Raw genomic sequence first — 55,369 nt, 5'->3', positions numbered from 1 at the left:
GCCGACGGCCTGGTGCACCTCTCCGAAATCTCCTGGGACCGCATTGCCCACCCCAGCGAAGTTTTGGAAGTCGGTCAGGAAGTCAAAGTCAAGGTCATCAGCATCGACCGCGAGAAGAAGCGCATCGGCCTGTCCATCCGCCAACTGCTCTCCGACCCGTGGATGCAGCGCACCACCAAGTACCAGCCCGGCCAGTTGGTTGAAGGCAAGATCACCCGCCTGACCAAGTTCGGCGCCTTCGCCCGCCTGGAAGAGGATCTGGAAGGCCTGATCCACATCTCCGAAATCAGCGAGAAGCGCATTGAGCACCCCAAGGAAGTTCTGAAAGAAGGGGATACCGTCACCCTGCGCGTGATCAAAGTGGATCCCGAAAACCACCGCATCGGCCTCAGCCTGCGGCGGGTCGACTCGATGGCCTACGCCGACATGGACTGGCAGACCCTCCTCGAAGACGAGGGCCTCACCAGCTCCGACGACTCGCAACCGGCTGCAGAGTAATCACCCCAAGCAAGACCGAGCGCACCGCAGCCGCGGTGCGCTCTTTTTCTCAGGACTTCCAACCCATGACCCTGATCATTGACAGCCACCAGGACCTGGCGTACAACGCCTTGACGTTCAACCGCGATTACCGCCGTTCCACCGCCGAAACCCGGCGTCTGGAGGCCGGTTCCCCCACCGTTCAGATCACCCAGGAAACCACCCTGGGCTGGCCCGAATATCAGCGCGCACAGGTGGCCGTCATCGTCGCCACCCTGTTCATCATGCCCCAAAAGTACGTGGGGGATCACACCTGGGATACGGAAGCCTACGCCACCACCCAGCAGGCCGACCGCCTGTACCGCAAGCAGATGGACTTCTACCGCCGCCTGAGCGACGAGAACCCCGACCAGTTCCGCCTGCTCACCAGCCGCGCCGCCCTGCAGGCCCATTTGGCCGAATGGGAGGCCGCCCCCGCCAGCGAGACCGTCTCGCACCCGGTGGGGCTGGTGATGTCGCTGGAAGGAGCCGAAGGTCTGCCTCACCCGCGCACCCTGGAAGAATATGCCGAGCTGGGCCTGCACCTGTTGGGGCCGGTCTGGTCGGGCATGCGCTTCTGCGGCGGCAGCTACGAACCCCAGGGCAGCTTTACCGCCGAGGGCTATGAACTGCTGGACGTGATGGCCGCGCTGAACTTCACCCTGGATGTGGCCCACATGAACGCCAAATCGGCCCTGCAGGCCGTTGACCGCTACCCCGGCACGGTCATTTGCAGCCACGCCAACGCCCGCGCCCTGCTGCGCGAAGGCACCGGCGAGCGCCACCTGACGGATGAAACCCTCCGCGCCCTGCTGGAGCGCGGCGCCGTGATCGGCGTGATGCCTTTCAACGGCTTCCTGCTGCCGGGTTGGAAGCCGGGCGACGACCGCTCTCTGGTGACGCTGGATACCCTGGCCGCCCACATTGACCACATCTGCCAGATGGTCGGAAACACGCAGCACGTGGGCATCGGCTCCGACTTTGACGGCGGATTCGGCTTCCCGGCCATTCCGCAGGAACTGAATACCATCGCCGACCTGCCCCTGCTGGGCGACAATTTGCGCAAGCGCGGCTATTCTGAAAGCGATATTGCCGCCATTTTCAGCGGCAACTGGCGGCGCATTCTGGAACGGAGTTTGCCCTAGCGATGAGCGACCCGGCCCAAACGCCCCCGTCTGATACCCCCGTCCCTGCGCAAACACCGCACCCCGATGACACCGGCCCGCTGACCTATTCCCGGCGGCGGGTGCAGTTTGGTTTGACCGTTACCCTGGTGGGATTCTTTATCTTCCTGGTGGGCGCCAGCCCCGGCATTTTTGGGTTCGACCGCAGCCCGGTGATCGGCTTTGTGCAGATCGCCGTGTTCCTGGTGGGCCTGGCGCTGATGTGCCTAGGCGGCTACACCAGCCTGATGGCCCTGTGGCGCAACCGCGCCCCCAGCATCTCGGTGGATTTTGGCGTGCGTCTGGTGAGCACCGGCTACGTCATCGCCGTGTTCGCGGGTATGGCGGATGTGTTTGGTTTTGGCTCGCACCCGCTGCCCGGCGTGCCCTTCTTCGGCGGCTGGCAGGCGCGCGGGGTGATCTTTGGCGAGATGATCATCGCCCTGGGCTTTTTGCTGCTCATCCCTTACCCCCCCAAGAAGCACTCTTAAGCCCTACTTTTGATCCCAATCCCCTAAGAGCACGCCTTCCTGCCCGCGGTGAATCTCCCACGGGTAGACCACATGCGCGTCGGTGATGGCGGCGAAATAATCGGGGCGGGCCGTGCCAAACAGGTTGCGGTAGGGGTTAAAGTGCAGCACGCAGGTTTTGGGAACCCCACCCGCGCTGGACACGCGGTTTTTCACCGCGGTGATGGTGCGCCCGGAGCCCCACACATCGTCCACTACCAACAGGCGCCGTCCGCGCAGCAGGCTTTCATCGGGAAACTGGATAAACTTCGGCCAGGCCATGAAGCGCGCCTTGTCCATTTGCTTTTCGGATTCCATCTCGAAGGGGAAATCTACCGCCGCGGTGAGCAGCGAAGAGATGTTCAGCGCCTCGGCCAGCAGCCCGCCTGGAATGACCCCGCCGCGGGTGATGATGATCATCGCGTCAAATTCGCCGTCAATTTGCGGGACCAGATGGTCAATCAAACCGTCCACATCGTTCCAGGTCAGTACTTCTCGCCGCATGTCCGCCGTCCTTCCTTAATCTCCAGCGCCCAGTCATCCGCTGCCAACTTTTGATCCAATAAGCCCCCCCTCGAAGATTAATTATAGCAGGTTCTCGGCGTGTGCCAATAAAATGGCCGCGCGGACGAGAAAAACCGCGCGGCCTCGATGGATTGAATTTTCGCAGCGGCGGCTCAGCGGCCGGGGTAGCCCGCCAGCTCCACCGCGTCAATCTCGTTCCAGCCCAGGCCCAGCACGGATTGATCCACGGTGATGCGCACCCCGCTCACCAGATACTCCGTCTTCCGCAGGCTGAGGCTCATCTCATCCGGGCAAAAATCCAAAGCCGCGGGGGTTTCGGTGAAAATGGTCTTGCGCTGGCCTTTGGTGTCAATCAGCTCCACCTTGACCACCTGGGAGGGGTTGTAGGTCTGGTGGATGATCACCTCGGTAGCGTACACCGGCACATCGTAATACACCTCCAGCCATTCCACCGAATCCATGCCCATCGAAGCCCAGGCGGTGGTCTGGTCGCCGCATTCGGCGGTGTCGGGCGCGCCCGCGGCCTGCATGGCGCTCCAGGCGGGGCTGCCAAATTCTGAGCTGGCCTTGGCCGAGCTGGCCCACTGGCGCATCAGCCCGGAGGAATCCACACGGGGTTCCTGGGCGGCCGGCCGGGTGGGGGCGGGTTCGGCGGGTTCTTCCGGCGCGGCGGGTTCGGCGGGAATTTCCAGCTCGCCCATCGCCTCCGGGTTGGCCTCAAAAAACTCCACCGAAGCCAGCACATCCTTAAAAATCGGCTCCAATTCGCCTTTCCAGCGATCTTTGGGAGCGATGCCCAGCATGGTGAACTGCTGCAAGGGCGTCACCATCACCACCACCATGCGCCCGGCGATGGTCTGACCGTTGTACTCCCCGCTGATCTCCGCGCTCAGCCCCTCCAGGCCGTCCACCTTGATCTTTTGGGCCTTACCCACCTGCATGCCCCCCGAATCGGCCTTGACCTTTTCCATCAGCTGCTCGTTGGTGCTCTCCTCGGTGTTCATCCCGCCCACCACCATCAGCCCTGGGCCAGCATCGGGGGTGGCGTCCGGCGCGGTCATGTTGAGGATGCCGATCGCCTCTTGAAAATTGTAGCCGGGGGCCTTGCGCAGCGAAAAGCCGCCCGCCTCGTTGCGGAATTCCTCGCCCAGCTCGCCCCCGCCGGACTGCACCTCAGCCGCTTCGCTGTTATTCTCCTCCACCTCTTTGGGCTTGGACCCAAAGCTGCACGCCAGCGTGACCGCCGCCAGCACCAACACCGCCCACAGAATCCGTCCCGTTCGCTTCATGTCTCTCTCCTCGCCTGGTATGCCTGACCGTACTCGCCAACCGCATCCCCACTCTGCACCAATATCCGCGCTGCCGGTAAACAGGGCGCCGCCCCGCCCAAAAAGCAAGCCAAATCCCCCGCTGAGAGAGCCTGTAATGCAATCATTATAACCAACTGCTCCCCAGAAACAAACCATTCTGGGGCTATAATGGGGCTATCTTAACCACGGAGAGAGCCTGCACCCATGCCCGCTGAACACCCCTTGTTAGCCCACCTGCTGAACCACCGCCCCGCCGGTTTAAGCCTGCCCGCCGAACTGGTCGTGCCGGATTACGCCGGATCCTCGCTGGCCAATCTGCCCGCCAGCATCTGCCGCTGTTTGGGGGTGGACCCGCTGGGTCAGCCGCTGCACCCCGCCTGGGAACAGGCCCTGGGGGGGCCCTACCAACAGGTGCTGCTCTTCGTGTTGGACGGCCTGGGCTGGGACTGGCTGCACCGCTATTGGGATGACAACCCCAGCGGCCCCTGGGATGACCTGCTGCGCGGCGGCACGCTGCTGCCCCTCACCAGCGTGGTGCCCAGCACCACCGCCACCGCCCTCACCAGCCTGTGGACGGGGGTTCCGGCGGCCAGCCACGGCCTGGCGGGCTACGAAATGTGGCTGAAAGAGTACGGAACCATCGCCAACATGATCAACTACGCCCCCGCCAACGCCCGCGGGGATGTGGGCGGGCTGCGCCGCTCCGGCTTCGTCCCCGAAGATTTTCTGCCTGTGCCCACCCTGGGGACGCACCTGGCCGCCCACGGGGTGACCGTCAGCGCCAGTTTGCCCCTCCCGATCGCCAATTCCAGCCTGTCGGCCATGCACCAGCCCAACGTGCACTCGCAGCCGGTGCGCACCCTCTCGGACCTGTGGGTCAGCCTGCCGCGCCGCCTGCAAGCCCCCGCCCCCAGCTACACCTACCTGTACTGGTCCACCCTGGACGAATTGAGCCACGTGTACGGACCTGAGGATGAGCGCGTGGCCCTGGAATTTGAGCTGTTCGGTTTGCAGCTCTGGCGCTTCCTCAACGAGCTGCGCCGAGCATCCCACGGCGAGACCCTCGTCCTGCTCAGCGCCGACCACGGCCTGATCGCCACCCCCAAAGACGAGCAGTACGACCTGCGCCGCCAGCCGGAGCTGCTGAACTGCCTGACCCTGCAGCCCACCTGCGAAAGCCGCCTGCCCGTGCTGCACCTGCGCCCCGGGCGTGAAGACGCCTTCCGGCGCATGGTGGAACGCGAATGGCCGGGGCAGTTCACCCTGCTGCCCTCCGCCCAGGCCCTGCAGAGCGGCCTGTTCGGGCCCCCGCCCTTCCACCCGGCCCTCGACAGCCGCCTGGGTGATTGCATCGCCGTGCCCCACGGGGCGGCCTATTGGTGGTGGGCCAATCGCGAAAATCACCTGCTGGGCCGGCACGGCGGCCTCTCGCGCGCCGAAATGCTCGTGCCCCTGGCCGCCTGGGTGGTTTAAATCTCAAGAATTAAAAAACCGCAGGCCGCTCCTCTTCGAGCGGCCTGCGGATGGTTGAACCGGGGGAAAGCTTACACGGCCTGAGCCGTCACCGGCACAGGGGACAGGCGCTGCTTGCGCCAGTTCTGATAGACCAGCACCAGCGCGCCCAGGCCCACCAGGGTGGCCGCCGCACCGATGACCCAGCCCAAGAAGGGGATGGCGCGCAGCAGGACGTAGATCACCACACCGGCGGTCATGGCCCAGTAGGGGCGGCCGCTGGCCAGGGGCGCCAGTTTGCCCATCACCCAATTGCCCACCAGGTAGGCCACCACCAGCTTGCTGCCGTAGCTGACCAGCAGGGTGAAGAGGGCAAACGCCACCGCCAGGCTGGAGAAGCCGATACCGAAGACGGTGCGGCTGAGCGCGCCCAGCGTGACCACGGCGAAGAAAATGCCCACCGCCAGGATGGCCAGCACCGCCAGACCCGCGCCCACATACCCCACCAGCCAGGTCAGCAGCCCATAGCCCGCCGCGTGGCCGGGTTTGGCCTGGGTCTGCTCCTCGCTGCCCGTCACCACGCGCGGCACAAACCGCACTGCCAGCAAGCCCAGCAGCAGCAGCGTCAGCAGGTTGCGCACCACGCCCAGCAGCCAGCGCAGGAAGGCGTTGAAGAAATTGGCTCCCGTGCGCGGAGCGTTTACCGGCGCGGCGGGTTCTTTTTGGTTGGGGACGGGCGTGCGGTAGACCACACCGCCCTGGGCCGCGGATTCAACCCCCGCCGCCGGCAGGCCGCTGGTGTAGGTCAGCTTGCCTCCGATTTCGGCTTTGGGGCCCATGCGCAGACCCGGCTGCAGCGCGGGGGGAAGCTGGGGCGCGCCCGGGTAGGCGAAATAGGGGCCCATCTGCGGCGCAGGGTCGCCGGCTTTGCTGTCGCCCAAATCCACCACCGCGTCCCCGCCGACCTTACCAGTCAGCTCCACCGCGGCCGCGGCGATGCCCACGTTCATGGCCACATCCCCGGCCAGTTTCGTCTGATAGGCGGCGCTGTACACGCTGCGCCCCACCGTGGAATTTGGAGCCGCTTCCAGGGCGTAGCCGCCGTAATACAGGTTGCGCGCAATGGCTGCGCCTTCCCCCACGGCCAACGTGGCGCTGCCCACGGCCACGCTGCCTCCAACCTTTCCATGCACCTCCACACTGGCGGCGCCGCCAAACAGGTTGCCGTCCACCACGGCCTCCTCCGAAACGACGACGCGGTTGCCAAAGGCGAACACGTCCCCGTTGACGGTGCCGTTGATGGTGATGGTGTTGCCGCTGGCCACCAGCATACCCTTGACCGTGCCGTCCATGCGCACCGCGTCACCGCTGAGGAAGACGTCGTCATCCACCACCTCGCCGGCCTCAATCACGCCGTCGGGGTCCATCACCGCCGCCTGCACGGGGCGGGCGCTGCCAAAGGCCAGCGTCACCACCAGCGCAGCGATAAAAGCCAGGTTAAACCAAAGGGGTCGAGCTATTTTAGACATGGGAATCTCTCCTGAAGATCACAATGAAAACCTGTACTACATACGAAAAATCCACGCAGAAGTTGCGTGGATGGGAGAAAGCGGTAAATTGCGCGAAGCGGGTGGGTTACTTACCTGTGCTCTTTGCGCGAGATGGTGGTCAGCGTGCCCACCACCACGATCAGCACCAAAATGACCCCGGCAAACACCACCCCATCCGTCTGGTTGTGATTTTCCAGCCATTCCTCCGGCAGCGAGGTGGGCGTGCGGGTGGCCCGCGGTTGAGAAGGGCGCTGCGCTATCTCACTTTGCAGGATGGGGTTAGCAGCCTCTGCCGCGGGCACCGCCGGCCGCGGATCCATAGAAACCGAGATGGTGAAGACCAGCAGCAAAGCCGCCACCGCCATCACCGGCGGGGTCATCCATCCGGGCAGACGCCTAAAGATGCGGTTCAGAAAGGAGCGAAAAGGACTCATGGGCTTTGTGTCTCCCGCAGCCGTTCCGCGGCGGCTTCCGCGGCTTGAAGGGGGTCGCTTTGACTCTTGATCACTTGCAGCACAGCCTCCTGCAGCACCGGGCCAATGCTGGCGACCAAATCATTGGCGGGGCGGGTTTCGGCAGAAAGGGCCGCCTGATTGAGCATGGACTGCAGGCTCTGGTTGTTCCAGGCCGCCAACGCGCTGGGGCGGGTGGGTAAATAACCGGCCGCCGCGCTCCACTCTTGTTGAAATTCACTGGCCGTCAAAAATTCCGCCAGGCGCACGGCCATTTCGCGCCGTTCGGGGTGCGGGTCGGGCATGGCCCACAGCCAGCCGGTGGCCAGGGTGTAGGCGTGGTCGCCCAGGCTGGGCAGCTGCGCGGCGGCGGTGTCCACCGGCAGCTCCGCCAGATAGCGCGAGCTCCAGGTGACCACCCAGGTGCCGCGCGGTTCGCGGTAGCCCTGCCAGGCCTGCCCGTCGGTTTGAAACTGCCCCAACCAGTAGGGAAAGGCCCCCTGCTGGGCGCCCTCGGCGTACAGCGAGAAGACCTGCGCCAGCCGCACCGGGTCCAGCGCAGGGCGGCCCAGCTCGTCTTCCAACGGCCCATCCAGCGAGCGGTACAGCGCCAGGGTCATCAGGGCCTGCGGATCGCCCGCGGGGAAGATCAGCGGCTGGCCGCGGCTCATCACGTCATCCCAGGTCTGCACCGGCGCGCTGCCCACCTTTTCCGCACGGTACAGCAGCAGCAAAGCGTCTCCGGCGAAGGGCAGGCCAAACAGGCTCCCGTCCAGCGAGGCCAGTTGGGCGGCGTAGGCAAACCAATCCGGCTCATCCATCACCGCCGTCAGGTCGTCCAGCGGGAACACCAGCCCCTTCAGCGCGGCGGTTTCCAGGTCGGTGCGCGAGAGCAGCACCAGCGAGGGCAAAGCCTCCGGCGCGGCCAGGGTGGCCGCCGAAAGCGATTCCAGCAAGCCGCCGGGGCCGTTGGGGGCCTTAACGCGGATTTTCACCTGAACGCCCGGGTTTTGATCTTCAAAGGCGCGGATGCGCGCCAGAAGCACATCCGCCCCGCGCACCTGCCCCCGCGGGTCAAAGCCCGGCGGCACCCACACCGTCAGAATCTGCGTGCTGACGGCCGTGGGCGCGGGCGAAGGGCTTAACTGGGGGGTGGGGCTCTGGGCGGGCGGGGCGGCGGTGGGCTGCGGCGTGGGGGTGAACAGGCTTACCGCCGGTTGGCAGGCCGACAGCAGCAGCGCTGCCGCACTCAGCAGCCACAGGGATTTCAAGGCGCGCCTTCCCCACCCCGCACCCTTGCGGCGCGCGGCCGTACGTGGGGAAGGCGCTGCCAATCGGTTCATTTCAAAACGATGGGGTGCGCCAGCAGTTCCACAATCAGGCGCACGGCGTTCTGCACATCGCGGTAGTCCACCATCTCGGACGGCGAGTGAATGTAGCGGCAGGGGATGGAGACGCAGCTGGCCGGAACGCCCGCGCGCGCCATCTGAATGGCGGTGGCGTCAGTCGTGCCGCCTTCGAGAATTTCCAGCTGGTAAGGCAGCTTGGCTTTTTCGGCGGTCTTGACCATCAGATCCACCAGGCGCGGGTCAGAGAGCATGCGCCCATCGCGCACCTTAATCGCCGGGCCGTTGCCCAGGGCCACTTCCATGAAGCCGGATTTGGGCGTGTCACCCGTGCCGGTCACATCCACCGAGATGCCGATTTCGGGATCCACGCCGTAAGCGGCGGTGGTGGCCCCGCGCAGGCCGACTTCTTCCTGCACGCTGAACACGAAGTAGACTTCGTGATCGGTCTTTTTGAGGGCGCGCAGGGCTTCAATCTGCACCGCGCAGGCGATACGGTCGTCCATGGATTTGGCCACAATCTTGTCGCCCAAATCCAGGAAAGGCCGCGTAAAACCAGCGATATCGCCCACCTTCACCGGGCAGTCCGCGCGGCTGGTGGCGCCCACATCAATGAAAAGCTGGTCGAAGGTCGGCTGGCGGTCGGGGCTTTCCGGCCGTTCCATGCCGATCACGCCCTGCACACCGGTAATGAAGTGCACGCGGCCGCCCACGCAGGTGTGGGGGCGCACGCCGCCGATGGTGGTGAAGCGCACGAAACCCTTCTCATCAATGTGGGTGGCCATCACGCCGATTTCGTCCATGTGGGCCGAGAACATCACCCGCACGCCGTTGGGGCCTTTTTTGCCCTTGCGCACAATCAAATTGCCCAGCGCATCCACCCGCACTTCGTCCGCCAGCGGTTCCACTTCCGCGCGGATCAGGTCGCGCACAGTGCCTTCGTAGCCCGAAGGGCTGATCGTCTCGACCAATTTTTGAATGAGGTTCTTCATACAGGTCTCCTGAAATCGTAGAAAAATTCTTAGCGACGGTGGCTTTCCATCCAGCCTACGGCGAAATCCACCATCGGGCGTTGGCGAAGGAGGGACGTCTGGGCCAAGCCCACCCGCCCCGTAAAGGCATCCCCCGGCGCAGGGATGTACTCCGCGCCCAGGGCTGCGAAATCGTCACTGTCCCACTCGTAATCTTCAAAAGTCACCCAGCACCGCTCCCCATCTGCCAAAACGGGCGCACCCTGCTGAATCCGCTGCGGGTTGGTCAGCCGGGCGCGCACCTCAGCCAGGTGCAGCGAGGTGTTGGTGTTGTGATCGGTGCCCAAGAAGAGCACCCACCCATCCAGGGCATATAGGCGCGCCAGGGGGGATTCTTCGCCCAGGGCGGGGGTCAGCGCGTGATCGCGGGTCAGTTCACCGGCCCGCGGCCCGCGCGCCGCAAAGGATAGCTGGGGGTGCTGGCTGCGCAGCGTGCCCGCCTGGCGCCGGAAGGTCTCGGCGATCACGCCCATGCCGCGGGTGGGGGTCAAATCGGTCTGAAAGGCGGGGGCCTCCGCGCGGATCACCGGCCACCAATCTTCGGGGACGGGTGGGTGACACCAATGCGAGGGCTCGGATAAATCGCCGGAATGGGCCGGCATCATCAGCGTGCCTTCTGCGCCCAGGGCGTCTTCCAGGGCCAAAATCACCGCCGCAGGGCCGCCCGCCACCCAGCCCAAACGGCTGAGCGAGGCGTGCACCAGCAGGGTCATGCCCGCGCGCACCCCCAGGCCCTCCAGGTCACGGCGCAGCGAAGCGCGCGTGATGGGGCCTTGAGCGGTTTGGAGAATGGCTTCTTGCTCGCCCATGCGGTTCCGATCAGCGCCGCTCGTCCGCCAGCAGGCGGTCGTCCAGGCGCATCAAAGCCGCAAACACCAAGGCCAGCGTATTCTGCCAGTCCGACAGGCGCGCCAGGCCGATAGCGGTGTGCGCATAGCGCCCCGGAACCGAGATGGACACGCTGGGAACGCCGCCGCGCACGCGGTGAATGGCGCCCGCGTCAGTTCCGCCGCCGCCGGGTTGGCGCAGCTGGTAGGGGATCCCCAGGGCGTCGCCGGTTTCAAACAGCCAGCGCAGCAGGCGCGGATCGCTCAGCGTGGCCCCGTCGGCCACGTAGATAGACGGGCCGGCGTCCAGGCGGGTGTTGTAGCGGGCGTTTTCGCTGCCGTCCCACACCGGCAAATCGTTGGCGGGGGTCGAATCGATCACCACGGCCAAATCGGGGTTAAAGGCATACGCCGCCACGCGCGCGCCGCGCAGGCCAATTTCTTCCTGCACGGTGAAAGCCGCCAGCAGTTCCACATGTTCGGGGGCGTGCTTCACCAGCTCAATCAAGGTAGCCACGCCCAGGCGGTCATCCAGGGCCTTGCCCATCAGGCTGGGGCCGGCCTGCTTGAAGCGCGTGGCAAAGGTGGCGCGGTCGCCCACGCGGGCCAAATCCGCCCCGCCCGGGCCCAGGTCAATGCGCAGTTGATCCATCGGGATCAAATTGCGGCGTTCTTCGGGGGTGGTAAAGTGGATCGGGCGCGCCCCAATCACCCCGGGCACGCGCTTTTTGCCCACCAAGACGGTCTTGCCCACCAGTTGACGCACGTCAATGCCGCCAATTTTCTCAAAAGAGAACAGGCCGCCTTCGTCTTTGTTGATCAGCATGAAGCCGATCTCATCCATGTGCGCGGCGATCATCACACGAACGGGGTTGGCGGTTTTGGCCTTGCGGGTCACCAGCACATTCCCCAGGGCGTCCACCTTCACCTCATCGGCGAAGGGTTTCACCGCTTCCAACACAATCGCGCGCACTTCGTTTTCTTCGCCCGATACCCCCACCGCGTTGGAGAGGCGCTCCAGCAGGGCAATTTGATCGGGGCCAATTTGGGGGATTTGAGCGCGAATTTCATCGTTGCTTGCCATAGCTCAGTCCTCCCACGTCAGTTTGGACATGAAATCGGGTTCCAGGCGCGAGATAAACTCGGCCATCAGCTGCCCGGTGCGGGTGATGTCCTTCAGGGCCACCACTTCCACCGGCGTGTGCATATAGCGCAGGGGGATGCTGATCACCATGGTGGGGATGCCCTCCGCCACCACCTGCATGGCGTAGCCGTCCGTGCCCGAATGCGAGGGCATCACGTCCATCAAAGTGGGGATATCGAGGCGGTCGGCCAGATCTTTAAAGGATTTATACAGGAAGGGGTGGATGTTGGGCCCGTAGCCCAGAGCCACGCCCTTGCCCATCGGGTGGGCGCGGTGATCGCCCGCGCCGGGGCCTTTGGCAAAGGTCACATCAATGGCCACCGCCAGATCGGGGCGAATGTCAAACGGCGAGGTGAAAGCGCCCAGGAGGGCTGTCTCTTCTTGAGCCGAGGCCACCGCGTACACATCCCAACTGTGCTGCATGTGTTGAAGCTCCTTCAGACAGTGGGTCAGGGCGGCCACAGAGGCGCGGTTATCCAGCGAATGTCCGGCCAGAGCGTCCCCGGCCAAATCCAGGGGTTCCTGGGCAAAGGAGATCAAATCGCCCACGCGCACCATCTTCTTCACGTCGTCGGGCAGTAAACCGGTATCCACAAACAGGTACTCCATGTCCACGGGTTTGCCCTGCAAACGGGCGGGCAGCAGCGCATCGGGGGGTGAAACCACCACCCCGGGCAGCGCCTCGCGCCCGTGCACCGTCACCGGCTGGCCGGGCAGAATGCGCGGATCCACGCCGCCGATCTGGGTGAAGCGCAGCAAGCCGCCGAGAATGCCGGTGACCATCAGGCCGATGGCGTCCATATGGGCAGAGAGCAAAATGCGCGGGCGAGGTGCTGCGCCCGAGCCGCGTCGTAAGGCGTGCAGGCTGCCAACCTTACTGGTGGTGATTTCATCCACCAGCGGTTTCCAGACAGCCGCAATGGCCTCACGAGCCGGACCTTCATAACCTGACAGGCCCGGTAGGGAAAGCAGTTCTTTGAGGAAGGGGGTCAGTTCTTGGGTCATATCGGTTGGGGGAAAACTAGGGGTTTGTTGTAGCCGTCGGGGTTTCAGTCTCCGGCGGCGGGGGGATGGTTGGGGTCGCCGATGGCGGCGCAAGGGTAGGAACCTGGGTTTCGGTGGGGGTGGGGGTGATCGTCCGCGTGGGGGTGTTGAAGGGGGTGAACGTCAGCGAAGGCGTCCAGGTCTGCGTGATGGTCGGGGTGATCGTCATCGTGTTCGTAGTGAACACAAACGGCGTTTTGCTGGGCTGCGCCGTGGAGGTCGCCGCCGCCGGGGTCAGAGTCACAGACGCGGTCAGCGTGGGCGTGGCTGTGGGAACCCGCCGGGTGGCGTCGGTCAATGACAGCACCACAAACCCCAGGCAGTAACAAACCAGCGACCCCAGAATGACAGCGATCAGTATCGAGCGAATGCGAGCAGTACGGCTCCCCGAAGCGAGCATCCAAGTTCTCCTTGTACCTCATGATAACACCACCCCAAAGCGAAGGCAAGGGACGCACCCTGCCCGACCGCGGGGGCAGGTTTACCGCCCGTCGTCGGCTTTGGCGTTGGCCTGATTCATTTCCTGGCGCACGGTGTAATACAGATTTTCCGCCTTGAGCTCGGTCAGCGAGTAACAGGCCGCGTTTAAATGTTCGGCCAGGGTTTGCGCCAGGCCCTGATCAAAGGCCTGATGTTCCATATTAATCACCACGCTGTGAATGTGTTCCATGGCGATCAGCTCGGCCACGCGGTTGGATTCTTCCTGCGGCGGCAGATGTCCCATCGAAACGTTGCCCGCCCCATCGGTGAGCACCAGCAGCAGCGGCATCACATCCGGGTGGAAGAGCTTTTCGCGCCGCAGCACATCATGGGCCAGCTGCAGCCCGGCAGAAAGCGGGGTTTTGCCGCCGATGGGGATATCGCGCAGGGCGCGCTGCGCCAGCTGCACCGAGTTGGTGGGCGGCAGCACCAGCGTGGCGCGGTCTTTTTGGAAAACGATCAGTCCCACGCGGTCGCGGCGCTGGTAGGCGTCGGTCAGCAAAGAGAGGATGGCCCCCTTGGTAGCGGCCATGCGCTCGGCCACCGCCATCGACCAGGAGGCGTCCACCAGGAAGAGCACCAGGTTGGCCATGCGCCGCACGCGCACTTTTTTCATTAAATCCGCATGCTGAATAGCAAACGCCACCTGCTGCCGCTGTTCGGCGCGCCGAATTTGAAACGGCGCGGCCGTGCGGATGGTGGCGTCAAAAGCGATATCGGTGGTGTCCCCATTGGCGGGGCGGGCCTGCACATAGCGACCGCGCTTGCGCTCGGTGTGCGTGCGCGAGCGCCGCCCGGCGTGGCTGCGCACCATCTTGTCCAGGGGGGTATCCAGGCGGCGGGGGTCAAACACCTCGCCAGTTTTTACTTTTTGGCCGCCGTCCCACCAATAGGCGTTGCGGTCGTCAAACGGGTTCTTTTCCGAAGGCTCAACCCGCCCCTGCTCACTCAGTTCCTCTTCCTGACCGTCGCTTAACTTTTTTTTTGCGAGGTGGATTCCTCGCTCTTCTCTTCTGACGGCTCCGAAGGTGTGCCGGCGCTGCTGGAACCTTGCAATTGCTCGATGCGCTCGTGCAGTTCTTCCATGCTCATTTCCGACTGCGAGAACGGGCCGCGTTTCAGGCGGTGAGGCAGAGCCAGCTCGGCGCCGATGGCGATATCGCGGTCGGTGATCATGGTGCGCCCTTCAAAAGCGGCCTGGGCGCGCGCCGCCTTCAGAATCACCAGGTCAGCGCGGTGACCTTCCACATTTAAGGAAGCCGTCAACGAGGCGATGGAGAGCAGGTCGCGCTTGGTAAAGCCCACCTGATCCACCAGCCCGCGCGCCGCCTCAATCTGGTGCGACAGGTCAATTTCACGCGGCATCCAATGATCGCGAAAGGCCTGGGCGTTGTTTTCGTAGGCCAGGTTTTGTTCCATAATCTGCACCCGCTCGCGGGCGCTGCGAATGCCGAAAATATCCACCGAAAAGGCAAAGCGGTCCAAAAGCTGCGGGCGCAGATCGCCTTCTTCCGGGTTCATCGTGCCCACCAGGATGAAGCGCGCCGGGTGCGAGAAGGAAATGCCTTCGCGCTCCACGATGTTCATGCCCATCGCCGCCGAATCCAGCAGCACATCCACCACATGATCGTCCAGCAGGTTGACTTCGTCAATGTACAGCAAACCGCGGTTGGCTGCTGCCAAAACCCCAGGCTCAAAGGCGCGCTCGCCCTTCTTGATAGCCTTTTCAATGTCCAACGTTCCCACCACGCGGTCTTCGGTGGCGGAAACGGGCAAGTTAATGAAGGGGGTGGGGCGCTCTGCGGTGGGCAGTTCCTCACCGCGCCCTACGCGCTCGCGGCATTCCGTACACCAGGCGTCCGGCTTGGCCGGGTCGCAGCCAAAGCGGCAGTCGCTGACCACATGCACATTCGGCAGCAGAGCCGCCAAAGCGCGCGCCGCCGTGGATTTGGCCGTGCCGCGCTCGCCGCGGATTAACACACCGCCGATGCGCGGGTCCACTGCGTTTAATACCAGGGCGCGCTTCATGCGTTCCTGGCCAACAATCGCGGTAAATGGATAGATCACGGGCATAGGGCATTGTCCTCAATTCAGGTTCGTTAGAAGTTTACCACCACACCCCACCGCTCGCAACCTTAAGGGCAGCTTACAAGCCTGCAAAGTGCATGACTTTTATCCTGTTATTGCTCGATAAACGAACCGACTCCGCGGCGCTGTGTTGATCGCCTTATGCGGCGCGGGTATAATCAATGCAGCCTGATCCTATTTTTGTGTGGGAGTGACACATGGAGCGCAAAATTCGCGTTTTAATCGCCAAACCTGGCCTGGATGGACATGACCGCGGGGCCAAGGTAGTGGCCCGCGCCCTGCGCGACGCTGGCATGGAAGTGATCTACACCGGCCTTCGCCAGACCCCCGAAATGATCGCCGAAGCCGCTTTGCAGGAAGATGTGGATGTGGTCGGCATTTCCATCCTCTCCGGCGCGCACATGACCCTGGTGCCGCGCGTGGTGGAACTGCTGCGCGCCAACGGGCAAAATAACGTGCGTGTGTTCGTGGGCGGGATCATCCCCGAAAATGACGCCGCCGCCCTGCTGGAAAAAGGCGTGGCCGCCGTGTACGGCCCGGGTTCTGCCACCAGCCAAATTGTCAAAGATATTCAGGACGCCCTGATCGGGGCAGCTGCATAAATCACCTCATGTCCCTCGTAGAAGCTCTTTTGGCAGGCGAGCGGCTGGCATTGGCTCGCCTGCTTTCGCAAGTGGAAAATGACACCCCCGCCGGACGGGCCGGGCTGGACGCGCTGTATGCGCACACCGGCCGCGCCCACCTGGTGGGCATCACCGGCTCCCCCGGAACCGGCAAATCCTCCCTGGTGAACCAGTTAGCCCTGGCCCTGCGCCGCCCGCCCGAAGGCACGCCCCCCCTGCGGGTGGCCATTGTAGCCGTGGACCCCTCCAGCCCGTTCAGCGGCGGGGCTTTGCTGGGCGACCGCGTGCGCATGCGCGACCTGAGCGGCGACCCAGGCGTGTTCATCCGTTCGATGGCCTCGCGCGGCGCGTTGGGCGGGCTGGCGCGCGCCACCGCCGCCGCCGTGCAGGTGTTGGACGCCGCCGGTTTTGATATGATCCTCATCGAAACAGTCGGTGCGGGGCAGTCCGAGGTGGATATTGCCCGCCTGGCCCATACCACCCTGGTGGTAGAGGCCCCTGGCCTGGGGGACGATATTCAAGCGATTAAAGCCGGCATTTTGGAAATCGCCGACATCCTGGTGGTGAACAAAGCCGACCTGCCCGGCGCGGATAACACCGAACGCGCCCTGCGCATGATGCTGGAACTGGCCAACCCCGGGCGCGACCCGCACGAACATCAGGGCTGGCGGGTTCCCGTGCTGCGCACGGTGGCCGCCCAGGCTCAGGGCATCCCAGAGGTCATCGCCGCCGTCCAGCAGCACGCCCAGCACCTGCGCAGCAGCGGGGAATGGCACAGCCGCGACCGCGCCCGCCTGACCCACGAATTGGAAGACCGCCTGCGCAGCACCCTGGCCGAAGAATTTCACCGGCGCCTGCCCGCAGCGGACTACGAAGCCGCCGTTGAAGCCCTGCTCCAACGCCAGCTTTCCCCCAGCCAGGCGGTGGAAAAATTGCTGCGCCAGGCCGACCCGGCCCGCAGCCCCCAAAGCGGATCTTCAAATGGATGAAAATTGCACCTCGTTTCGGGGCATCCATGCGTTAAAATAAGAGAGTACTTATTGTGCTCATATCATGCTGAGGAGAAAAAACGTATGGAACGCACCCCTATCCACCGCCTGCGCGAGTTTATCGGCCAAAAAGTGACCGTTCAAGGCTGGCTGCAAACGCTGCGCGATCAGAAGAAAATGCAATTTCTCATTATCCGCGACCGCACCGGCTTGGTGCAGGTGGCTTTTTGGAAAGCGAATGATCCGGCCCTGGCCGAGCGCATTTCCACCCTCGGCACCGAAAGCGCGGTCACCATTACCGGCACGGTGATTGACAACGAAATTGTCAAACTGAACGGCCTGGAAATCCAACTGGAAAGCCTGGAGATCGTCAACGCCGCCGAAGCCCCCGTGCCCTTTGAGCCCTTTGGCGACAGCCTGCCCTCCATTGACTTCCGCCTGGACTGGCGCTATTTGGATCTGCGCCGCGCCGAAAACCTGCTGCTCTTCACCGTGCAGACCACCGTGGAACAGGCCATGCGCGAATACTGGCTGCAGCACGATTTCATGGAAATTCACTCGCCCAAGATCATGGGAACCCCTTCGGAATCGGGCGCGGAATTGTTTGAAGTGGCCTATTTCGAGCGCAAAGCCTATTTGGCCCAGTCGCCGCAGTTCTACAAGCAAATGGCCATGGCTGCCGGATTTGAGCGCGTGTTTGAAATCGGCCCGGTCTTCCGCGCCGACCCCTCCTTCACCTCCCGCCACATGACCGAATTCACCGGCGTGGATATGGAGATGTCCTGGATTGACTCGCACGAAGACGTGATGGCCTTCACCGAACGCTGGATCCAGTACGTCTATCAGGTGGTCAAAGACAAGCACGGTGACGAAATCCGCGAGAAACTGGGCGTGGAAATCAAGGTGCCCACTGTGCCCTTCCCGCGCATCAGCATGCACGACGCCTATGTCGTCCTCAAGCAGGTGGGCTATGCCCTGCCGCCCGAAAAGAAGGGCGACCTGGACCCCGGCGGCGAACGCGCCATGGCCGATTACGTCAAAAAGACCTACGACCATGATTTCTTCTTCCTGATTGACTGGCCCATCACCGTGCGTCCCTTCTACCACATGCGCCACGCCGACCGCCCCGATTTGACCAAGAGCTTCGACCTCATCGCTGGCGGCCTGGAAATTGCCACCGGCGCCCAGCGCGAACACCGCCCTGATATCTTGCTTCAGCAAGCCTTTGAAAAGGGCCTGCACCAGGAACCCATCCAGTTCTATCTGGACTTCTTCCGCTACGGCTGCCCCTCTCACGGCGGCTTTGGTCTGGGCCTCTCACGCTTCATGATGGTCATGCTGGGCATCAACAACATCCGCGAAACGGTGTACATCTTCCGCGGCCCCACCCGGCTGAACCCCTAGTAAGGGAAGGCTGCGATGATTTTTGGAGACCGCCTCCGGCTGCGTGCCATCGAACGCGAAGACATCCCGCGCTTTGTCACCTGGTTCAATGACCCGGACGTGCGCCACTACCTGGGCCACATCCTGCCCATGTCCGCCGCCCAGGAGACCAGCTGGTACGAAGGCATGATCACGCGCGACCCCTACGAGCGCCCGATGGCCATTGAAGTGCGCACCCCCGAAGGCTGGCAGATCATCGGCAACATCGGCCTGATGAATTTCAACTGGGTCAGCCGCCACGCCGAAGTGGGTCTGGTGATTGGCGAGAAAGAGTTTTGGAATCAAGGCTACGGCACAGAGGTGATGGGTTTAATGCTGCGCTTCGCCTTTCACACCCTGAACCTCAACCGTGTCTACTTGCGCGTGGATGCGCGCAACAAACGGGGTATCCGCGCCTATGAGAAAGCGGGCTATGTCCTCGAAGGCCGCCTGCGGCAAGATTGCTACCTCGATGGGGAATACGGCGACACGCTGCTCATGGGCGTTTTGAGATCGGAGTGGGCCGCTCAACGGCCCGTTGAATAAGGAGCAACCCCTATGCCTGTTTCTTTTGGGCGGCACGAGCGCATGATGTACGGAGATATCAAGCTGTACTCGGGAACTGCCTCTCCGGATCTGACCGCGCGCGTTGCCAACTACATCGGGCTGCCAGTCTGTGAACAGGATGTCATCTGTTTCCCCAACGACAACCTGTTCATCAAGCTGCATTCCAGTGTGCGCGGTCAGGACTGCTTCATCATTCAAACCACATCCCCGCCGGTTCACCGCAATTTGATGGAACTGCTCATCACCCTGCAAACCCTGCGTCTGGATTCCGCCGCGCGCGTCACGGCGGTGGTGCCCTACCTGTGCTACGCCCGCTCGGATAAGAAAGACCAGCCGCGCGTGCCCATCACCGCCCGCCTGGTGGCCGATATGATCGAAGTGGCCGGGGCCGATCGCTACATCACCCTCGACCTGCACGCTGGACAGATTCAGGGCTTCTTCTCCATCCCTGGCGATGTGCTCACCGCCTTCCACATTCTGGTGGATTACCTGGCCTCCATCCAGCCGCGCATGCACAAGCCCGCCATCGTCACCGCTGATCTGGGCTTCGCCAAAAAAGCGCGCAACTTCGCCGCCGGTCTGCATGTGCCCATGGCCTTCATCGAAAAACGGCGCGTGGCCAATGATTCCAAGGCCCAGGCCCTCAATCTGGTGGGCGATGTCTTTGAACGCGATGTGATCATCGTGGACGACGAAGTCGATTCCGGCGGCTCCATCACCCAGGCGGTCAACCTGGTGAAACAGTACGGCGCGCGCGATGTGTATGTGGTCTTTGTTCACCCCATGCTCTCGCTCAACGCGTCTGAACGGTTGGCGGCGCTGCCCGTGCGCGAATTCATCACCACCGACACCATCCCCATCCCGCCCGAAAAGGCCGTCCACTTCGGCAACCGCCTGCGCGTACTCTCCGTGGCCTCGCTGTTGGGCGAAGTCATCCTGCGCGCCAACGCTGGCCGCAGCGTGGGCGAAATGTTCAACGAATAGTACCCTCCCTCCGGCGGAAGGTTGCCCTTCCGCCGGAGGTTTAACATAAGCCGCTCCTATGCCCGAACTGCCCGAAGTTGAAACCATAGCGCGAGCCCTGCGCGAAGGCGGACGCGGGGGGGTGCCCATCCCAGGGCGCCGGATTGAACGCGCCGAGCTGCTTTGGCCGGGCTGCCTGGCCACACCCACCGCCGAGTTCCAACACCTGCTCCCCGGCCAAACCGTGGAGGCGGTGGAACGGCGCGGCAAATTCCTCATCCTGCGTCTGAACACCCACGCCCTGCTCATCCACCTGCGCATGAGCGGGGATGTGCGCGTGGAGGCGGCCGGCCAGCCGCTGCAAAAGCACGACCGGGCTGCCTTCCACTTCGCCGACGGTCTGCATCTGGCCTTCAACGATGCGCGTAAATTTGGCCGCCTGTGGTTCACCCCACTCCCGCAGAACATCACCGCCCATTTGGGGCCGGAACCTTTTGATGAAGCCCTCACTCCCAGCGCCTTTCACCAGCGCCTGAGCACCCGTCAGCGGCAGCTGAAACCCCTGCTGCTGGATCAAAGCTTTTTGGCGGGCATGGGCAACATCTACACCGACGAAGCCCTCCACCGCGCCGGGCTGCATCCCTTGTGCCGCTCGGATGCGCTCCAACCCCAGCACAGTGCCCGCCTGCTGGATTCGATTCGCGCCGTGCTCAGCGACGGCATCCAGCGCAACGGAGCCAGCATCGATTGGGTTTACCGCGGCGGCGATTTTCAGAACAACTTTCGCGCCTACCAGCGCACCGGCCAGCCCTGCCCGGTGTGCGCAACCCCCATCCAGCGCCTGGTCGTCGGTCAGCGCGGCACGCACATTTGCCCGCGCTGCCAGCCCCTGGAACCGCATTAGGAGGCTGCCATGTCCTCTTTACTCAGCGAACTCCTGCTCGCCTTTTTGTTTGTCACCGTGGGTTTCATCGGCGGGGCCGCCGTGGTGATGTTCTGGAACGAACGCAGAAACCCCACCCCCAGCGACTCGCCCCCCGTGCGCTCGGCCGCCTCCGCCCCAAACACCCAGCCCACCGCCGGACAGCCTGCGGTGGAGCCAGCCGCCCCCAGCCCCGCCGCGAATGCGGCTGCGCCGCGCGGGGTGCGCCTGTGGGTGGATGCGGAGTACGGCTTAGAGGTGGAGCTGCACGGCCAGCCGTGCGACTCGGCTCAAAGCCTGCGCCTGGAAGACCGCCAGTTTATGACCGCCCTGGCCGGTGAATGGCTGCGCTGGTTGGGTGCCCCCGCGCCCACTGCCCCCGCGCCCGCTTCCGCGCCGCCCGCCGCCCCCATGCCTGCCCCGCTGCCCGCGGCCCCCGCTGCCTCTGCTGCCCCTGCTGCGGCCGAACCCGCCAAACCCAGCCTGTCGCTCAACCCGCTTAAGGGGCTGATGCCCGCCAAGAAGCCCGCCGAGCCGGAGGTGAAAGCCGCCCCCGCCAGCATCGCCGGACAAATTGACGAGATTTTGCAGGAAATTCTGGAAAAAGCCCCCGAAGGCACGCCCGCGGTGCGGCTAATGGATGACCCGCGCGAGGGCGTGGTGGTGTGGGTGGGCGCCCAGAAATTCCTGGGCGTGGATACCATCACCGATCCCCTGGCGCGCAAGCTGGTGAAAACGGCTGTGGCCGAATGGGAGCGCCGCAACAGCGGGGTGAAGTCTTAGCCCGATCGTGCGGCCGGCTGTCTTTGGTTGAGCAGCATCTCAAATAGGAGGCGCAATGGCCAGTGTTGAGGAACGGCTCAAGATTTTGACCATGATTCAGGAAGGCAAACTGACCCCAGAAGAGGGCATCAAGCTCCTGGAAACCCTGGAGACGGTCACCGCCCCCGCGCGCCCTGGGCCGCTGCCCCCCGCCGCGCCGCCCCCCGCCGCGCGCGGAGCTGCGCGCTGGCTGCGCGTGCGCATCACCGATACCGACACCGGCAAGGTGCGCGTCAATATCCGCCTGCCCATCAGCGTGGTCAGCGCAGGCATGAAAATGGGCGCGCGCTTCTCACCCGAAGTGCAGGGCCTGGATATGGACGCTCTTCAGCAATTCATCCAATCCGGCGCCACCGGTCTGGTGGCCGATGTGTACGACGACGAAGACGGCGAACACGTGGAAGTGTTCGTCGAGTAATCCCCCTACCTTTTTCCGCGTCCTCCAGCGAAAACCTTCCGGCTCAGGCTTCTTCGACGCGCTCAATGTCGGGGAAGAACTGGCGAATGGTGCCTTCCACCCAGCCGTGCAGCGTGGTGGGCGAAAGCGGGCAGTCCTCACACGCCCCGCCCAAATGCACTTTCACCACCTTGCCGTCAAAATCCACCAGCTCCACCGTTCCCCCGTGGTAGTGCCCAATATAGGCGTCTAATTGCTCGATCAGCCCCGTCAACTGCTCGCGAGCCGAAAATTCAGGCAGTTTATCACTCATGGCGTCTCACCCTTTCCACAATCTCCGTTGGCGTCCAGGCCCTGCGTCAGCAGGCCCAGGATTTGCGCGTGCGTGGCACGCAGGCGCTCCGCAATCACCGTGGCCAAATGCTCCAACAGCACCGCCCCCGCCTGCGGATCCTGACAGCACAGGCTTTGCAGAGCGTCTGTGCTCAGGCAGTAGGCCGTGCTGTCCGTTTCTGCCACGGCCGCCGATGTGTAATTTTGGCGCTGCAAAGCAGCCGACCATCCAAACACGCCCCCCGGCGGCACATGGGTCACATCCAGCGGCGGCCCATCATACGGTTTATAGCGGATCACCACCTGTCCTTCCACCAAAATGTACAGACGGCTGGCCGCATGTCCCTGATCAAACACCACCTGTCCGGCGTGAAACCGTTCTTCGGTGAGTAAGGGTTGAATGCGGGCCAGCTGATCTCCGGTTAAATCTCGGAAGAAAGGAAGCTGTGCGATTCCCTGCCTTAACATTTCAACCATCTTAATCATAAGCGAAAACCGCTTCTAGTGGCAATCCTCCTGATTGCGCGGACAAAGCTCACGCTGCCCCATCCCCCTAAAAACCCGCAAAAAGGACGTTCTGCAGCGCGCTCCCCGGCCCGAAAAGCCCGCACCGGGCACTTTTCGCGTATAATCAGGCCTATATGCCCTCCCCAACCTCGCCCACAACTTCCGTTGCCCGACAAATTGCCCGCTCCGCCAGCGTGATCGCGGTGGCGATGGTCGTGGGGCAGATCGTGGGTCTGGCCGCCAAATCTCTGGTCGGCTCCACCTTTGGCACCGGCCCAGAGAACGAGGCTTTTTTTGCCGCCAACCGCTTCTCCGAAATCATCTTTAACCTCATGGCGGGCGGGGCCTTAGGCTCGGCCTTCATCCCCACCTTCACCGGCCTGCTGGCCCATGAGGAGCGTTCCAGCGCCTGGAAACTGGCTTCGGGCATCGCCAACCTGTTGGTGATCTTGATGAGTGCGGCAGCGGCACTTTCGGCCGTCTTTGCCCCCCAGATCGTACGCTACCTGCTGGCCCCCGGCTTCGCCTCCATCAGCCCAGAAACCGAAGCCCTCACCGTCACCCTGCTGCGCATGCAGCTGCCCTCCGCGGTCATCTTCGGCCTGTCGGGTCTGGTGATGGGCATCCTCAACGCCCACCGCCGCTTTTTGCTGCCCGCCCTGGCCCCCGCCCTGTATCAGGTCGGGTGGATTCTGGGGGCCGTGCTTCTGGCGCCCCGCATGGGCATTACCGGCATGGCCTGGGGTGTGGTGATTGGGTCGCTGCTGCACCTGCTGGTGCAGCTTCCCGCCCTACCCGGCCTGCCCCAGGCGCGCTACACCCTTACCCTGGGGCGCGGCATGCCCCTGGTTGGGCAGGTCTTCCGCCTGATGGGTCCCCGCCTGGTCAGCGTGGCGGTGGTGCAGCTCAACTTCCTGCTCAACACCACCCTGGCCTCCCTGCAGCCCGCGGGCAGCCTGACGGGCATCAGCCTGGCCTTCCCGCTGATGATCATGCCGCAGGCGGCCATCGCCCAATCCGTAGCCATCGCTGCCCTGCCCACCTTCTCGGCCCAGGCCGCCACCGGGCAGCGCGCCGAAATGCGCGCTGCCCTGGCCGCCATTTTGCGCGGGGTGCTGCTGTTAGCCGTCCCCGCCAGCCTGGGTCTGGTGCTGCTGCGTCGCCCCATTGTGGCCCTGATTTACCAGCGCGGGGCCTTCACGGCCGCTTCCACCGAACTGGTGGCCTGGGCGCTGCTCTTTTACGGCCTGGGATTGGTGGGGCATTCCCTGGTGGAAATCGTCACCCGCGCTTTCTTCGCCCTGCAAGACACGCGCACCCCCACCCTGCTGACCAGCCTGGCGATGGTTTTCAACCTGATCTTCAGCCTGCTGTTTTCGCTGCTGTTCTCGCGCCTGGGCTGGATGCCGCACGGCGGTCTGGCCCTGGCCAACTCGCTGGCCACCGCCCTGGAAGCCGCCGGTCTGTTGGTGCTCATGCGCCGCCGCCTGGAAGGGCTGGATGGGGCGCGCTCCTGGCGCGCAGCGGCCCAGGCGGGTCTGGCCGCGCTGGGCATGGGGCTGACGCTGGCCCTCTGGCTGACGCTCACCGCCGGGGCGCCCCTCGTGGTGACGGCCCTGGGCGGGGTGGCCGTGGGCGCGGGCGTGTATTTTGCCGTGCTGCTGCTGCTGCGTGTGCCCGAAGCCCAATGGATCGTCAGCCTGGCAGCCCGCCGCCTGCGCTGAATTCACCCCCCAAAACATCCCCACCTCACTCATTTTTCGGGATAATTAACCCATCGGTTCGATTCACCAGGAGGGTTTTCTATGGGCATTCTGCGCACTGCCACCCCTGAAGACGCTGCCGACGGCGGGGGTCTGCTGTTGAGCAGTATGGGCGAGTTTGGCAATAAAATGTTCGGCGCAGGCAACGCCTTCCGCGCCCAGGCCAACCTCACGCGCCTGTTCGCCTACCCAGACGGACGCTTCAGCTACCGCCTGACCACCCTGTATGAAGAAGAGGGGCAAGTGGCCGGTTTGCTGTTGTGTTTCCCCGGCGCGGCCATGGAGGCCCTTTCCGCGCCGTTGGTGCGCCAGTTTCGTCAGGTTTACTCCGTGCGCGAACTGCTGCGCATGTTGTGGCTGGGGTGGCCGCTGGCCTTCACCGGGCAGGAAACCGCCAGCGATGAATTTTACATCGCCCATCTGGCTGTATCGCTCAATTTCCGGCGGCGGGGCATCGGCCAGGCCCTGCTGGATCATGCCGAGGTTCTGGCCCGCAAAGCCGGGCTGCGGCGCTGCTCGCTGAACGTGGATTTAGACAACGGCTCGGCCCGCCGCCTGTATGAACGTCAGGGCTACAGCCTGGTATCCACCCGCAAACTTTCGCCCGGCGTGGCGCGCAAGGTGGGCACCCCTGGGCAGGAGCGGCGGGTCAAGGTGCTGCCCCCGCTGGCTGCTGCGGCCCCCGCCGATCCCTCGCTCGCCCCGTCCCCTGAAGCCGGTGAAAGCCAAAATTGACCTTTGCCGCCAGCCCCCGCCTGCGGTACAATCGGGGACATTGGTTTTTTATCTTGCCTTTTGAGGAAAGAATGCCGCATCAACCGACTTTTTCGTATACCTCTCCCAAGCTGGAGAAACGTCCCGTGCCCCATAAAGGCGGCTACGGCCTGTTCGCCCTTCAGCCCATCGCGGCTGGAGAACTGTTGGCCATCTGGGGCGGTGAAATCCGCTCCGCCGAGCAAATCGCCAACCTGCCGCCCGAAGAACGCCATTACGGCATGCAGGTGGAAGAGGGCTTCTACCAGTGGTCGCTGGTCGAAGGGGAAACCGCGGATTTCTTCAACCACTCCTGCAACCCCAACGCCGGCCTGACGGGACAAATTGGTCTGGTAGCCATGCGCGAGATCGCGGTGGATGAAGAAGTGTGCTTTGACTACGCCATGGCCGACGGCAGCCCCGTGGATGAATTTGAATGCGGCTGCGGCGCGCCCAACTGCCGCAAGCACGTCACCGGCGATGATTGGATGCGCCTGGACCTGCAAACCCGCTACGCGGGCTATTTCTCCCCCTACCTCCAGCGCCGCATCCGCGAACTGCGCAAGAAACTGGGCCTGCCGGCCCTGCCCACCCGCCCCAATCAGGTCAAGTCCTGAAACGCGCAGCCGCCTCGTCTGAGGCGGCTGTTTTTTTTGGTTTGGGTTTGTGCCCCGCGCCAGATCACCCCTCCGCGCGCACAATCTCCAGCTCGCGAAAATCCACATCCAGTAAATTGGGCTGATCCAGGTGAATGGCCGCGGGTTTGCCGCGCGAATTAAGCGCAAAGGTCGCCAGCCCATCGGGAATATAGGGGTCGCGCCAGCGCAGCAGGAACGTGTCGTAATGCCAGTGCTCCAGATCCGCGGTGAAGGCCGGGGTATGGCTGAAGCGCAGCACCAGACGGCCGTCCTCCAGCGTCACGGGGATGTCCTCCACCATACGGTCGCGGTATTTTCCGGCGTAGGCCTCCAGCGCCAGGCTGGGCCGAGTGCCCGTCACGCGCGCGCTCAGCCGTTCCTGCTGGGCCTGGGCCGCGCGGGCCGCGGATTCGCGCCGCTCATCGGCAAAGACCTGCGCCCAATCCACCTCTCCGGCGGCGCCGAAAAAGGCATCTAACACCGCGCAGGTCACCCCGCGCACCACCCCGCGCGCTTCCTGATTGGACAGCGCCACAATCCCCAGATTTTCCTCAGGCACCAGGGTCAGCAAGGAACGCATCCCATCCACCCCGCCGGAATGGTGCACCAGCCTGCGCCCGCGGTAGGTCTGCAAACGCCAGCCCAGGGCGTAGGTATCCGGCCCGCTGAGGTGCTGCACAAAGGGCTGCGGGTCGCCGTTGCCCGGCATGAGGGTGTGCGGCGTCCACAATTCAGCCAGGGTCTCGGCCCGCAGCAGGCGCTGCCCCGCGAATTCCCCGCCGTTCAGGAACAGGCGCGCGTATTGGGCCAGGTCGTGGGCGCTGGTGTTCACCGAAGCCGCCGGGCCGCAGTTGTCATGATTGCGGTAAGGCACCGCCTGCACTGTGCCGCGGATGGAGGCGTGCGGCTGGGCCACGTTGTCACTGCGCAGCAGATCCGGCAGGCGCGTGCAGGTGCGCTGCATGCCCAAAGGCGCCAGCACCCGCCGCGCCAGAAAATCATCCCAGCTTTCCCCGCTCACCGCCCGAATAATTTCACCCGCGGCTACGTACATCACATTCTGATAAGCGTATTGGGTGCGAAAACCGGCGCTGGGCTTTAAAAAGCGCAGCCGCCGCACCACCTCTTCACGGCTGAAATCCGACCCGTACCAGATCGTCCCGCCGCTGACTTCCGGCAGGCCGCTGACGTGCGTCAGCAGATCGCGCACGCGCATCTCCTGCCAGGCAAACGGATCGTACAGGCGAAAATAGGGCAAGTGATCCGTCACACGGTCGTCCCAGCCCAGGCAGCCCTCGTCCACCAGCATGCCCAGGCACAGCGGCACGGTGGATTTTGAGATCGAAGCGATGGCGTATAAACTGTGTTCATCCACAGGTTCGGGGCGGCCCATCTGGCGCACGCCAAACCCACCCTCCCACAGGATGCGGTCATCTTTCACCACGGCAAAAGACGCCCCCGGCACCTCAAACGTACCCAGCGCCTGCGGAACCCACCCCTCCAAGTTCAATGACGGCTGCATAGACCCACCCTCCCCGATGAAATAAGTTACAAGAGCATACGCACCCGTTTGTGACTGCTCAGCTCGCGGTACAAATCGTCCAGCTGCAGGCGCGATTCGGCGATAAAGGTCACCGTCACCGCCAGATACTTACCTCCGCTGCTCAGGCGGCGCGTCACCTGTCCCTGATCCAGGTAGGGCACGTGCCGCACCACAATGGGCAGCACAAACGCCTCAAAATCATCCTCCAGGCTGTGGTCGCCGATAATTTTCAGCGGAAACTCGCAGGGGAATTTCAGCACGCCTTCTTGCGCAGCGCCGTTCTCTTCCGCAGGGGGTTGGGTGAAATCATCCATGGGTACCTCTAATCCAAATCCAGTTGAAAATGACGGTCGCCGTCGGCAAAATGGGTGGTGATGAACCCCTGGCGCTCGTAAAAGCCCACCGCGTCCGCCCAGGTTTCGGTAGTCTCCAGCACAATCCGCCGCCAGCCGCGCCGCCGCGCCTCAGCCAGCAATTCTTCCAAAATGCGCGCGGCAATCCCCCGCCGCCGCCAGGGGGCCGCCACCGACATGCGCACAATGCGCCCCACCCCAGAACCTTCAGGGAGAAGCGCGCCGCAGCCCACCCGTTCCTCGCCAGCCCAGGCCACCAAAAAATGACCCGCGGCGTAGTTTTGGGCGATGTCTTCCAGATCCTGGTTGAAACGCGGGTCCAATTGCCCCCAGTGTTCTTCCAGCCCGGCCAGAATCAGCGCGCGCACCGGAATCTGATCTTGCGCGGTAAAAGGGCGTAAGTGAATTTCGAGGTTGGGCATGGGAAAACCTGAGAAGTGGGGTGGGATCTCCCCCAGTATAGCCCCAAACCCATCCCCCGGCAAGGCGCAGCTAAAAAAACAAGGGCTGCCCGCACTTTCCAGCAGCCCTTGCCTTTCGGTTGAAGTCCGTCCGCCTCAGGCGGTCACTTGCGTGTACACGTTGAAATGCGGCGGGTTTTCCAGGTGGCGCTTCACCGCGCACAGATTAGCCGAGCGCACCAGGGCTTCGTAATACTGCTGCGGGAAGCTGGGCGGCACCTGAATTTCCAGGTCAATCTGGCCGATCAAATGCGTCATGGGGTCGCTGTGCATGCGCTGGATGATGCGGATTCCGTCGGTGGACAGCCCGCGCTGGCGGCAAAAGCCCAGCACATAAATGCCGGCGCAGGTGCCGATGGAGGACAGGAACACCGCAAAGGGGGTCGGTGCCGAACCTTCGCCGCCGCCGGAGGGGGGCTGGTCCGTTTTTACAGTGTAGGGGTCAAAATGGGCATCCACCCGCGCGCCGCCCGGAAAATCAATCACCATTTCCATATCGTCACCTCAAATCGTCTAAGATCCTATGAGTCTGTGAAGACTTACGCAATCACTGATTTAGATGCGCCTCCGCGCCGGAAGTGACATTTTTCGGGGCGATTTCCAGAAGAACCACCAATACAGGGCCACAGACAAGGTGTAGAGCAGAATGGTGCCCGCAAAAGCCGGGTCAAAGCCGTAGCGCACCTGCATCCAGCCGCTCACCGTGGGGCTGATTGCCCAGCCGAAATTACTGGCCATGCTCACCAGGCTAGCCACCGTGGCGCGGCCTTCGGCATCCACGTGCTCCATCACAAAGGTCTGGTAGACCGGCCCGCTCATGTTCATCAGCGCCAGCCGGAAGTAATAAGCCAGGGCGCTCAGCCCGAACCAGGGGGCAAAGCCCAGCAAGGCCAAAAAGGGGATCGAGAGCGCCTGGGTGACCACCACCAGTTGAATTTTGCCAAAGCGGTCGGCCAGGGGCGGCGCGATCAGCAAACCCACGCCCATGGCCAGCGAGCCCCAGGCAAACATGGAGCCGATGACTGGATCGGGCTGGTGGTGCACGGTGCGGAAGAACACATTCATAAAGGGCATGATCAGCCCGGCGCCGATGGAAGTGACCAGCATGGGCAGCACCAGCTTGCTCAAGATGCCCGCGTGGCTGCCAAAATAGGTCAGCGGCGCAAAGGCCGAGCGCTGACTGGCGCTTAATTTGGGAGTGCGCAGGGCCAACAGCGGCACAATCCCCAAAGCCGCCACGCTGGCGATCACCATCAGCGCCCCGCCGTAGGCCAGGGTGGCCATGGGTGAAACGCCGATCGCCGCCCCGATCCAGGTGGGCAGATAGCCGCCGATCCAGTTGCCCACAAAGGCCGAAGCCGTCTGAAAGCCGGAGCTGAAGCTGAACAGGTAGGTGCGCTCTGCATCCCCGCTGTTTTCCATCAAAAACGGCCCCATGCTGACCCCTGAAAGGCTTTGCCCCAGGCCCAAGAGCACGTTCATGGCCACAAACATGCCCGCCGAAGGCAGCAGCACCATCACCCACACCGCCAGGCTGACGGCCGCCGCGCCCAAAATCAGCGAGCGTTTGCGCCCCAACCGGTCGGCCAGATAACCCATCGGCAAGGCCACCACCAGGGCAGTCAGGCTGCTGGCGGTGATCAGATTGCCCAGCAGGGTCTCGTCATACCCCTGTGAGAGCACATAAAAGTTGAACAGTAAGCGGAACACCCCCATCGACGCGCCGGTGATGACCACGCTGGCCAGATACCAGCGCGCATTGGGGCTGAATTGATGCAGCTTCTCGGCATAGGTGCGCAAGAAAGCAGATGTGGTTTGACCCATAGGGCTATGTTTCCTCGAAGGGATCGTTGAGATAATCGTGCAGCCCGCGCTGCACCAGATCTAACCCTTCGGGGCGCAGTGCATACAGGCGTTCTACCCCCGGCTGGATGAGCACATGCACCAGCCCGCATACGCGCAATTCGGTCAGGTGGTGCACCACCGTGGGCGGGCGCAGGCGCAGCACGCGAGAGAGCTGGGTGGGGGTGTGGGGTGATTGGCTTAATAGGCGCAGAATGCGCAGGCGAGTAGGGTCGCCCAGGGCCTTGAAGGTGCGAATAAGCGTCTCCGGCACCAGCCCGCCGGGAATGAGCGGCTGACCTTCCTGGCGGCAGCCAAAGACCAACAGCAGGGTGTCGGGCAGAGGATAGGTGTAGAACACCAGGGGACTGGTCCAATAGGAGGCCGCAACCGCCACGCGCTGCAGGCGTTCCAGGTCGCCGACCTGAACCCCGCGGGAGAGTTCCTCCACCACCGCATCAACGGTTTTGCCCGCGGACTGCTGCTGCGCGGAACGTAAAGCCTCGGTGAGCAAGGGCTGAATACGCTCTTCTTCTTCGCTGAAAAATACCTGGTAATAGGTCTGCATGGCCGTCCGGAAACGCTCGGCAAATGCGCCCGGCTCCGCCGCCGCCTCGTAATAGAGCTGCATGGCTTTGGCGCTGGGCTTGGCGGCATATTTCAACAGGCCGCTGCGCAAAACGGCGCGCTGCACCTCGCTGTGCCCGTGTTGGCGAGCGGCCGCGGCCAGGGCCTCGCGCACTTTCTCAGGGGTAGAGCCGTCCACCATCCAGGCCGCCAGGCCTTCTTCGGGGGGGATTTCCGCCAGAGCCGCCAGGGCCTGCGCGGCGTTTTGGGGCAGGGGGTTCAGCCGGTACAGCCAGGTGAGGGGCACGGGCAGAAACTGCTGCGCCAGATCCAAAAATTCGCGCTGCTCCACGGGGATGCGCGAACGCGCCCCCGCCGCCCACGACATCCTCAGCCCAAACCGATCGGGGTGATACAGAACAAAGATGCTGATAAAAAAGTCAAACGCGCTGCTGTTCAGCCATTGGATTGCAGTCATCATACCCCTACCTTATTTTTCGGTTAGATGTTAGTCTAATTATTGGTTTCTGTCAAGCGCTCACCCGCCGTCTTCACCGGCCCGGCAGTTTTCAAGTATAATCATACCGTCGGAGTCAAAATCACATGGAAATTTCCTGGTACGGACACACCTGTTTTCAACTCAGCCAGCGCGGCCTGGCAACCATTGTAACCGATCCTTACGATCCGGCTGTGGTGGGTTACCCGCCCCTCAATCTGAAAGCCGACGTCGTCACCGTCAGCCGCGCCCACCCCGCCCACAACACACTCACCAGTGTGCAGGGTGCGCCGTATGTCATTCAAGGCCCGGGCGAATATGAGATTGGCGGCGTGTTCATCACCGGTGTGGCCACCAACGGTCACACCAAAAGCCACCCCGAAGAGCCGCGCAACACCCTGTATGTATTCAGCTACGAAGGGGTAAATGTCGTCCATCTGGGGCTGATCAACCGCGTCCCCAGTCAATCCGAAGTGGAAGCCCTGGGGCCGGTGCATGTGGCCTTGGCGCCGGTGGGCGGCGGCGATGGACTGAACGCAGCCCGCGCGGCAGAGGTCATCAGCCTGCTGGATGCGCGCATCGTCATCCCCATGTATTTCGCCACCCCCAACACCATGCTGCAACTGGACCCGCTGAGCAAATTCCTCAAAGAAATGGGCCTGGTGGAGGTTGAAAATTTGACCTCGCTCAAGGTGACCCCCAACTCGCTGTCTGAGCAAACCCGCGTCATCGTTTTGGAACACCCGCTTTAACCAGGAGGGCTTGTGGCGGTTAAACTCATCATGACCTGGGATATCACCCACGAGCGCGAACAAGAATATTTTGAGTTCGTGGTGCGTGAGTTTTTGCCCGGCGTTCAGCGCCTGGGTTTTGAGCTGAGCGACGCCTGGGCCACCGTGTATGGGGACCAATCCCAAATTCAGGTCGGCGCTGTTTTGCCCTCCGCGCCCGCCGCGCGCCGCATGCTCAAATCGCCCGAATGGCAGAGCCTGCACAACCAGCTCCTGGATTATGTGGACAACTACGAACACAAGCTGGTCGAAGCCCGCGGCGGCTTCCAATTTTAATTTTCCCCATGTCTGAGACCATCGCCCAGCTGCTGTTGAGCTGGTACCGCCAAAACGCCCGCCAGCTTCCCTGGCGCGGCAGCCCTGACCCCTACGCTGTGTGGGTGTCGGAAATCATGCTGCAGCAAACCCGCGTGGAAACGGTCATCCCCTACTTTCAGCGCTGGATGGCGCGCTTTCCCAGCGTCGCCGCGCTGGCGGAAGCCCCGTTAGATGAGGTACTGCGCCTGTGGGAGGGGCTGGGCTATTACAGCCGCGCCCGCAACCTGCACCGCGCCGCCCAGCTGATCGCATCCCACTACGGTGGGCAGCTGCCGACCGAGCGCGCCGCCCTGGAAAAACTGCCCGGCATCGGGCGCTACACCGCCGGGGCCATCGCCTCGATGGCTTTTGGCCAGGACGAGGCCGCCCTGGACGGCAATATCCGCCGCGTGCTGGCGCGCCTGTTTGATGTTGCCCTGCCGGCCCGTTCGCCCGCCGGAGAAGCCCGCCTGTGGGAACTAGCCCGCCAGGTGCTGCCCCCCGACGAGGCGGGTGATTTTAATCAGGCGCTGATGGATTTAGGCTCCAGCATCTGCACCCCGCGTTCCCCGGCCTGCCTGGTGTGCCCGCTGACCAGCCTGTGCCGCGCCCGCCAACTGGGCGTGCAGGAACAGCGCCCTGTGCTGTCGGCGCGCAGTGCCGTGCCCCACCTCACCGTCACCGCCGCCGTGCTGCGCCGCGATTCCCAGGTGCTCATCGCCCAGCGCCCACCCCAGGGCCTGCTGGGCGGCATGTGGGAATTCCCCGGCGGCAAACTGGAGCCCGGCGAAAGCCTGCCGGAAGGGCTGCGGCGCGAAATCCGCGAAGAACTGGCCGCCGAGATTGAAGTGGGGGAAGAACTGGGGGTGTTTGAACACGCCTACACCCATTTCCGCGTGACCCTGCACGCCTTCTTCTGCCGCCTGCGCGCCGGGGAACCGACGGCCCTGGAGGCCAGCCAGATCCGCTGGGTGACGGTGGACGAACTGGCTGCTTTCCCCATGGGCAAAATTGACCGGCAGATCTCGCGCCGTCTGGCCCAGCTGCACCGTCCGAAGGGTGAGCCGCGTGGATGACCCCTTTGCCCCCCAGCGCGAAGAGATGCTGCGCGAGCAAATTCAGCGCCGCGGCATCCGCAGTGCGCGCGTATGTGACGCGCTGCGCCGCACCCCCCGCCATGAATTTGTCTCCCCCGAACACCGCGCACAGGCCTATGCCGACGGCCCGCTGCCCATTGGACACGGTCAAACCATCTCTCAACCCTACATCGTGGCCCTGATGACCCAGCTTTTGAGCCTGGAAGGGGACGAAACCGTGCTGGAGATCGGCACCGGCTCGGGGTATCAGGCAGCCGTGCTGGCCCTGCTGGCCCGTCAGGTGTACACCGTGGAGCGCATCTCTGCCCTGGCGCAGGAAGCCGCCGCCCGCCTGCAGCGGCTGGGATTGACGAACGTGCGCGTCATCGAAGGCGACGGCTCCATCGGTCTGCCCGCTTATGCCCCCTATGACGCCGTCCTGGTGACAGCGGGTGCGCCGCAGGTGCCCGCGCAGCTTTTAGAGCAGCTGGCCCTGGGGGGGCGGCTGGTGCTGCCCGTCGGCCCGCGCCATGCGCAGACCCTGGAACGCTGGGAGAAAACCCCCTCCGGCCTGGAACACGAAGCCGTGCTGCCGGTGGCCTTTGTGCCCCTGCGCGGCGAAGAGGGCTGGGCCGAAAATGCCTTTTAGGCCGCTTTAACGCCTTCCACCACCGCCCAGGGGATGGTCAGGGTCAATTCGCCCATCTGCTCCAGGCGCCGCTCCACCTCGGCGAATACGCGCGCCGTGTGCATCGTGGGCACCACCGCCTTCCACGCGTCCAAAAAGCCTAGCTGAATGAAATAATGCCGCAGCAGCGCGCGCCCGCCGCTGAAGCGCATGGTGAAGCTGCCCTCCGTTACCCCAATCTCACGGTAGCCAACCCCCTCCAAGAGCGTACGCAGCCGGTCGGGCGTGGCCCGATGGGCCACATGCGCCTCCAAGGCGCCCAGCGCTTCGCTCAGGCCGAGATCGCGCAGGCAGGCGGCGAACACCGCGTAAAATTCGGCCATGTGCCCGCGCAAATTGCTGGACAGCACAAACTGCCCGCGCGGGGCCGTCACCCGGTAACATTCCGCCGCCGCAGCCGCCGGATCGGCGAAGTTGTTGACCCCCAGGTTGGAGACCACCACATCAAAAACCCCGGCAGGCAGGGGCATATCTTCGGCGCAGCCCCGCACGAAAGCAGCCTGTCCCACCCCCCAGCGGCGGGCCTTAGTCTGCGCCCGCGTCAGGGCAACCCCCCATGGGTCTAACCCCACCGCCCGGCAGTCTGGCCCCAGGCGCTGGGCCAGCTCAAGCAGCGGGAAGCCCGTACCGCAGCCCACATCCAACACCCGCGCCCCGGGGTGCATGCGCACCCGCTCCAGCAAGGCCGCCCCAAAGGGCGCGGACCACAGGGGAAGCTCATCGTAGTGGTTGATGAACGCCTCAGAATTCGTATCTGCCGCAAAAGACAGCACCTCTTCCAGGCTTGCGCCGTTCATACCCCGCCTCCTTATGGGTTAAAACACAACACGGGCACGAAGCCATCTTCGTACCCGTGGTTTTGATGGGTGAACCGCCCCTGCCTACACGCGGCTGGCGCTCACAAAGATCATGGGCGCCCGCTGCAGTTCATTGTAGAAGAAGGTGCGCACGGCTTTTTCAACGTCTTTTTCCAGGCTGCCGTTGGCCGAATCAACCGCCTGTTCCACGCGCTGACGGGCCTGTTCCAGCAGGTCTTCCAGATCGGCGTTGAGCATGAACCCGCGGGTGACGATCTCCGGCGCGTCCAAAAGCCGGCCGGAACGCGCATCCAGCACCAGATGGACGAACATGACGCCGTCGTTGGCCAGGGATTCGCGCTCGCGCATCAACGCGGGGGTCACATCCCCCACGCCCGACCCGTCCACAAACACATAGCCGCCCGGGACGCGCTCGGCCAGGCGCAAGCCGGCTTCGCTCAGCTCAATCACCTGCCCATTTTCCACCACGCGGATGTTCTCAGTGGGGATACCCAGCTGGGTTCCCAAAAGCGCGTGCTGCTTCAGTTGGCGCAGCTCGCCGTGGATGGGGACGAAGAACTTGGGGCGCACCAGGTTGATCATCAGTTTCATTTCTTCCTGACTGGCATGCCCCGAAACATGCACCGCGGCGATGCCTTCGTAGAGCACGTTTGCGCCGCGTTGGAACAGGCGGTTAATCGTGCGGTACACGTTCTCTTCGTTGCCCGGGATGGGGTGTGAAGACAGCACCACCGTGTCGCCGGATTGAATGTCAAACTGGCGGTAACGCCCGGTGGAAAGCCGCCCCAAAATGCTGGAAGGCTCACCCTGCGACCCGGTGCACATGATCACCACCTGCTTTTCCGGCAGGTTGAGGGCCTGGTCAATGGTCACCAGCAGGTTATCGGGGATATCCAAATAGCCCAATTTGCGGGCCATTTTGGCGTTATCCACCATGCTGGTGCCCACAAAGCACATCTTGCGCCCGTAGCGCTGGGCGGCATTGGCCACCTGCTGCATGCGCGACACCAGCGAAGCGAAAGAAGCCAGGATAATGCGCCCCTGAGCCTCGCGGAAGACCTGATCCAGAGCCGCATCCACCACCCGTTCCGAGGGAGTCCAACCCGCCCGTTCCGCATTGGTGGAATCGGCCAGCAGGGCCAGCACGCCGCGCTGTGAAAATTCGGCCAGCTTGGCAAAATCGGTCGGCCAGTTATCCACCGGCGTGTGATCGAATTTGTAGTCGCCGGTGTGTACCACCAACCCCGCCGGGGTCTGAATGCCCAGGCCGATGCTGTCGGGGATGGAATGGCACACATGGAAGAATTCCACCTGGAAGGGGCCGATCTGGGCGGTTTCGCCCGCCTGCACCGTGTGCAAATCGGCTTTGGCCAGGGCGCCGTTGCGCGCCAGCTTCACTTCCAACAGCCCGCGGGTGAGGGGCGTGGCGTAGATGGGGGCCTGAACCTCGGCCAGCACATGGTGCAGTGCGCCGATGTGATCCTCATGGCCGTGGGTGATGACGATCCCGCGCACCTGATCGCGGCGGCTGAGCACATAATCAAAATCTGGGATGATGTAATCTACCCCCAGCATATCGCTGTCAGGGAACATCAGGCCGGCATCCACAATCAGGATCTCGCCCTCATATTCGTACACCATCATATTTTTACCAACTTCCCCCAGTCCACCCAGGGGTACAATGCGAATTGTCTTTTTATTCATACTTGCAAAACCTCTTTTTTATAAAAAAATCCCCAAAGCAACCAACAGCCGGGGATTGAAACGATTCATCTAAACGATAGAACACCCAACAAACCCACAAATAAGTCCAACGGAAGAAATTCTAGCACACACCTGAAAAATTGTCAAAAAAAGTGCGGTGTGTTTTGTCCCCTCATAGACAGGCGGATAAAAATCACCGGCCCCACCAGGGTGGGGCCGGGTTCGTTTTTTTAGTTTAGCGAACAGGGGTCACGTTCGCGGCCTGCAGGCCTTTGGGGCCCTGCTCGATCGTGAACTCAACCTGCTGCCCTTCTTCCAAAGTGCGGTAGCCGTCCATGCTGATGGCGGAAAAGTGAACAAACACATCCGCGCCGCCATTGGGCTGAGCGATGAAGCCAAAGCCCTTGCTGCTGTTGAACCATTTGACCGTTCCGACGATCCGTTCTGCCATTTCTTACAACTCCTTATAACTGAAACTGATACGATATTGTAGGGGTGTTACGTCTGCCGGAGCGGCTCAACAAAAAACAGCTCTCCCACATGCGCAGAGAGCCGCCAGCTAGCCAACCTCGAACAAGAACAGCACCGCACACTACGTCAACAACTATATCAGCAATTATTACCAGAGTCAAGGGGTAAATTCTCATTTTGTGTTAATTTAATCTATGAAAAAGGGGTGACGCCCACAAAATGCCGCTTGCCCGCGCCAGCCCTGGGAATCGGGCTTCACCGAGCGATTCGGCGAGATTCATACGCCTCCGCGGTGGACAAATTTCTGATAAATCTAATAAAATGATGCAGCCTCAAGCGAATACCGCTGTCCCCACATCCGCACGCATTCACCCATGCAGGAGAACCCTATGAACCGCAAGATGATCATTATCGGCGGCGGCACGGCCGGATTGACGGCCGGATGTTACGCGCAGATGAACGGATATGAGACCACCATCCTGGAGATGGAAGATACCCCGGGCGGCCTGTGCACCTCCTGGCGGCGCAAAAACTACTTGTTTGACGGCTCCGTCGCCGGACTGGCGGGCTCTGCGCCAGGCAGCCCGATTTACCGGCTTTGGGAGGAGATCGGGGTGGCCCAATACTGTCCCCTGCATTACGGCGAAAACTTTGGGCATATCCGCCTGACAGACGGCCGCATCATCACGATCTTCGCCAACATTGACCGTCTGGAAGCGCACTTGCTGGAGCACTTCCCAACAGAGGCGGCCGTCATTCATGAATTCACTGGGGCGCTGCGAAATGTGTTGGATTTGGACATCCCCTTTTCCGATGCGCGCGGCTTTGAAGCCGTGAAAGAAGGCTTCCGCACCTTTCTCGCGTCCATCGCCCACCTGCCCGTGCTGCTCAAATACGGCACGCTGAGCATCCGTCAGTTTAACCGCAAGATCCGCGACCCGCATCTGGCTACAGTGTTTAACAACCTGGTGCATTTCGGCGGCCTGGATGTGCCCATCCTCACCGTTCTGCTGCCGCTGGCCTACGCGCACCGCGGGATGGCAGGGATCCCTTTGCGCGGCTGGCTGTCGTTTGCCCACGCCATCGAGAGGCGCTTTCATGAGTTGGGCGGCACCACGCGTTACCGCGCAAAAGTGGAAAAACTGCTCATCACCAACGGCGCGGTGCAAGGCGTGGTGTTGGCCGATGGCGAACAACTCCTTGCAGAGCGGGTCATCTCGGCGGCAGACGGGCGCTTCACGCAGGGGCTGCTCCCTGGGGTCAGCGAAAAGGACCTGGAAGGCTATCTTCAGCCGGAAGATTTATCCGATCAGCCCGTACAGGTCAACCTGGGCGCAGCGATGGACCTTTCCGGCATCAACGGCCCCATGACCTACATCCTCAGCCAGCCGTTCAGCGCGGCGGGTCGCGAACACCCGCGAATCACAATGCACAATAAATACTATGACAGCGAGGCCGCGCCGCAGGGGCACAGCGCCGTCACCGTCTTTCTGGATTCAGAATACGGTTGGTGGAAGCGCACGGCGGCCGACCCGCAGGCCTACGAGGAAGAAAAGCGGCGCTGCGCTGATGAGGTCATCGCCGCCATCGACCGGTACCTGCCGGGCTTTGCCCAACGGGTGGAGGTGATCGATGTGTCCACCCCCCTGACCCGTGAGCGCTACACCGGCAACTGGATGGGCGCCATGCAGGCCCGCAAACCCTCGGCCAACATGATCCGGGCGCTGATGCAAGGCTCGCCCCGCTACGCCGTCCAGGGCGTGCAGGGTCTGTATGTCACCGGGCAGTGGGCCGAATCGTGGGGCGGGATCACCACCGCCGCGCAGTCGGGGCGCAAGACCATTCAAGCGGTGTGCAAACAAGACGGCATCCTTTTCCGGGCGGAGAAGCCCGCCTAGCGATGGATGGGCGCGCGGCGCGGGGGCCTTTTCCGTTCCTTGCGCGCATGCCCCGCGGCGAAGTCTGGTATACTGACTTTACCCTCTCGAAAGCGAGTCTCCCAACCGATGGAACCTTGCTCCAACCCGCTCCCATTTCCGAAAACGTACTGGGTCCTGCCGGGCAGGCTGCTGGCCGGGCCTCACCCCGGCAGCCAGGATCCCACCGTGACAGATCAGCAGCTGCACGCGCTGCTCGACTGCGGCGTGCGCAGCATCCTCAATTTGCAGGAAGCCGCCGAGATGGATCAGGCCGACCCGCCCTACGCCCCCTACTGGCTGCGTCTGCAGGAACTAACCGACGCGCGCGGGCTGGCCTTTCGCTGGCAGCGCCACCCCATCCCCGATTACACCGCCCCCACCCCCCAGGACATGCGCCGCATCCTGGACGCGCTGGATGGGGCCCTGGCCTCAGAGGGCGCGGTGTACCTGCACTGCTGGGGCGGGGTGGGCCGCACAGGCACGGTGGTCGGCTGCTTTCTGGCCCGCCGCGGGCTGGCGGTGGGTGAGGAAGCCCTGCAGCTGTTGAACCAACTCCGTCAGGTCATTCCCAACGCGCGCAGCGCCCCCGAAAGCGAGGCGCAAATCGCCCTGGTGCGCGCCTGGCCGATTGGAGCATGAAAATGCCGCTGGCTGCCGCTGCCTTGGAGGTCATTCAGCATCTCTCCGTCACCATCGGCGGGCGCGGAAGCTGCACGCCCCAAGAGCGGGCCGCCGCTGAATACACCGCCGAGCGCATGCAGCACCTGGGGCTCCGGGATGTACGCCTGGAGCCTTTCCAAACCACCCCCCACACCTACACCCCCTTTCTGGCCGCCTTCGGCGCGGGCATTTTGGGTTTTGCCCTGACCGCGCTCGTCCCTCACCCGGCGGCTACGCTGACCGGCGCCGCGCTGGCCCTGGCGGGCGGGCTGGGCATGTTGGCGGAGCTGGACCTGCGCCCCAACTGGCTGCGCGCCCTGCTGCCCACCGCCCCCAGCCAAAACGCCGTGGGGATACTGCCTTCCGCCGCTCAGCCCCTCGCGCGCCGCGCCGTGATCTGCGCGCATGTGGATACCCACCGCACCCCCATTTTTTACTCGTCCCTGGCCTGGTACCGCTGGTTCAGCCGCCTGGTCAGCGCCGCTGTGGGTAGCCTCTTCCTCAGCGCGCTGCTGTGCCTGCTCAGCGGCCTGCTGGGCGCCGCCTGGTTGCTGTGGCCGGCCGGGGTCTTGGCCGCGCTGCAATTGACCGCCGCGGGTCTGTGCGCCCAGGCCTTGTTTACCCCCTTTTCCCCCGGGGCCAGCGATAACGCCAGCGGGGTGGGTGTGGCCCTGTCCCTGGCAGAACACCTCAGCCGCCAGCCCCTGGAGCACACCGAGCTGTGGTGGGCCTTCACCGGCTGTGAAGAGGTGGGGGCGCGCGGCTTTCAGGCCTTTTTGGAGACCCACGCCCAGAGCTTCGGCACCGAAACCCTCTATCTGATTTTGGATGAGGTCGGCCAGGGGCGGGTGGAATATTTACAGCGCGACGGCCTGGTGAAGAAATACCCCACCCACCCGCGCGCGCTGGCCCTGGCCCAATCGGCCGCCGCCGCCCTGCCCGACATCGAAGCTGCCCCCCAGGTGGGGCTGGCCTACACCGACGCCCTGGCCGCCACCCAGCGCGGGGCTATGGCCCTCAGCCTGAACACCTACCAGCCCCCCATGCACGACGCCGACCTGCACTGGCATCAAATGAGCGATCAGATGGATCATATTGACCCCGCCGCCCTGGAGCGCTGTACGCAGTTCGCCCTGCGCGTGCTGCACACCTGGGATCAGGCGACCCCCCTACCCCCCAATAAAGGAGACCCCCCATGAGCACAGACATTTTTCAGGCCATGGCCCAGAGCGTGATAGACGGCGAAAAAGAAGAGGCTGCCCGCCTGGCACGGCAGGCCGTTACCGACGGTATCGACCCATTGGTGGCCATTGACCAGGGCTTCGTCGCCGGAATGCGCTACGTCGGCGAACAGTACACCCTGGGCGAAATGTTCCTGCCCGATCTGGTGCTGGCCGCCGAGGCCATGAAAGCCGCCATCGCCGAGCTGGAACCGGAAATGGCCCGCCGCGGAACCGCCCGTCAGGTGTTGGGCACGGTGGTCATCGGCACGGTGGAGGGCGACATCCACGACATCGGCAAGACCCTGGTCGGCACCCTGCTTTCGGCCAACGGCTTCAAGGTGTACGACCTGGGGGTGAATGTGCCCCTGCAAACCTTCCTGGATAAGGCCCTGGAGGTGAACGCCGATATCATCGGCCTGAGCACCCTGCTGACCACCACCATGATCAACCAGCGCAAGTTTGTCCAGGCGCTGGAAGCCGCGGGGGTGCGCAGCCGCTTCAAGGTGCTGGTGGGCGGCGCGCCGGTCACGCGCAGCTGGGCCGCAGAAATCGGCGCGGACGGCTACAGCGAAGACGCCTCCGGGGCCGTGCAGGCCGCCATTCAACTAATGCAGGGGGGGTGAGACGTGGCCGGAAACATCCTCTCCATCTCTCAGCCGCGCTTCCGCGTGCAGCCCCTGTCCGAAACGGATATTCAGCGCATCCATGAGGCCACCCTGCACGTGATCGAACATGTGGGCGTGCGCTTCCCCTCGCCGCGCGCCCTGGAGCTGTGGCAGGCTCACGGCGCCCAGGTGGACCTCCACACCAGCACGGTGCGCGCCCCCGCTGCGCTGATTGAAAAAGCCCTGCGCAGCGCCCCGCCCACCTTCACCCTGGCCGCCCGCGATCCGCAGCAGGATCTGCCCCTGGACGGCGATCACGTCTTTGTGGGCACCGACGGCTGCGGGGTGGAAGTGTTGGATCTGGAAAGCGGCCAGCGCCGCCGTTCATGCCTGCAGGACGTGGCCGATATCGCCCGCACGGCCGATGCGCTGGAAGAAATCGGTTTCCATTGGGTGCCCGTCTCGGCCCAGGACCGCCCCGCCCACACGCGCAGCCTGCATGAGCTGTGCGCCATCTGGGGCAATTCCAGCAAGCATGTCCAAACCGAAAGCATCGTCACCGCGCACGAGGCGCATGCTGCCGTACGCCTGGCCGAGATGGTGGCTGGTGGGCCGCTGGCCCTGCGCCAGCGCCCCATCCTGTCCATCATGCAGTGCACCGCCTCACCCCTGGCCCAGGACGGCGGCAGCCTGGAGGCGGCCCTGGTGGCCGCCGAAGCCGGCCTGCCCGTGGGCTTCATGACCATGGCCTCCGCGGGTTCCACCGCCCCCGCTACCCCGGCGGGCACGCTGGTGGTGGGCAACGCCGAGGTGATCAGCGCCCTGGCCCTCATGCAGTTGGCCTTCCCTGGCGCACCCGTGTTTTACGCCGCCGCCCAAACGGCGATGGACATGCGCACCGGCGGGTACACCGGCGGCGGCCCCGAAGATTTCCTCTTTGGCGCGGCCAGCAACCAGCTGGCGGATTTTTACCACGTCCCGCTCTCAATGGGCTCCTTTGCCACCGGCGCCAAGCTCCCCGATTGGCAGGCGGGTGTGGAAAACAGCCTGTCCACCTTTATGGCCTGCGCCTCGATGGCCGACATGCTCCTGGGGGTCGGCCTGCTGCACGGCAGCCGCATCTGGTCTTATGAACAAATGCTGCTGGACTGCGAGATCTTTGCCATCATCCGCCGCGTGCTGCAGGGCATCCGCGTGGATGAGGACAGCCTGGCGCTGGAAACCATCGCCGCCGTCGGCCCCAGCAGCCACTACCTGGCCCAAAAGCACACCCGCCAGAACATGCGCAGTTTGTGGATGAACCGCTTCTTTGACCGCCGCCCCTACGACACCTGGGAGGCGCTGCGCGACGGCCCGCCCGATTTCGCCCGCGCCAAGGCCCGCCAAATCCTGGCCTCTCACCAGCCCCAGGGGATGGACGAGCGTCTGAGCGCGGAACTGGGCGATTTCCTCAGTTATCTGGACGCGGAGGAGCCCGCATGAGCCGCCCCAGCTTTGAATTGATCAGCACGGAGCAGGTAGCGCGCATTTTGGATGAGGCCTTTGCCCTGCTGGCGCACACCGGTGTGCGCGTCTCCCTGCCCGAGGCGCGCGCCCTGCTGGCCAGCGGTGGAGCCGCCGTGGACGAAAACGCCGAGGTGGTGCGCTTGCCGGAGGCTCTCATCCGCGCCGGGCTGCAAAGCGCCCCGCACAGCTTCACCCTCTACAATTTACTGGGCGAGGCGCGCCTGACCTACGGGGACGACCAGGTGCATTTTGACCCCGGCTCGGCGGCGGTCAACGTGCTGGATGCCGACAGCGGCCGCCAACGCCCCGCCCAAAGCGCCGACTTGCTGCGCATCATTCAGGTGGCCGAAGGGCTGCCGCAGTTTGCCGCCCAATCCACCGCGGTGGTGTGCGCCGACATCCCCGTGCCCATCGGCGACCTGTACCGCCTGTACCTGGTGCTGCTGCACTCCGCCAAGCCGGTGATCACCGGGGCCTTCACCGCCGAGGGCGGCCAGCGTATGCTGCGCTTTTTGGCGGGCGTGTGCGGCGGGGCCCAGGCCCTGCGCGAACGGCCGGTGGCCGTCTTTGATGTGTGCCCCACCCCGCCGCTGGTCTACAGCGCCTTCGCTGCTCAGAGTCTCATCGATCTGGCGCGGGCGGGCGTCCCCGCCGAGATCGTTTCCATGCCCCTGGCGGGCAGCGCCGGCCCGGTGACCTTGCTGGGCAGCGTGGTGCAGCATGCCGCCGAATGCCTGGCGGGCATCGCCCTGCACCAATGCGCGGCCCCCGGTGCGCCCATCGTATGGGGCGGCGCACCGGCCATTTTTGACATGCGCCACGGCACCACCCCCATGGGCGCGGTGGAAACCGCCATGATGGACGCGGCCTATGCCCAGGTGGGGCGTTCGCTGGGCCTGCCCACCCACACCTATCTGGCCGCCAGCGACGCCAAGCTGGTGGACGCCCAGGCGGGTCTGGAAAGCGGCATCAGTGCCGTGCTGGCTGCCCTGGCCGGGGTCAGCATGGTCTCCGGCGCGGGCATGTTGGATTTCCTCAACTGCCATTCCGCCGAAAAGCTGGTGGTGGACGCCGAAGCCGTGCGCGCCGCCCTGCGCCTGCGCGAAGGCATGCACGAACTGACCCCCACCCTCGGCCTGGAGTTCTTCGTCGGAATTGACTTCCGCGCCGATTTTCTCAAGCAAAAAGTCACCCGGCAGCTCTTCCGCGCCGAGCAAAGCCTGCCCTCCGCGGTGATTGACCGCGGCTCGGTGCGCGCCTGGGAAGAATCCGGCCGCCTGGACACCTGGGCGCGGGCGCGCCTGCGCGTGGAAGAGTTGGTGGCGGCCTACACCCCGCCGGATCTGCCCCCCGCCCAGGCCCAGGAGCTGCGCGAGCGCATGGCCGCGGAACAGAAGGCGGTCAGCGCCTGACAGAAGTTAAAAAAAGCCCCTCCCCGCTGGCGCCAACCTTCTTGCCGCGGGGAGGGGCTGATAGCTGAAAAAGGGGGGCTTAGAGGATTTGCCCGGGCAGGGCGCCGGTGTGCTGGCCGTCTTTCACCACCACTTGCCCGTTCACCACCACCCAGCGGATGCCCTGTGGGTATTGGTGCGGCTGCTGGAAGGTGCTGCGGTCGATCACCGCCTGGGCGTCAAACACCACCATATCCGCGTAGCAGCCGGGGCGCAGGTAACCGCGCTGAGTCAGCCCCAGTTTGCTGGCCGGCAGGCTGGTCATCTTGCGTACGGCCTCTTCCACCGAAAACAGCTCCTGCTGGCGGGCGTAATAGCCCAGCACGCGCGGGAAAGACCCGTAATTGCGCGGGTGGGGCTTGCCCGCCGAAAAAGGCCCCTCGGCCGCCCGCCCCGAAGCGTCCGTGCCAATCATCACCCAGGGCTGCTGCAAGCCCAGGGCCACGTTTTCTTCCTGCATGGTGAACATGATCATATCCGCCACGCAGCGGGTTTCGATGAGAATATCAAACACCGCCTCCCAGGGGTGAACTCCGCGCTCCGCGGCGATCTCGCCCAGATGGCGGCCTTCCAGGCGCGGGTTGGAGGGGCAGTCCGAGATGAAAATGCGATCCCAGCCGACGCCGTTGGCGTTGACCTCATCGTGCAGCTCCGCGCGCAGCTGGGCGCGCAGGGCCGGGTCCTGCAGGCGCGCCACCATCGCCTCGCGCCCGCCCACATGGGCCCAATCGGGGATCAGCGAGCTGAGGCCGGTGTTGGAAGCGGGGTAGGGGTACATATCCGCGTTGACGTTCAGGCCCTCCTCCCGCGCTTTTTGAATTTTCTCAATCACCAGCGCCATTTTGTCCCAGTTGCGCACGCCGGAGGCTTTCAGATGGCTGACTTCCACCGAGATGCCCGCCTCGCGCCCCACCTGAATGGCTTCATCCACCGCTTCTAAGAGCGAGTTGCCCTCGCCGCGCACATGGCTGGTGTAAATCCCGCCCATTTCGGCAGCGGTGCGCGCCAGGGCGACGATCTCATCCGTTTTGGCGTACACGTTGGGGGTGTAGATCAGGCCGGTGGAAAGGCCTCTGGCCCCCGCCTGCATGGCCGCGCGCACCTCGTCCTGCATGGCAGCCAGCTGTTCGGGGGTGGGCGCGGCGTCGGTCATGCCCATCACCTTTTCGCGCACGGTGCCGTGCCCCACCAGGGCCACCACGTTCAGGGCGGTTCCCTGCCGGCGCAGCGTGTCTAAAAATTCGCCAAAGGTCTCCCAGGTCACTTCCTGGCCAGCGCGGCTGTCTTTTTCCTGGTTGACCTCGGCCGCCATGGCCGGGCTGAGGGGGGCCATGCTGGAACCGCAGTTGCCCACCACCTCCAGGGTGATGCCCTGCTGCACTTTGCTGTCCGCGGTGGGCAGAAAAGGCAGCATAAAATCGCCGTGAGAGTGCATATCAATGAACCCGGGGGCCACCATCAAACCGCTGGCGTCCACCACCTGGGCTGCCTCGGCCTGCGAAAGGTCGCCCACCGCCGCGATCTGGCTGCCGCGCACGCCCACATCCGCGCGGAAGGCCGCCGCCCCGCTGCCGTCAATCACCAAACCATTTCGGAAGATCAAATCGTACATGCTTGTGTCCTTGTCGCCGGGCCCGCCGGAGGCGGCGGGAGAATTAAACCCCTGGTTCTGTCATTTTAGCATGAAGCCTCGCCGAAACCCGCGCCCGCGCTGAGATTTTTTCAAGTACCATCTTCCCCCCAATAAAAAAAGCCGCCCTAAGATCGGGCGGCGGTTTGGACATGCCGGGCTGTCTGGCTTATGCACCGCTGGTCAGGCGGGTTTCGTAATCGCGAATGGTGCGGCGCTGCTGGTAGATGATGTCCTTGACCACGTCGCCGATGGAGATGACCCCCAACACCTGCTCGCCGTCCACCACCGGCAGATGGCGCACGCGCTGGGCGGTCATCAGCTCCATGCTCTCCTGCACCGTCTGGTCGGGGTGAATGGTGTACAACTGGGTGGTCATGATCTCCCGCACCAGGGTCTCGCGGGAGGCCTTATTGAACAAAATCACCTTGCGGGCGTAGTCGCGTTCCGAAAGGATGCCCACCAGGCGGCCGGAATCCATCACCAGCAGAGCGCCCACATCCTTATCAGCCATCAGCCGCAAAGCATCGTACACGGTGGTGTCCGGGGTGATGGTCCACAGGTCATCGCCCTTCACTTGTAAGATATGGCGGACAGTGTTCATGAATTTTACCTCCTGGTAATGTGATCTATTTTCCTCAACATTGACAACTTTATTGTAGTACTTCCAGGGGTAAAATTCAAACCGGGGGCCGGCATTTGCCAAAACTTGAGAGGATTTGGCAGTTACCACACCCCCCACAGGTACACCACCCCGTCCCAATCGCTGATCAGCAGCAGCTCGCCGTCCGCCGAAAACTGCGGCGGGGCAAACGGAGCGGGGTTTTCTATCGCCGTCACCTGCTCCCCGCTGTGCGTATCCCACAGGCTCAGCGCCGCGCCGCTGACGGCCAGCAGCGCGCCGTCCGGCGAAAAAGCCGCCGCCCGCCCAGCCGCATCCAGGGTGACCGTTTGCCCGCCGCGCAGGCTCACCAGGCGCAGGCTGCTGTCGGGCAGGGCCAGGGCCAACTGCTGCCCGTCGGGGGCGAACACGGGCGCCGTTCCGGGGTAGGTGGCCAGCACATCCCCCGCCGTCAGCTCCAGCAGGCGCGTGCTCTCGCGCAGCCCCACCGCCAGGGCGTCCCCCGCCGGGTTGAAGGCCAGATACTGCACATCCTCTTTCAGTTCCAGCTTCAGGGCGGCCTTGCCGGTCTGCAAATCCCACAGGCGCAAGGCGCCCTCACGGCTGCCGCTGGCCAGCCAGTTTCCGTCAGCAGAAAAGGCCAGAGCCAGGGGCGTTTGAAGGTGGCCGCTGAGGCTCCAGGTGGGGGTAATTTCCCCCGCCGCATAGACCATCACCTTGCCGTCCGCGCGTGAAACCGCCCGCCAATCCCCATTGGATGAAAGCGCCAGCGCGCCGTAGGGCCCCACCACCAGCTGCGCAGGGGCATCCGCCTGCCCTTGCCCCAGCCGCCACAGGCTTTCCCAACCGTCCAACTGTGCCACGCGCAGCCCCTGGGCAGGCAGGGGAGCCGTCCACAGGCGCTGCGCCCGCGCCCAGGCCGTCCCTTCCCAACGCAGGGCAGGCTCCTGTGAGCCCAAGGTGAACACCCACAGCCCGTCCCCCACCAGCAGCAGGCGGCCGCCGTCGGGCGCAAAGGCCAAACGCCAGCCCACCTGGGCCCCCGGCGGGGCGGGAAATTCCTGCACCAGCGCGCGTGAATCCGTTTCCCAAACGCGCACGGCGGTCTCTTCCAGGGTAGCCGCGCGGCTGCCGTCCGCCGAAAGGGCAGCGGCCAACAGCGGGCCGCGAAAAGCGCTCAGCGTGGCGCGGGTGGTGCGGTCGTCACTGCGGAAAACCCGCAGGCGGCTGCTCTGGTTGGCCGCCAGGGTGCTGCCGTCCGCCGAAAAGGCCAGCCCGCGCGCCGAACCGCCGCCCGTGGTGAGACCGATGTAAAAATCATCCAGGCGCCGTCCGGCGGGCAGTTCCCACACCTCCGGCTGCCCTGCCGCGGCCCAGCCCAGCAGCTGCGCGCCGTCTGGGGTGAAACCCAGCGCCCGCAGCGGGGCACGCGAACGCAGGCTGCGGCCGGCGCGGGTATCCAACGCCCACCAGTTCACCCGCCGGTCCCAGGCAGCGGCCGCCAGCCGGTTGGAATCCGGCGAAAAGGCCATCGTCAGCACGGGGCTGCCCCCCGCGCCCGGCAAAGGTTCTTCCGTCAGCGCGCCGGTCTGGGCGTCCCATAGGAACACGCGCCCGTCCTGCGCGCCCGCCGCCGCCCAGCGCCCATCCGCCGAAACCGCCCAGGCGCGCAGCACCGCCGAAGGGGGTGCGGGCAGAAACAGCGTTTCGGTCAGGGAAGCCGCGTCCAAACGCGCCAGCCCGCGGGTGCCGCCCACCCACAGCGACCGGCCGTCCCCCGACCACTGGGCGTGCAGCAGCAGCCCGCGGCCGTAGACGGCCAGCAGGCGCAGCTCGGCCGCGTTTTCGGCGGTCAGCGGCGACAGGGGTTGGGGCAAAGGTGTGCCCGCCCGCGCCAGTTCAAAAGGCGTGGGGCTGGGGGAAGGGGTGGCGCTGGGCAGAGGTGTGGGCCAGGGGGTCCAGGTGGCCAGCGGCGTCCAGCTGGGTTGGGGGGTGAAAGAAGGCAGCAGCGCGGGCAGGTCCAGCGAGCCGCAGCCGCTGAGCAGCAAAGCCGCCAGCAGCAGGGTCAGGATCACAGCCCGCGCGCGCATGGGGTTTCCTCAGGCTTCCGAGCCGCCCGTCCAGGCGGGGATGAGGGTGTTATAGAAACGGACCATACCGGCCAGCTTTTCCACCGGGATGTGCTCGCCAATGCCGTGCACCGTGGCCATTTCTTCCGAGGTCACGAGTACGGGCGAGAAGCGGAAGACCTGATCGCAGATGGCGGTGTAGTGGCGCGCATCCGTGGCCCCCAGCACCAGGTACGGCGCGGTGGGAACCCCGCCAAAGGTCTCGGCCACCACCGCCGACAGGCTGGCAAACACGGGCGTATCCACTGCCGAGGGGGCCGGCGCCTCGCGCGCCGATTCGCCCACGGCTTCCAACGTCACCCGCTCGTCGCGAATAGCCTTGCGCACGTGCTCGCACACCCCCGCGATGGTATCGCCGGGCATCAGGCGGAAATTGACCAGAGCCTCGGCGCGGTTGGGCAGAATGTTATCTTTGATGCCGCCCTGGATCATGGTCACCGCCGTGGTGGTGCGGATGGCAGCGGCCGTCTTGGGGTTGGCCAGCAGGCGTTTGCGCACGATCCCGCCCAGCAGCCACAGGTTGGCAAAGGCCACCTGCAGGCTGAAAGGGGCCGCCGGGCCGATGGCCTTGAACAGGGGCGTCAACGCCCGGGGGTAATCGGGCAAAGGATGCGCCTCCAGGCGGGCGATGGCGCGGGCCAGGATGCCGATGGCGGTTTGGGCGGGCGGCATGGCCGAGTGGCCGGGAGCAGCGTCCACGCTCAGGCGCAGGGTCATGTAGCCTTTTTCGCCGTAACCCACCAACGCCACGGGGATCTCGACCCCCGGCAGCACGCCCGTCATCAGCGAGCCGCCCTCATCCACCACCGCCGAAAGGCGCACACCGCGCTCCTTCAGCCAGTTGACAATCGCCAGCGCGCCGTCGCCCCAGGTTTCTTCGTCGTGCCCAAATCCCAAGTACAGGGTACGCTCCGGCTGATAGCCGCGCTCCAGCAAAATTTCCACCGACTCCAGCAGGGCGATCAATTGGTTCTTAATATCCAGCGCGCCCCGTCCCCACACGCTGCCGTCGGCCACCGCGCCGGAGAAAGGCAGCTGGAGCCAAGCGCTCAGCGAGGCCGGGTCCACCGGCACCACATCCTGATGGGCGGCAAACAGCACGGGCTCCAGGTCCGGGTTGCTGCCCGGCCAGCAGTACAGCAGGGAATAGTCGGCGATGCGCTCGCGTTGAAGTTGGCTGTGCACGCGCGGGAACATCTCGGCCAGCAGCTGGTGAAATTCCACAAAGGGCAAATATCCCGCCGGGGTGCGCTCCAAATTGGAAATGGTGGCCACCTGCAAGGCGCGGCTAAGGTGTTCAGCGGCGCGCTGCTCGTCCACCGGCTCCGGCTCGGCGGTCTTGGCCGCCTCCAGTTTCATCTTTCCCGAAAAAGTCACGGTGCGAATGAGCACAAACGCCGCCAGGAACAGCAGGGCGATCAATACAAAAATCAGGATGGTGATCAGGGTGGGTATCATAGGACTCTCAATTCTGGGATTGTCGGTAGATGGATTCGAACTCCGCCAAAAACTGAGCGGCCAAATCGGGGTCGGTGACGATCATCACATTTTCGTCGTTTTGGGTCTCCGCGTTGATGGAGAAATTGTAGGAACCAAAGACCACCACACGGCGGTCAATGATGAGGACTTTGTGGTGCATCTGCCCGGGCAGCTGGTCTCGGAAGACCGGGATCTGCGCCTGGCGCAGGCGGTTGAACTCGGTGCCGCGGTTGGAATCCACCTGCTCGCTCTCAAACACGCCCCGCACGCTGACCCCCGCGCGGCTGCGCTCAATCATGGCGTCGGCCAAATCGTCGCGGGTGAAGGAATAGGCCAGGAAATCCACGCTTTGCTGCGCCCCGCGCACCAGAGTCGCCAGGCGGCGGGCAATGCCGTCCTCCGGCGCAAAGTACACCTCCACCGGGATTCCCTGCACGCTGAGCTGCGGGTAGGGCGTATCCGCGCGGCTTTCGGGGCCAAACTCACCGCGTTCAAACATCTCGTCAAATTCGCGCTGGTAATCTTCGGCCACCTGCGCGTCGCGGATGCGCACCAGATGGTTGTAATCGTCATAAGCGCCGGATACGGTCAGGTTCATGGAACCCGTCCACACTTCCTGGCCGTCAATGATGACGAACTTGTTGTGCATCAGGGCTTCGCGCTGATCGCCGCGCACGGGGATGCTCTGAGATTTCAGCCACTGCGGCACACGGTTGTCCAGCGCGTCTGAATCCAGCACCACGCGCACGCGCAGCCCGCGGTCGAAGGCGTGATCCAGGGCGTCGGCCACAAACTGCAAGTTGAAATTCAGCACAGCCACATCCACGCTGTCTCTGGCCTGATTAATGGCCTCAATCAGCGGCTCATCCGGCCCGCCGCGGCGCTCATCGGCCTCCGGTGAGCGCGGCTGGGTGAAAAAGACGGTGAAGGGCGGGTCCACGGGCCGCGGCTCCCGCGTGGGCGGGTCGGTGGGCGGCAGGGGCACATCCCCGCCGTCGCTCAGCTCGCACCCCAGGCTGAGCAGCGCCAGCAGCAGCAGGGCGGCGAGGGTGCGGAAAATTTTGCGGCGGGTCGTTGTGAATTCAGTCATGCGCGGCTCCCTTGGGGGTCTTGGGGCTGGGGTACAGCCCTTCAGAGAGATTATAGCACGCCCCCGGCCCGCGGGGCGCCTGCCGCCTGGGCACACCCAGGGTGCGGCAGGCTGATACACGCCCTTGACAGGCTCTTTTTATGTTCTATAATAGCTATAAATATGTTATAAATTGTCCGATTTAGGAGTTCTCTATGCTCACATGCATGTGTCTGGGGCGGGACCTGTAAACCGCCTGAGTTCATAACCTTTACCCTGCGACCAGCAGCCAGGCGGCCAACAGCCCACCCGCATTTTTCCAAAAAATCTGCGAGGCCTGTTTCCCGCCTTTAATATTGCCTGCTGGCCGCATGTTTTTAACCCACCCATCTAAATACCCCCGAACCGCAGGGTTCGGCGAAAAGAGGAAAGAATGAAAATCGCAAACGACATCACCGAATTGATCGGCAACACCCCCCTTGTGCGGCTGCGCCGCGTCAGCCAGGGAGCCGCCGCAGAAATTGTGCTCAAGCTGGAGTTCTTCAACCCCGCCCACAGTGTGAAAGACCGCATTGGCGCGTCCATGATTGACGCCGCCGAAAAAGCCGGGCTGCTTCACAAAGATACGGTCATTGTGGAGCCGACCTCCGGCAACACCGGCATCGCCCTGGCGATGGTGGCTGCGGCGCGCGGCTACCGCTGCATCCTGACCATGCCCGAAACCATGAGCAAAGAGCGCCGCATCCTGCTGCGCGCCTTTGGGGCCGAGCTGATCCTCACCCCTGGGCCGGAAGGCATGGGCGGCGCCATCCGCAAGGCCGAAGAGCTGGCGGCCAGCGACCCCCAGAAATACTTCATGCCCCAGCAGTTTAAAAACGCGGCCAACCCCCAGATTCACCGCCAAACCACCGCCGAAGAAATCTGGCGGGATACCGACGGCCAGGTGGATATCCTCGTCTCCGGCGTGGGCACCGGCGGCACCATCACCGGCGTGGGTGAGGTGCTCAAGGCGCGCAAGTCCTCGGTGCAGGTCATCGCCGTAGAGCCAGACGCCTCGCCGGTGCTTTCCGGCGGGCAAAAAGGCCCCCACCCCATTCAGGGCATCGGCGCGGGCTTCGTCCCCGGCGTGCTCAACACCCAGGTGTATGACGAAGTCATCCGCGTCAAATCCGAAGACGCCTTCCAAACCGCGCGGGCCGTGGCCCAGCAGGAGGGCATCCTCATCGGCATCTCCTCCGGCGCAGCCGTGTGGGCCGCCCTGCAGGCCGCCCGCCGCCCCGAAAACGCCGGAAAACGCATCGTGGTGATCATCCCTTCTTTTGGCGAACGTTACCTGAGCACGGCGCTGTACGCCGACCTGGCGGACTGAGCGGCGGGGTGAGGGAATCATGTTTCGAGCTTTTCGCGAAGATATTCAGGCGGTGTTCGACCGCGACCCCGCGGCGCGCAGCACGCTGGAGGTGATCCTCACCTATCCGGGACTGCACGCGGTGTGGGGTCACCGCGTATCCCACTGGCTGTGGACCCACCGGCTGAAGCTGCTGGGGCGCTGGCTTTCCACCCTGATGCGCTTTCTCACCGGCATCGAGATCCACCCCGGGGCCAAAATCTGCCGCAGTTTGTTTATTGACCACGGCATGGGCGTGGTTATCGGTGAAACCGCCGAGATCGGCTGCAACGTCACCCTCTATCACGGCGTCACCCTGGGCGGTGTCAGCCTGCAGAAGGGCAAGCGCCACCCCACCATCGAGGATAACGTGGTGATTGGGGCCGGGGCCAAAGTGTTGGGGGCCATCACCGTGGGCGCCGGCAGCCGCGTGGGGGCCAACGCCGTGGTGGTCAAACCCGTCCCGCCCGAATCGGTGGTGGTGGGCGTCCCTGGGCAGATCATCGCCCGCAGCCAGCCCCACCCGGCCGTGGACCTGGGGCACGACAAACTGCCCGACACCCTGGGGGCCGCCCTGGCTTCCGTCATGGCCCGCCTGGAACAGATCGAAGCTAACCTGGGCAGCCACGTGGTGCAGCACCCTGAGCTGGTGGGGGCGGTGGTAGCCAACCACAGCGGCAGCAACGGCAACGGCCATGCGCACAGCCACAGCCACGAACACCCCATCCACGCCCCTCAAGAGGGGCACTGGCGCGGCGAAGACTTTATGATCTAAACGGGCTGCTGCGCCCGCCCAATTCACAGCAATTCGAAGCGGCCGCTGAACTTTCAGCGGCCGCTTCACGTTCCCAACTCCCAACCCTATAGGAGAGAAATTTTAGCCTTTCAGCGCCCCCGCCATCAGCCCGCGCAGGAAGTAGCGCCCCAAAAAGATGTACACCACCAGGGTGGGCAGGGCCGCCAGCAGCGACCCGGCCATCTGCACATTCCAGGCGATGATCTGGCTGCCCGCCATGTTGTTCAGCGCCACGGTGATCGGCCAGTTGGCCGGATTGGTCAGCACCACCGCGAACAGGAAGTCGTTCCAGGCCGCCGTGAACTGCCAGATGATGGCCACCACAAAGCTGGGCACGGCGATGGGCAGGAAGATGTACCCGTAAGTGGCCAACAGCCCGGCCCCATCCATGCGCGCCGCCTCTACCATCTCTTTGGGCACGCTGGCAAAGTAATTGCGAAAGGTCAGTGTGGTGATAGGCAGGCCGTAAATCACATGGGTCAGCATCAGCCCCGGCAGGCCGCCGTACAGCCCCGTCTGCTTCATAAACTCCACCAGCGGGATCAGCACGCTCTGGTAGGGGATGAACATGCCGAACAGAATCAGCGGGAAAACCACATCCGCCCCGCGGAATTTCCACTTGGCCAGCACAAAGCCGTTCAGCGAGCCTAAGATGGAAGAAAGCACCGCCGCGGGCAAGACCATATTGAAGCTGTTCCACAGGTACGGCGCCAGTTTTTCAAAAGCCGCGGTGAAATTGTCAAAATGGATGCCGCTCGAGGGCAAAACCCACATGTTCTTGAGCGAGATTTCATCAAAGCCCTTCAAACCGGTGGTGATCATCACATACACCGGCGCCAGGTAAAACACGGCCATCAAGGCCAGCGGCACATACAGCCAGGGGCGGGCGTGTTTGCGGCTCACAGCTCCACCTCCCCGCGCAGCGAAAAAACCAGATAGGGCACAATCAGCACCGCCACGCTGATCAGCAGGAAAATGCCGATAGCCGCGCCGCGGCCGAAGAAATAACCGTCAAAGGTGGTTTGCCACATATAAATCGCCGGAACGTCCAAGGGAATCTGCTTGCCCGCCACCGCCACGATCAAATCAAAGACCTTGAGCGAAATGTGTCCCAAAATCACCATCGCGCTCAGCGTCACCGGCCGCAGCAGGGGAAAAACGATGTTGGAAAAGATCTGCACCTCGCTGGCCCCGTCCACGCGGGCCGCCTCGCGCAGCTCATCCGGGATGGCGCGCAGCCCGGCCAGGTAAAGGGCCATGGTGTAGCCCGACATCTGCCACACCGCCGGTAGGGCGATGGCGGCGATGCCCCACACCGGCGTGGTGTGCCATTGGTTCACCAAAAAGTCCAGCCCCAAACTGCTGAAAAGCAGGTTCAGCCCGCTCATGCGCGACCCCATGGCCGGGTTCATCAGCCAGCGCCAGACCACGCCGGTCACAATGAACGAAATCGCCATCGGGAAGAGGTACACGCTGCGGAAAAAGCCTTCCGCGCGGATGTTTTGATCCAGCAGCACCGCCGTGCCCATGCCGATGATCAGCGAGCCGCTGATGAACACCAGGGTGAAGATGACCGTATTGCGGATATCAATAAAAAAGCGCGGATCCTGAAAAAGATTGACAAAGTTTTGCAGCCCCACCCAGGTGTAA

General features: G+C 63.9%; 57 protein-coding genes (2 of these 57 cut by a window edge). 27 read left to right on the top strand and 30 right to left on the bottom strand.

What is annotated here, in order from left to right; translation table 11 throughout:
- From ADN01_RS05085 to ADN01_RS05075, 3 genes are all read left to right on the top strand, one after another.
- On the top strand, positions 1-498 hold the 3' end of the coding sequence (locus tag ADN01_RS05085) for a 30S ribosomal protein S1 (protein WP_062419894.1). 732 nt of this gene lie to the left of the window's left edge; only the last 498 of its 1,230 coding nucleotides appear in the window; its start codon lies beyond the left edge, outside the window; the stop codon is at positions 496-498.
- Between the two features lie 65 nt (positions 499-563).
- The gene (locus ADN01_RS05080; RefSeq protein WP_062419895.1) at positions 564-1,661 is read left to right on the top strand and encodes a dipeptidase; all 1,098 of its coding nucleotides are present in this window, start codon (positions 564-566) and stop codon (positions 1,659-1,661) included.
- 2 nt (positions 1,662-1,663) lie between these two features.
- Positions 1,664-2,170: a hypothetical protein gene (locus ADN01_RS05075; RefSeq protein WP_062419896.1), complete on the top strand. Its 507-nt coding sequence runs from the start codon at positions 1,664-1,666 to the stop codon at positions 2,168-2,170.
- A 3-nt stretch (positions 2,171-2,173) separates the two neighbouring features.
- On the opposite strand, the gene ADN01_RS05070 is transcribed toward ADN01_RS05075, so the two are convergent.
- On the bottom strand, positions 2,174-2,692 hold the full coding sequence (locus ADN01_RS05070) for a phosphoribosyltransferase (RefSeq protein ID WP_062419897.1): 519 nt from the start codon (positions 2,690-2,692) through the stop codon (positions 2,174-2,176).
- Positions 2,693-2,865: 173 nt separating this feature from the next.
- Entirely contained in the window at positions 2,866-4,002 is a 1,137-nt protein-coding gene (locus tag ADN01_RS05065; protein ID WP_062419898.1) for a hypothetical protein, read from the bottom strand.
- Positions 4,003-4,227: 225 nt separating this feature from the next.
- Here ADN01_RS05065 and ADN01_RS05060 point away from each other — a divergent pair, with 225 nt between their 5' ends.
- Positions 4,228-5,496 (top strand): alkaline phosphatase family protein, encoded by a 1,269-nt coding sequence (locus ADN01_RS05060; RefSeq protein WP_062419899.1) that lies wholly within the window; start codon positions 4,228-4,230, stop codon positions 5,494-5,496.
- Between the two features lie 71 nt (positions 5,497-5,567).
- Here ADN01_RS05060 and ADN01_RS05055 read toward each other — a convergent pair whose 3' ends face one another.
- The 10 genes from ADN01_RS05055 to ADN01_RS05010 form a co-directional block, all read right to left on the bottom strand.
- Positions 5,568-7,004 carry a polymer-forming cytoskeletal protein gene (locus tag ADN01_RS05055; RefSeq protein ID WP_062419900.1) on the bottom strand — a complete coding sequence of 479 codons (1,437 nt, stop codon included), beginning with the start codon at positions 7,002-7,004 and terminating at the stop codon, positions 5,568-5,570.
- 110 nt (positions 7,005-7,114) lie between these two features.
- Positions 7,115-7,459, bottom strand: a complete 345-nt coding sequence (locus tag ADN01_RS05050; protein ID WP_062419901.1) for a hypothetical protein — start codon at positions 7,457-7,459, stop codon at positions 7,115-7,117.
- The gene (locus ADN01_RS05045; protein ID WP_075070971.1) at positions 7,456-8,748 is read right to left on the bottom strand and encodes an ABC transporter substrate-binding protein; all 1,293 of its coding nucleotides are present in this window, start codon (positions 8,746-8,748) and stop codon (positions 7,456-7,458) included. Before ADN01_RS05045 ends, ADN01_RS05050 begins: the two co-directional genes overlap by 4 nt.
- Positions 8,749-8,816: 68 nt before the next feature.
- Positions 8,817-9,815, bottom strand: coding sequence for a M42 family metallopeptidase (locus ADN01_RS05040; protein WP_062419904.1), 999 nt, complete (start codon positions 9,813-9,815; stop codon positions 8,817-8,819).
- 29 nt (positions 9,816-9,844) lie between these two features.
- A complete protein-coding gene (locus ADN01_RS05035) occupies positions 9,845-10,663 on the bottom strand; it encodes an aminoglycoside N(3)-acetyltransferase (RefSeq protein ID WP_062419905.1) in 819 nt (272 codons plus the stop codon).
- Positions 10,664-10,673: 10 nt separating this feature from the next.
- Complete coding sequence (locus ADN01_RS05030; protein WP_062419906.1) at positions 10,674-11,765, bottom strand: M42 family metallopeptidase; 1,092 nt, start codon at positions 11,763-11,765, stop codon at positions 10,674-10,676.
- A 3-nt stretch (positions 11,766-11,768) separates the two neighbouring features.
- On the bottom strand, positions 11,769-12,830 hold the full coding sequence (locus tag ADN01_RS05025) for a zinc-binding metallopeptidase family protein (RefSeq protein ID WP_062419907.1): 1,062 nt from the start codon (positions 12,828-12,830) through the stop codon (positions 11,769-11,771).
- Positions 12,831-12,846: 16 nt separating this feature from the next.
- The gene (locus ADN01_RS19190) at positions 12,847-13,269 is read right to left on the bottom strand and encodes a hypothetical protein (RefSeq protein WP_152974007.1); all 423 of its coding nucleotides are present in this window, start codon (positions 13,267-13,269) and stop codon (positions 12,847-12,849) included.
- 81 nt (positions 13,270-13,350) lie between these two features.
- Complete coding sequence (locus ADN01_RS05015; protein ID WP_236690972.1) at positions 13,351-14,202, bottom strand: vWA domain-containing protein; 852 nt, start codon at positions 14,200-14,202, stop codon at positions 13,351-13,353.
- 119 nt (positions 14,203-14,321) lie between these two features.
- A complete protein-coding gene (locus ADN01_RS05010; protein ID WP_062419908.1) occupies positions 14,322-15,422 on the bottom strand; it encodes an ATP-binding protein in 1,101 nt (366 codons plus the stop codon).
- Between the two features lie 212 nt (positions 15,423-15,634).
- Here ADN01_RS05010 and ADN01_RS05005 point away from each other — a divergent pair, with 212 nt between their 5' ends.
- The 8 genes from ADN01_RS05005 (at position 15,635) to ADN01_RS04970 (ending at position 22,163) form a co-directional block, all read left to right on the top strand.
- Positions 15,635-16,039, top strand: a complete 405-nt coding sequence (locus tag ADN01_RS05005) for a cobalamin B12-binding domain-containing protein (RefSeq protein ID WP_062419909.1) — start codon at positions 15,635-15,637, stop codon at positions 16,037-16,039.
- 8 nt (positions 16,040-16,047) lie between these two features.
- Entirely contained in the window at positions 16,048-17,049 is a 1,002-nt protein-coding gene (gene meaB / locus ADN01_RS05000; protein WP_062419910.1) for a methylmalonyl Co-A mutase-associated GTPase MeaB, read from the top strand.
- An 84-nt stretch (positions 17,050-17,133) separates the two neighbouring features.
- Complete coding sequence (gene aspS, locus ADN01_RS04995) at positions 17,134-18,453, top strand: aspartate--tRNA(Asn) ligase (protein WP_062419911.1); 1,320 nt, start codon at positions 17,134-17,136, stop codon at positions 18,451-18,453.
- Between the two features lie 15 nt (positions 18,454-18,468).
- Positions 18,469-19,017, top strand: a complete 549-nt coding sequence (locus tag ADN01_RS04990) for a GNAT family N-acetyltransferase (protein WP_062419912.1) — start codon at positions 18,469-18,471, stop codon at positions 19,015-19,017.
- Positions 19,018-19,029: 12 nt separating this feature from the next.
- The gene (locus ADN01_RS04985) at positions 19,030-20,022 is read left to right on the top strand and encodes a ribose-phosphate diphosphokinase (RefSeq protein WP_236690971.1); all 993 of its coding nucleotides are present in this window, start codon (positions 19,030-19,032) and stop codon (positions 20,020-20,022) included.
- A 58-nt stretch (positions 20,023-20,080) separates the two neighbouring features.
- Positions 20,081-20,905 carry a bifunctional DNA-formamidopyrimidine glycosylase/DNA-(apurinic or apyrimidinic site) lyase gene (mutM, locus tag ADN01_RS04980; protein ID WP_062419913.1) on the top strand — a complete coding sequence of 275 codons (825 nt, stop codon included), beginning with the start codon at positions 20,081-20,083 and terminating at the stop codon, positions 20,903-20,905.
- 9 nt (positions 20,906-20,914) lie between these two features.
- Positions 20,915-21,706 carry a hypothetical protein gene (locus ADN01_RS19790; RefSeq protein ID WP_075070969.1) on the top strand — a complete coding sequence of 264 codons (792 nt, stop codon included), beginning with the start codon at positions 20,915-20,917 and terminating at the stop codon, positions 21,704-21,706.
- A 55-nt stretch (positions 21,707-21,761) separates the two neighbouring features.
- Positions 21,762-22,163 (top strand): SHOCT-like domain-containing protein, encoded by a 402-nt coding sequence (locus tag ADN01_RS04970; RefSeq protein ID WP_062419916.1) that lies wholly within the window; start codon positions 21,762-21,764, stop codon positions 22,161-22,163.
- Positions 22,164-22,206: 43 nt separating this feature from the next.
- Here the strand turns inward: ADN01_RS04970 and ADN01_RS04965 are convergent, their stop codons facing one another.
- Both ADN01_RS04965 and ADN01_RS04960 read right to left on the bottom strand, forming a co-directional pair.
- The gene (locus tag ADN01_RS04965; protein WP_062419917.1) at positions 22,207-22,455 is read right to left on the bottom strand and encodes a NifU family protein; all 249 of its coding nucleotides are present in this window, start codon (positions 22,453-22,455) and stop codon (positions 22,207-22,209) included.
- The gene (locus tag ADN01_RS04960; RefSeq protein ID WP_062419918.1) at positions 22,452-22,961 is read right to left on the bottom strand and encodes a Crp/Fnr family transcriptional regulator; all 510 of its coding nucleotides are present in this window, start codon (positions 22,959-22,961) and stop codon (positions 22,452-22,454) included. Before ADN01_RS04960 ends, ADN01_RS04965 begins: the two co-directional genes overlap by 4 nt.
- A gap of 155 nt (positions 22,962-23,116) precedes the next feature.
- Here ADN01_RS04960 and murJ point away from each other — a divergent pair, with 155 nt between their 5' ends.
- The 3 genes from murJ to ADN01_RS04945 all read left to right on the top strand — a co-directional run bounded on the left by murJ (position 23,117) and on the right by ADN01_RS04945 (position 26,115).
- The gene (murJ, locus tag ADN01_RS04955) at positions 23,117-24,706 is read left to right on the top strand and encodes a murein biosynthesis integral membrane protein MurJ (protein ID WP_075070968.1); all 1,590 of its coding nucleotides are present in this window, start codon (positions 23,117-23,119) and stop codon (positions 24,704-24,706) included.
- 81 nt (positions 24,707-24,787) lie between these two features.
- Positions 24,788-25,480 carry a GNAT family N-acetyltransferase gene (locus ADN01_RS04950; protein WP_062419920.1) on the top strand — a complete coding sequence of 231 codons (693 nt, stop codon included), beginning with the start codon at positions 24,788-24,790 and terminating at the stop codon, positions 25,478-25,480.
- Between the two features lie 71 nt (positions 25,481-25,551).
- Entirely contained in the window at positions 25,552-26,115 is a 564-nt protein-coding gene (locus ADN01_RS04945; RefSeq protein WP_062419978.1) for an SET domain-containing protein, read from the top strand.
- A gap of 64 nt (positions 26,116-26,179) precedes the next feature.
- Here the strand turns inward: ADN01_RS04945 and ADN01_RS04940 are convergent, their stop codons facing one another.
- From ADN01_RS04940 to ADN01_RS04915, 6 genes are all read right to left on the bottom strand, one after another.
- Entirely contained in the window at positions 26,180-27,658 is a 1,479-nt protein-coding gene (locus ADN01_RS04940) for a serine hydrolase (RefSeq protein WP_062419921.1), read from the bottom strand.
- A 26-nt stretch (positions 27,659-27,684) separates the two neighbouring features.
- Positions 27,685-27,993 (bottom strand): YbeD family protein, encoded by a 309-nt coding sequence (locus ADN01_RS04935; RefSeq protein ID WP_062419922.1) that lies wholly within the window; start codon positions 27,991-27,993, stop codon positions 27,685-27,687.
- An 8-nt stretch (positions 27,994-28,001) separates the two neighbouring features.
- Positions 28,002-28,454: a GNAT family N-acetyltransferase gene (locus ADN01_RS04930; protein ID WP_062419923.1), complete on the bottom strand. Its 453-nt coding sequence runs from the start codon at positions 28,452-28,454 to the stop codon at positions 28,002-28,004.
- 135 nt (positions 28,455-28,589) lie between these two features.
- On the bottom strand, positions 28,590-28,988 hold the full coding sequence (locus ADN01_RS04925; RefSeq protein WP_062419924.1) for an OsmC family protein: 399 nt from the start codon (positions 28,986-28,988) through the stop codon (positions 28,590-28,592).
- A gap of 60 nt (positions 28,989-29,048) precedes the next feature.
- Complete coding sequence (locus ADN01_RS04920; protein WP_062419925.1) at positions 29,049-30,317, bottom strand: MFS transporter; 1,269 nt, start codon at positions 30,315-30,317, stop codon at positions 29,049-29,051.
- 4 nt (positions 30,318-30,321) lie between these two features.
- Positions 30,322-31,383: an ArsR/SmtB family transcription factor gene (locus ADN01_RS04915; protein ID WP_062419926.1), complete on the bottom strand. Its 1,062-nt coding sequence runs from the start codon at positions 31,381-31,383 to the stop codon at positions 30,322-30,324.
- Between the two features lie 122 nt (positions 31,384-31,505).
- On the opposite strand from ADN01_RS04915, the gene ADN01_RS04910 reads away from it, so the two are divergent.
- Genes ADN01_RS04910 through ADN01_RS04895 form a run of 4 tightly spaced genes read left to right on the top strand, consistent with a single transcriptional unit; the run spans position 31,506 to position 34,211 of the window.
- Positions 31,506-32,150 (top strand): MBL fold metallo-hydrolase, encoded by a 645-nt coding sequence (locus tag ADN01_RS04910; protein ID WP_062419927.1) that lies wholly within the window; start codon positions 31,506-31,508, stop codon positions 32,148-32,150.
- A gap of 12 nt (positions 32,151-32,162) precedes the next feature.
- Positions 32,163-32,465, top strand: a complete 303-nt coding sequence (locus ADN01_RS04905) for a hypothetical protein (protein ID WP_062419928.1) — start codon at positions 32,163-32,165, stop codon at positions 32,463-32,465.
- 8 nt (positions 32,466-32,473) lie between these two features.
- Positions 32,474-33,562 (top strand): A/G-specific adenine glycosylase, encoded by a 1,089-nt coding sequence (gene mutY / locus ADN01_RS04900; protein ID WP_113918807.1) that lies wholly within the window; start codon positions 32,474-32,476, stop codon positions 33,560-33,562.
- The gene (locus ADN01_RS04895; RefSeq protein ID WP_236690970.1) at positions 33,555-34,211 is read left to right on the top strand and encodes a protein-L-isoaspartate(D-aspartate) O-methyltransferase; all 657 of its coding nucleotides are present in this window, start codon (positions 33,555-33,557) and stop codon (positions 34,209-34,211) included. The genes mutY and ADN01_RS04895 overlap by 8 nt, the downstream gene beginning before the upstream one ends.
- On the opposite strand, the gene ADN01_RS04890 is transcribed toward ADN01_RS04895, so the two are convergent.
- The 3 genes from ADN01_RS04890 to ADN01_RS04880 form a co-directional block, all read right to left on the bottom strand.
- On the bottom strand, positions 34,208-35,047 hold the full coding sequence (locus ADN01_RS04890; RefSeq protein WP_062419929.1) for a class I SAM-dependent methyltransferase: 840 nt from the start codon (positions 35,045-35,047) through the stop codon (positions 34,208-34,210). The genes ADN01_RS04895 and ADN01_RS04890 overlap by 4 nt on opposite strands.
- A gap of 84 nt (positions 35,048-35,131) precedes the next feature.
- Positions 35,132-36,772, bottom strand: a complete 1,641-nt coding sequence (locus ADN01_RS04885) for a ribonuclease J (protein ID WP_062419930.1) — start codon at positions 36,770-36,772, stop codon at positions 35,132-35,134.
- Positions 36,773-37,007: 235 nt separating this feature from the next.
- Positions 37,008-37,223: a cold-shock protein gene (locus tag ADN01_RS04880; RefSeq protein WP_062419931.1), complete on the bottom strand. Its 216-nt coding sequence runs from the start codon at positions 37,221-37,223 to the stop codon at positions 37,008-37,010.
- A gap of 409 nt (positions 37,224-37,632) precedes the next feature.
- On the opposite strand from ADN01_RS04880, the gene ADN01_RS04875 reads away from it, so the two are divergent.
- The 6 genes from ADN01_RS04875 to ADN01_RS04850 are packed head-to-tail and all read left to right on the top strand — an operon-like array spanning position 37,633 to position 44,568.
- Positions 37,633-39,141: a phytoene desaturase family protein gene (locus ADN01_RS04875; protein WP_062419932.1), complete on the top strand. Its 1,509-nt coding sequence runs from the start codon at positions 37,633-37,635 to the stop codon at positions 39,139-39,141.
- A 6-nt stretch (positions 39,142-39,147) separates the two neighbouring features.
- A complete protein-coding gene (locus tag ADN01_RS04870) occupies positions 39,148-39,801 on the top strand; it encodes a protein-tyrosine phosphatase family protein (protein WP_082142992.1) in 654 nt (217 codons plus the stop codon).
- On the top strand, positions 39,798-41,021 hold the full coding sequence (locus ADN01_RS04865) for a M28 family peptidase (RefSeq protein WP_113918808.1): 1,224 nt from the start codon (positions 39,798-39,800) through the stop codon (positions 41,019-41,021). Before ADN01_RS04870 ends, ADN01_RS04865 begins: the two co-directional genes overlap by 4 nt.
- Positions 41,018-41,668: a corrinoid protein gene (locus ADN01_RS04860; protein ID WP_062419935.1), complete on the top strand. Its 651-nt coding sequence runs from the start codon at positions 41,018-41,020 to the stop codon at positions 41,666-41,668. The genes ADN01_RS04865 and ADN01_RS04860 overlap by 4 nt, the downstream gene beginning before the upstream one ends.
- Positions 41,669-41,671: 3 nt before the next feature.
- On the top strand, positions 41,672-43,132 hold the full coding sequence (locus tag ADN01_RS04855) for a trimethylamine methyltransferase family protein (protein WP_062419936.1): 1,461 nt from the start codon (positions 41,672-41,674) through the stop codon (positions 43,130-43,132).
- Positions 43,129-44,568: a trimethylamine methyltransferase family protein gene (locus ADN01_RS04850; RefSeq protein WP_062419937.1), complete on the top strand. Its 1,440-nt coding sequence runs from the start codon at positions 43,129-43,131 to the stop codon at positions 44,566-44,568. Before ADN01_RS04855 ends, ADN01_RS04850 begins: the two co-directional genes overlap by 4 nt.
- 79 nt (positions 44,569-44,647) lie before the next feature.
- Here ADN01_RS04850 and ADN01_RS04845 read toward each other — a convergent pair whose 3' ends face one another.
- From ADN01_RS04845 to ADN01_RS04825, 5 genes are all read right to left on the bottom strand, one after another.
- Positions 44,648-46,219: an N-acyl-D-amino-acid deacylase family protein gene (locus ADN01_RS04845; RefSeq protein ID WP_062419938.1), complete on the bottom strand. Its 1,572-nt coding sequence runs from the start codon at positions 46,217-46,219 to the stop codon at positions 44,648-44,650.
- A 187-nt stretch (positions 46,220-46,406) separates the two neighbouring features.
- On the bottom strand, positions 46,407-46,841 hold the full coding sequence (locus ADN01_RS04840) for a CBS domain-containing protein (protein ID WP_062419939.1): 435 nt from the start codon (positions 46,839-46,841) through the stop codon (positions 46,407-46,409).
- A 122-nt stretch (positions 46,842-46,963) separates the two neighbouring features.
- Positions 46,964-48,949, bottom strand: coding sequence for a WD40 repeat domain-containing protein (locus tag ADN01_RS04835; RefSeq protein ID WP_062419940.1), 1,986 nt, complete (start codon positions 48,947-48,949; stop codon positions 46,964-46,966).
- Positions 48,950-48,958: 9 nt separating this feature from the next.
- On the bottom strand, positions 48,959-50,446 hold the full coding sequence (locus ADN01_RS04830) for a M20 family peptidase (RefSeq protein ID WP_062419941.1): 1,488 nt from the start codon (positions 50,444-50,446) through the stop codon (positions 48,959-48,961).
- A 7-nt stretch (positions 50,447-50,453) separates the two neighbouring features.
- Positions 50,454-51,557 carry a phospholipase D-like domain-containing protein gene (locus ADN01_RS04825; RefSeq protein WP_062419942.1) on the bottom strand — a complete coding sequence of 368 codons (1,104 nt, stop codon included), beginning with the start codon at positions 51,555-51,557 and terminating at the stop codon, positions 50,454-50,456.
- Positions 51,558-51,969: 412 nt separating this feature from the next.
- On the opposite strand from ADN01_RS04825, the gene cysK reads away from it, so the two are divergent.
- On the top strand, positions 51,970-52,905 hold the full coding sequence (gene cysK, locus ADN01_RS04820; protein WP_062419943.1) for a cysteine synthase A: 936 nt from the start codon (positions 51,970-51,972) through the stop codon (positions 52,903-52,905).
- 19 nt (positions 52,906-52,924) lie between these two features.
- Positions 52,925-53,698 (top strand): serine O-acetyltransferase, encoded by a 774-nt coding sequence (cysE, locus tag ADN01_RS04815; protein WP_075070967.1) that lies wholly within the window; start codon positions 52,925-52,927, stop codon positions 53,696-53,698.
- Positions 53,699-53,800: 102 nt separating this feature from the next.
- Here cysE and ADN01_RS04810 read toward each other — a convergent pair whose 3' ends face one another.
- The gene (locus tag ADN01_RS04810) at positions 53,801-54,574 is read right to left on the bottom strand and encodes a carbohydrate ABC transporter permease (RefSeq protein ID WP_062419981.1); all 774 of its coding nucleotides are present in this window, start codon (positions 54,572-54,574) and stop codon (positions 53,801-53,803) included.
- Positions 54,575-54,618: 44 nt separating this feature from the next.
- On the bottom strand, positions 54,619-55,369 hold the 3' portion of the coding sequence (locus ADN01_RS04805) for a carbohydrate ABC transporter permease (RefSeq protein WP_062419944.1). 137 nt of this gene lie beyond the right edge of the window; 751 of the gene's 888 nt are visible here — the last part of the coding sequence; the start codon falls outside the window, past its right edge; the stop codon is at positions 54,619-54,621.

It is taken from the genome of Levilinea saccharolytica (assembly GCF_001306035.1).
Taxonomy (GTDB): domain Bacteria; phylum Chloroflexota; class Anaerolineae; order Anaerolineales; family Anaerolineaceae; genus Levilinea; species Levilinea saccharolytica.
Note: the sequence above shows the minus strand (reverse complement) of the source record. Positions and strands in the feature narration are given on the sequence as shown.

Excerpts from the sequence above, each read along its gene's own strand:
- ADN01_RS05080 (WP_062419895.1), top strand. The coding sequence starts at position 564 with ATGACCCTGATCATTGACAGCCACCAGGACCTGGCGTACAACGCCTTG.
- ADN01_RS05075 (WP_062419896.1), top strand. The coding sequence starts at position 1,664 with ATGAGCGACCCGGCCCAAACGCCCCCGTCTGATACCCCCGTCCCTGCG.
- ADN01_RS05070 (WP_062419897.1), bottom strand. The coding sequence starts at position 2,692 with ATGCGGCGAGAAGTACTGACCTGGAACGATGTGGACGGTTTGATTGAC.
- ADN01_RS05065 (WP_062419898.1), bottom strand. The coding sequence starts at position 4,002 with ATGAAGCGAACGGGACGGATTCTGTGGGCGGTGTTGGTGCTGGCGGCG.
- ADN01_RS05060 (WP_062419899.1), top strand. The coding sequence starts at position 4,228 with ATGCCCGCTGAACACCCCTTGTTAGCCCACCTGCTGAACCACCGCCCC.
- ADN01_RS05055 (WP_062419900.1), bottom strand. The coding sequence starts at position 7,004 with ATGTCTAAAATAGCTCGACCCCTTTGGTTTAACCTGGCTTTTATCGCT.
- ADN01_RS05050 (WP_062419901.1), bottom strand. The coding sequence starts at position 7,459 with ATGAGTCCTTTTCGCTCCTTTCTGAACCGCATCTTTAGGCGTCTGCCC.
- ADN01_RS05040 (WP_062419904.1), bottom strand. The coding sequence starts at position 9,815 with ATGAAGAACCTCATTCAAAAATTGGTCGAGACGATCAGCCCTTCGGGC.
- ADN01_RS05035 (WP_062419905.1), bottom strand. The coding sequence starts at position 10,663 with ATGGGCGAGCAAGAAGCCATTCTCCAAACCGCTCAAGGCCCCATCACG.
- ADN01_RS05030 (WP_062419906.1), bottom strand. The coding sequence starts at position 11,765 with ATGGCAAGCAACGATGAAATTCGCGCTCAAATCCCCCAAATTGGCCCC.
- ADN01_RS05025 (WP_062419907.1), bottom strand. The coding sequence starts at position 12,830 with ATGACCCAAGAACTGACCCCCTTCCTCAAAGAACTGCTTTCCCTACCG.
- ADN01_RS19190 (WP_152974007.1), bottom strand. The coding sequence starts at position 13,269 with ATGCTCGCTTCGGGGAGCCGTACTGCTCGCATTCGCTCGATACTGATC.
- ADN01_RS05010 (WP_062419908.1), bottom strand. The coding sequence starts at position 15,422 with ATGCCCGTGATCTATCCATTTACCGCGATTGTTGGCCAGGAACGCATG.
- ADN01_RS05005 (WP_062419909.1), top strand. The coding sequence starts at position 15,635 with ATGGAGCGCAAAATTCGCGTTTTAATCGCCAAACCTGGCCTGGATGGA.
- meaB (WP_062419910.1), top strand. The coding sequence starts at position 16,048 with ATGTCCCTCGTAGAAGCTCTTTTGGCAGGCGAGCGGCTGGCATTGGCT.
- aspS (WP_062419911.1), top strand. The coding sequence starts at position 17,134 with ATGGAACGCACCCCTATCCACCGCCTGCGCGAGTTTATCGGCCAAAAA.
- ADN01_RS04990 (WP_062419912.1), top strand. The coding sequence starts at position 18,469 with ATGATTTTTGGAGACCGCCTCCGGCTGCGTGCCATCGAACGCGAAGAC.
- ADN01_RS04985 (WP_236690971.1), top strand. The coding sequence starts at position 19,030 with ATGCCTGTTTCTTTTGGGCGGCACGAGCGCATGATGTACGGAGATATC.
- mutM (WP_062419913.1), top strand. The coding sequence starts at position 20,081 with ATGCCCGAACTGCCCGAAGTTGAAACCATAGCGCGAGCCCTGCGCGAA.
- ADN01_RS19790 (WP_075070969.1), top strand. The coding sequence starts at position 20,915 with ATGTCCTCTTTACTCAGCGAACTCCTGCTCGCCTTTTTGTTTGTCACC.
- ADN01_RS04970 (WP_062419916.1), top strand. The coding sequence starts at position 21,762 with ATGGCCAGTGTTGAGGAACGGCTCAAGATTTTGACCATGATTCAGGAA.
- ADN01_RS04965 (WP_062419917.1), bottom strand. The coding sequence starts at position 22,455 with ATGAGTGATAAACTGCCTGAATTTTCGGCTCGCGAGCAGTTGACGGGG.
- ADN01_RS04960 (WP_062419918.1), bottom strand. The coding sequence starts at position 22,961 with ATGATTAAGATGGTTGAAATGTTAAGGCAGGGAATCGCACAGCTTCCT.
- murJ (WP_075070968.1), top strand. The coding sequence starts at position 23,117 with ATGCCCTCCCCAACCTCGCCCACAACTTCCGTTGCCCGACAAATTGCC.
- ADN01_RS04950 (WP_062419920.1), top strand. The coding sequence starts at position 24,788 with ATGGGCATTCTGCGCACTGCCACCCCTGAAGACGCTGCCGACGGCGGG.
- ADN01_RS04945 (WP_062419978.1), top strand. The coding sequence starts at position 25,552 with ATGCCGCATCAACCGACTTTTTCGTATACCTCTCCCAAGCTGGAGAAA.
- ADN01_RS04940 (WP_062419921.1), bottom strand. The coding sequence starts at position 27,658 with ATGCAGCCGTCATTGAACTTGGAGGGGTGGGTTCCGCAGGCGCTGGGT.
- ADN01_RS04935 (WP_062419922.1), bottom strand. The coding sequence starts at position 27,993 with ATGGATGATTTCACCCAACCCCCTGCGGAAGAGAACGGCGCTGCGCAA.
- ADN01_RS04930 (WP_062419923.1), bottom strand. The coding sequence starts at position 28,454 with ATGCCCAACCTCGAAATTCACTTACGCCCTTTTACCGCGCAAGATCAG.
- ADN01_RS04925 (WP_062419924.1), bottom strand. The coding sequence starts at position 28,988 with ATGGAAATGGTGATTGATTTTCCGGGCGGCGCGCGGGTGGATGCCCAT.
- ADN01_RS04920 (WP_062419925.1), bottom strand. The coding sequence starts at position 30,317 with ATGGGTCAAACCACATCTGCTTTCTTGCGCACCTATGCCGAGAAGCTG.
- ADN01_RS04915 (WP_062419926.1), bottom strand. The coding sequence starts at position 31,383 with ATGATGACTGCAATCCAATGGCTGAACAGCAGCGCGTTTGACTTTTTT.
- ADN01_RS04910 (WP_062419927.1), top strand. The coding sequence starts at position 31,506 with ATGGAAATTTCCTGGTACGGACACACCTGTTTTCAACTCAGCCAGCGC.
- mutY (WP_113918807.1), top strand. The coding sequence starts at position 32,474 with ATGTCTGAGACCATCGCCCAGCTGCTGTTGAGCTGGTACCGCCAAAAC.
- ADN01_RS04890 (WP_062419929.1), bottom strand. The coding sequence starts at position 35,047 with ATGAACGGCGCAAGCCTGGAAGAGGTGCTGTCTTTTGCGGCAGATACG.
- ADN01_RS04885 (WP_062419930.1), bottom strand. The coding sequence starts at position 36,772 with ATGAATAAAAAGACAATTCGCATTGTACCCCTGGGTGGACTGGGGGAA.
- ADN01_RS04880 (WP_062419931.1), bottom strand. The coding sequence starts at position 37,223 with ATGGCAGAACGGATCGTCGGAACGGTCAAATGGTTCAACAGCAGCAAG.
- ADN01_RS04875 (WP_062419932.1), top strand. The coding sequence starts at position 37,633 with ATGAACCGCAAGATGATCATTATCGGCGGCGGCACGGCCGGATTGACG.
- ADN01_RS04870 (WP_082142992.1), top strand. The coding sequence starts at position 39,148 with ATGGGCGCGCGGCGCGGGGGCCTTTTCCGTTCCTTGCGCGCATGCCCC.
- ADN01_RS04865 (WP_113918808.1), top strand. The coding sequence starts at position 39,798 with ATGAAAATGCCGCTGGCTGCCGCTGCCTTGGAGGTCATTCAGCATCTC.
- ADN01_RS04860 (WP_062419935.1), top strand. The coding sequence starts at position 41,018 with ATGAGCACAGACATTTTTCAGGCCATGGCCCAGAGCGTGATAGACGGC.
- ADN01_RS04850 (WP_062419937.1), top strand. The coding sequence starts at position 43,129 with ATGAGCCGCCCCAGCTTTGAATTGATCAGCACGGAGCAGGTAGCGCGC.
- ADN01_RS04845 (WP_062419938.1), bottom strand. The coding sequence starts at position 46,219 with ATGTACGATTTGATCTTCCGAAATGGTTTGGTGATTGACGGCAGCGGG.
- ADN01_RS04840 (WP_062419939.1), bottom strand. The coding sequence starts at position 46,841 with ATGAACACTGTCCGCCATATCTTACAAGTGAAGGGCGATGACCTGTGG.
- ADN01_RS04835 (WP_062419940.1), bottom strand. The coding sequence starts at position 48,949 with ATGCGCGCGCGGGCTGTGATCCTGACCCTGCTGCTGGCGGCTTTGCTG.
- ADN01_RS04830 (WP_062419941.1), bottom strand. The coding sequence starts at position 50,446 with ATGATACCCACCCTGATCACCATCCTGATTTTTGTATTGATCGCCCTG.
- ADN01_RS04825 (WP_062419942.1), bottom strand. The coding sequence starts at position 51,557 with ATGACTGAATTCACAACGACCCGCCGCAAAATTTTCCGCACCCTCGCC.
- cysK (WP_062419943.1), top strand. The coding sequence starts at position 51,970 with ATGAAAATCGCAAACGACATCACCGAATTGATCGGCAACACCCCCCTT.
- cysE (WP_075070967.1), top strand. The coding sequence starts at position 52,925 with ATGTTTCGAGCTTTTCGCGAAGATATTCAGGCGGTGTTCGACCGCGAC.
- ADN01_RS04810 (WP_062419981.1), bottom strand. The coding sequence starts at position 54,574 with ATGGCCGTGTTTTACCTGGCGCCGGTGTATGTGATGATCACCACCGGT.